This window comes from Enterobacter sp. DC4, assembly GCF_000568095.1.
In the GTDB taxonomy this organism is placed as follows: Bacteria; Pseudomonadota; Gammaproteobacteria; order Enterobacterales; family Enterobacteriaceae; genus Enterobacter; species Enterobacter pseudoroggenkampii.
In genome coordinates this window covers 744,623-801,481 of the sequence record NZ_AZUB01000001.1, presented here as the reverse complement: position 1 = coordinate 801,481, position 56,859 = coordinate 744,623, and the positions used below count along the sequence as shown (strand labels likewise).

55 protein-coding genes, 1 other RNA gene and 1 other annotated feature (1 of these 57 running past the window's edge) are annotated in these 56,859 nt (G+C 56.1%); of the genes, 26 read left to right on the top strand and 30 right to left on the bottom strand.

Going from position 1 to position 56,859, the window contains the following annotated elements; genetic code table 11:
• Positions 1-165: 165 nt before the first annotated feature.
• Positions 166-2,316 (top strand): formate dehydrogenase subunit alpha, encoded by a 2,151-nt coding sequence (gene fdhF / locus P349_RS20205; RefSeq protein ID WP_032650983.1) that lies wholly within the window; start codon positions 166-168, stop codon positions 2,314-2,316.
• 56 nt (positions 2,317-2,372) lie between these two features.
• On the opposite strand, the gene P349_RS20210 is transcribed toward fdhF, so the two are convergent.
• The 7 genes from P349_RS20210 to P349_RS20235 form a co-directional block, all read right to left on the bottom strand.
• Positions 2,373-3,809 (bottom strand): capsule assembly Wzi family protein, encoded by a 1,437-nt coding sequence (locus P349_RS20210; protein WP_032650980.1) that lies wholly within the window; start codon positions 3,807-3,809, stop codon positions 2,373-2,375.
• A gap of 14 nt (positions 3,810-3,823) precedes the next feature.
• Positions 3,824-4,456: a helix-turn-helix transcriptional regulator gene (locus P349_RS0124065; RefSeq protein ID WP_032650978.1), complete on the bottom strand. Its 633-nt coding sequence runs from the start codon at positions 4,454-4,456 to the stop codon at positions 3,824-3,826.
• Between the two features lie 237 nt (positions 4,457-4,693).
• Positions 4,694-5,212 (bottom strand): fimbrial protein, encoded by a 519-nt coding sequence (locus P349_RS20215; RefSeq protein ID WP_050597464.1) that lies wholly within the window; start codon positions 5,210-5,212, stop codon positions 4,694-4,696.
• Positions 5,213-5,217: 5 nt separating this feature from the next.
• Positions 5,218-6,165, bottom strand: a complete 948-nt coding sequence (locus tag P349_RS20220; RefSeq protein ID WP_032650976.1) for a fimbrial protein — start codon at positions 6,163-6,165, stop codon at positions 5,218-5,220.
• Between the two features lie 11 nt (positions 6,166-6,176).
• Positions 6,177-8,705, bottom strand: coding sequence for a fimbria/pilus outer membrane usher protein (locus P349_RS20225; RefSeq protein ID WP_032651206.1), 2,529 nt, complete (start codon positions 8,703-8,705; stop codon positions 6,177-6,179).
• Between the two features lie 44 nt (positions 8,706-8,749).
• A complete protein-coding gene (locus P349_RS20230; RefSeq protein ID WP_032650975.1) occupies positions 8,750-9,427 on the bottom strand; it encodes a fimbrial biogenesis chaperone in 678 nt (225 codons plus the stop codon).
• Between the two features lie 79 nt (positions 9,428-9,506).
• Entirely contained in the window at positions 9,507-10,037 is a 531-nt protein-coding gene (locus P349_RS20235) for a fimbrial protein (protein ID WP_032650973.1), read from the bottom strand.
• A 417-nt stretch (positions 10,038-10,454) separates the two neighbouring features.
• Here P349_RS20235 and P349_RS20240 point away from each other — a divergent pair, with 417 nt between their 5' ends.
• Positions 10,455-11,114, top strand: a complete 660-nt coding sequence (locus tag P349_RS20240; protein ID WP_032650971.1) for a winged helix-turn-helix transcriptional regulator — start codon at positions 10,455-10,457, stop codon at positions 11,112-11,114.
• Positions 11,115-11,183: 69 nt separating this feature from the next.
• The gene (locus P349_RS20245) at positions 11,184-11,813 is read left to right on the top strand and encodes a helix-turn-helix domain-containing protein (RefSeq protein WP_024909408.1); all 630 of its coding nucleotides are present in this window, start codon (positions 11,184-11,186) and stop codon (positions 11,811-11,813) included.
• A gap of 50 nt (positions 11,814-11,863) precedes the next feature.
• On the opposite strand, the gene P349_RS20250 is transcribed toward P349_RS20245, so the two are convergent.
• From P349_RS20250 to ydiJ, 3 genes are all read right to left on the bottom strand, one after another.
• Positions 11,864-12,058 (bottom strand): YdiH family protein, encoded by a 195-nt coding sequence (locus tag P349_RS20250; RefSeq protein WP_003857766.1) that lies wholly within the window; start codon positions 12,056-12,058, stop codon positions 11,864-11,866.
• A gap of 85 nt (positions 12,059-12,143) precedes the next feature.
• Entirely contained in the window at positions 12,144-12,554 is a 411-nt protein-coding gene (gene menI / locus P349_RS20255) for a 1,4-dihydroxy-2-naphthoyl-CoA hydrolase (protein ID WP_023311321.1), read from the bottom strand.
• Positions 12,551-15,607 (bottom strand): D-2-hydroxyglutarate dehydrogenase YdiJ, encoded by a 3,057-nt coding sequence (gene ydiJ, locus P349_RS20260; protein WP_032650969.1) that lies wholly within the window; start codon positions 15,605-15,607, stop codon positions 12,551-12,553. The genes menI and ydiJ overlap by 4 nt, the downstream gene beginning before the upstream one ends.
• A 199-nt stretch (positions 15,608-15,806) precedes the next feature.
• Here ydiJ and ydiK point away from each other — a divergent pair, with 199 nt between their 5' ends.
• On the top strand, positions 15,807-16,922 hold the full coding sequence (ydiK, locus tag P349_RS20265) for an AI-2E family transporter YdiK (RefSeq protein ID WP_024909410.1): 1,116 nt from the start codon (positions 15,807-15,809) through the stop codon (positions 16,920-16,922).
• 208 nt (positions 16,923-17,130) lie between these two features.
• Positions 17,131-17,238: antisense sRNA RprA (rprA, locus tag P349_RS25165), an RNA gene on the top strand.
• A gap of 5 nt (positions 17,239-17,243) precedes the next feature.
• Here the strand turns inward: rprA and P349_RS20270 are convergent.
• The 3 genes from P349_RS20270 to ppsA all read right to left on the bottom strand — a co-directional run bounded on the left by P349_RS20270 (position 17,244) and on the right by ppsA (position 23,637).
• On the bottom strand, positions 17,244-19,619 hold the full coding sequence (locus P349_RS20270) for a glycoside hydrolase family 3 N-terminal domain-containing protein (RefSeq protein ID WP_032650968.1): 2,376 nt from the start codon (positions 19,617-19,619) through the stop codon (positions 17,244-17,246).
• A 3-nt stretch (positions 19,620-19,622) separates the two neighbouring features.
• On the bottom strand, positions 19,623-21,023 hold the full coding sequence (locus P349_RS20275) for an MFS transporter (protein WP_024909412.1): 1,401 nt from the start codon (positions 21,021-21,023) through the stop codon (positions 19,623-19,625).
• A gap of 235 nt (positions 21,024-21,258) precedes the next feature.
• On the bottom strand, positions 21,259-23,637 hold the full coding sequence (gene ppsA / locus P349_RS20280) for a phosphoenolpyruvate synthase (RefSeq protein ID WP_024909413.1): 2,379 nt from the start codon (positions 23,635-23,637) through the stop codon (positions 21,259-21,261).
• Positions 23,638-23,972: 335 nt separating this feature from the next.
• Here ppsA and ppsR point away from each other — a divergent pair, with 335 nt between their 5' ends.
• From ppsR to P349_RS20315, 8 genes are all read left to right on the top strand, one after another.
• Positions 23,973-24,806: a posphoenolpyruvate synthetase regulatory kinase/phosphorylase PpsR gene (gene ppsR, locus P349_RS20285; RefSeq protein ID WP_023311315.1), complete on the top strand. Its 834-nt coding sequence runs from the start codon at positions 23,973-23,975 to the stop codon at positions 24,804-24,806.
• Between the two features lie 152 nt (positions 24,807-24,958).
• Positions 24,959-26,005 carry a 3-deoxy-7-phosphoheptulonate synthase AroH gene (gene aroH / locus P349_RS20290; protein WP_032650967.1) on the top strand — a complete coding sequence of 349 codons (1,047 nt, stop codon included), beginning with the start codon at positions 24,959-24,961 and terminating at the stop codon, positions 26,003-26,005.
• A gap of 196 nt (positions 26,006-26,201) precedes the next feature.
• Positions 26,202-26,384, top strand: coding sequence for a hemin uptake protein HemP (gene hemP / locus P349_RS0124060; protein ID WP_032650965.1), 183 nt, complete (start codon positions 26,202-26,204; stop codon positions 26,382-26,384).
• Positions 26,385-26,461: 77 nt separating this feature from the next.
• Positions 26,462-28,444 carry a TonB-dependent hemoglobin/transferrin/lactoferrin family receptor gene (locus P349_RS20295; protein ID WP_032650963.1) on the top strand — a complete coding sequence of 661 codons (1,983 nt, stop codon included), beginning with the start codon at positions 26,462-26,464 and terminating at the stop codon, positions 28,442-28,444.
• 35 nt (positions 28,445-28,479) lie between these two features.
• Entirely contained in the window at positions 28,480-29,508 is a 1,029-nt protein-coding gene (chuS, locus tag P349_RS20300) for a hematinate-forming heme oxygenase ChuS (protein WP_032650961.1), read from the top strand.
• Entirely contained in the window at positions 29,505-30,326 is an 822-nt protein-coding gene (locus P349_RS20305; protein ID WP_032650959.1) for a heme/hemin ABC transporter substrate-binding protein, read from the top strand. Before chuS ends, P349_RS20305 begins: the two co-directional genes overlap by 4 nt.
• Complete coding sequence (locus P349_RS20310) at positions 30,326-31,318, top strand: FecCD family ABC transporter permease (RefSeq protein WP_032650957.1); 993 nt, start codon at positions 30,326-30,328, stop codon at positions 31,316-31,318. The genes P349_RS20305 and P349_RS20310 overlap by 1 nt, the downstream gene beginning before the upstream one ends.
• A complete protein-coding gene (locus P349_RS20315; protein ID WP_032650956.1) occupies positions 31,311-32,090 on the top strand; it encodes a heme ABC transporter ATP-binding protein in 780 nt (259 codons plus the stop codon). The genes P349_RS20310 and P349_RS20315 overlap by 8 nt, the downstream gene beginning before the upstream one ends.
• Here P349_RS20315 and P349_RS20320 read toward each other — a convergent pair.
• On the bottom strand, positions 32,087-32,980 hold the full coding sequence (locus P349_RS20320) for a LysR family transcriptional regulator (protein ID WP_032645461.1): 894 nt from the start codon (positions 32,978-32,980) through the stop codon (positions 32,087-32,089). The genes P349_RS20315 and P349_RS20320 overlap by 4 nt on opposite strands.
• Positions 32,981-33,120: 140 nt before the next feature.
• On the opposite strand from P349_RS20320, the gene P349_RS20325 reads away from it, so the two are divergent.
• From P349_RS20325 to P349_RS20345, 5 genes are read left to right on the top strand one after another with little or no spacing between them, the layout of a single operon-like run.
• Positions 33,121-33,828 carry a CoA transferase subunit A gene (locus P349_RS20325; RefSeq protein WP_032650954.1) on the top strand — a complete coding sequence of 236 codons (708 nt, stop codon included), beginning with the start codon at positions 33,121-33,123 and terminating at the stop codon, positions 33,826-33,828.
• Positions 33,829-33,830: 2 nt separating this feature from the next.
• Positions 33,831-34,487, top strand: a complete 657-nt coding sequence (locus P349_RS20330; RefSeq protein WP_032650952.1) for a CoA transferase subunit B — start codon at positions 33,831-33,833, stop codon at positions 34,485-34,487.
• Between the two features lie 9 nt (positions 34,488-34,496).
• On the top strand, positions 34,497-35,678 hold the full coding sequence (locus P349_RS20335) for an acetyl-CoA C-acetyltransferase (protein ID WP_032650951.1): 1,182 nt from the start codon (positions 34,497-34,499) through the stop codon (positions 35,676-35,678).
• Between the two features lie 41 nt (positions 35,679-35,719).
• On the top strand, positions 35,720-37,114 hold the full coding sequence (locus P349_RS20340) for a GntP family permease (protein WP_202963021.1): 1,395 nt from the start codon (positions 35,720-35,722) through the stop codon (positions 37,112-37,114).
• Positions 37,115-37,124: 10 nt separating this feature from the next.
• Entirely contained in the window at positions 37,125-37,895 is a 771-nt protein-coding gene (locus tag P349_RS20345; protein ID WP_032650949.1) for a 3-hydroxybutyrate dehydrogenase, read from the top strand.
• A 43-nt stretch (positions 37,896-37,938) separates the two neighbouring features.
• Here the strand turns inward: P349_RS20345 and selO are convergent, their stop codons facing one another.
• The 14 genes from selO to thrS all read right to left on the bottom strand — a co-directional run bounded on the left by selO (position 37,939) and on the right by thrS (position 50,589).
• Positions 37,939-39,381: a protein adenylyltransferase SelO gene (gene selO / locus P349_RS20350; RefSeq protein WP_032650948.1), complete on the bottom strand. Its 1,443-nt coding sequence runs from the start codon at positions 39,379-39,381 to the stop codon at positions 37,939-37,941.
• Between the two features lie 61 nt (positions 39,382-39,442).
• Positions 39,443-40,159 (bottom strand): EAL domain-containing protein, encoded by a 717-nt coding sequence (locus tag P349_RS20355; protein WP_032650947.1) that lies wholly within the window; start codon positions 40,157-40,159, stop codon positions 39,443-39,445.
• A gap of 293 nt (positions 40,160-40,452) precedes the next feature.
• A complete protein-coding gene (locus P349_RS20360; RefSeq protein WP_023335377.1) occupies positions 40,453-40,917 on the bottom strand; it encodes a C40 family peptidase in 465 nt (154 codons plus the stop codon).
• Between the two features lie 74 nt (positions 40,918-40,991).
• Positions 40,992-41,747, bottom strand: coding sequence for a vitamin B12 ABC transporter ATP-binding protein BtuD (btuD, locus tag P349_RS20365; protein WP_032650946.1), 756 nt, complete (start codon positions 41,745-41,747; stop codon positions 40,992-40,994).
• Positions 41,747-42,298, bottom strand: coding sequence for a glutathione peroxidase (locus tag P349_RS20370; protein WP_032650945.1), 552 nt, complete (start codon positions 42,296-42,298; stop codon positions 41,747-41,749). Before P349_RS20370 ends, btuD begins: the two co-directional genes overlap by 1 nt.
• A gap of 34 nt (positions 42,299-42,332) precedes the next feature.
• Positions 42,333-43,313, bottom strand: coding sequence for a vitamin B12 ABC transporter permease BtuC (gene btuC / locus P349_RS20375; protein ID WP_032650944.1), 981 nt, complete (start codon positions 43,311-43,313; stop codon positions 42,333-42,335).
• A gap of 103 nt (positions 43,314-43,416) precedes the next feature.
• Positions 43,417-43,716: an integration host factor subunit alpha gene (gene ihfA, locus P349_RS20380; RefSeq protein WP_003857805.1), complete on the bottom strand. Its 300-nt coding sequence runs from the start codon at positions 43,714-43,716 to the stop codon at positions 43,417-43,419.
• 4 nt (positions 43,717-43,720) lie between these two features.
• A complete protein-coding gene (pheT, locus tag P349_RS20385) occupies positions 43,721-46,108 on the bottom strand; it encodes a phenylalanine--tRNA ligase subunit beta (RefSeq protein WP_032650943.1) in 2,388 nt (795 codons plus the stop codon).
• A 15-nt stretch (positions 46,109-46,123) separates the two neighbouring features.
• Positions 46,124-47,107, bottom strand: coding sequence for a phenylalanine--tRNA ligase subunit alpha (gene pheS, locus P349_RS20390; RefSeq protein ID WP_032650942.1), 984 nt, complete (start codon positions 47,105-47,107; stop codon positions 46,124-46,126).
• A gap of 62 nt (positions 47,108-47,169) precedes the next feature.
• Positions 47,170-47,294: a sequence feature (Phe leader region), on the bottom strand.
• Positions 47,245-47,289: a pheST operon leader peptide PheM gene (gene pheM, locus P349_RS26575; RefSeq protein WP_001386830.1), complete on the bottom strand. Its 45-nt coding sequence runs from the start codon at positions 47,287-47,289 to the stop codon at positions 47,245-47,247. Its footprint overlaps the feature before it by 45 nt.
• Before the next feature lie 117 nt (positions 47,295-47,411).
• Positions 47,412-47,768, bottom strand: coding sequence for a 50S ribosomal protein L20 (gene rplT, locus P349_RS20395; protein ID WP_000124850.1), 357 nt, complete (start codon positions 47,766-47,768; stop codon positions 47,412-47,414).
• A 51-nt stretch (positions 47,769-47,819) separates the two neighbouring features.
• Positions 47,820-48,017, bottom strand: a complete 198-nt coding sequence (rpmI, locus tag P349_RS20400; protein WP_003030583.1) for a 50S ribosomal protein L35 — start codon at positions 48,015-48,017, stop codon at positions 47,820-47,822.
• Between the two features lie 97 nt (positions 48,018-48,114).
• The gene (infC, locus tag P349_RS0124055) at positions 48,115-48,657 is read right to left on the bottom strand and encodes a translation initiation factor IF-3 (protein WP_023616141.1); all 543 of its coding nucleotides are present in this window, start codon (positions 48,655-48,657) and stop codon (positions 48,115-48,117) included.
• Between the two features lie 3 nt (positions 48,658-48,660).
• Positions 48,661-50,589, bottom strand: coding sequence for a threonine--tRNA ligase (gene thrS, locus P349_RS20405; RefSeq protein WP_008500657.1), 1,929 nt, complete (start codon positions 50,587-50,589; stop codon positions 48,661-48,663).
• 142 nt (positions 50,590-50,731) lie between these two features.
• Here thrS and yncL point away from each other — a divergent pair, with 142 nt between their 5' ends.
• Positions 50,732-51,004, top strand: a complete 273-nt coding sequence (gene yncL / locus P349_RS26970) for a stress response membrane protein YncL (RefSeq protein WP_081758184.1) — start codon at positions 50,732-50,734, stop codon at positions 51,002-51,004.
• A gap of 98 nt (positions 51,005-51,102) precedes the next feature.
• Entirely contained in the window at positions 51,103-51,210 is a 108-nt protein-coding gene (yniD, locus tag P349_RS26170) for a small membrane protein YniD (RefSeq protein ID WP_008500658.1), read from the top strand.
• An 80-nt stretch (positions 51,211-51,290) separates the two neighbouring features.
• Here yniD and P349_RS20415 read toward each other — a convergent pair whose 3' ends face one another.
• Entirely contained in the window at positions 51,291-52,049 is a 759-nt protein-coding gene (locus P349_RS20415) for a DUF481 domain-containing protein (protein ID WP_029740435.1), read from the bottom strand.
• A gap of 295 nt (positions 52,050-52,344) precedes the next feature.
• Between P349_RS20415 and pfkB the strand changes: the two genes are divergently transcribed.
• From pfkB to P349_RS20430, 3 genes are all read left to right on the top strand, one after another.
• Complete coding sequence (gene pfkB, locus P349_RS20420; protein WP_024909433.1) at positions 52,345-53,277, top strand: 6-phosphofructokinase II; 933 nt, start codon at positions 52,345-52,347, stop codon at positions 53,275-53,277.
• Positions 53,278-53,383: 106 nt separating this feature from the next.
• Positions 53,384-53,674, top strand: coding sequence for a type V toxin-antitoxin system endoribonuclease antitoxin GhoS (gene ghoS / locus P349_RS20425; RefSeq protein WP_024909434.1), 291 nt, complete (start codon positions 53,384-53,386; stop codon positions 53,672-53,674).
• A 105-nt stretch (positions 53,675-53,779) separates the two neighbouring features.
• Positions 53,780-54,640, top strand: a complete 861-nt coding sequence (locus P349_RS20430) for a fructosamine kinase family protein (protein ID WP_024909435.1) — start codon at positions 53,780-53,782, stop codon at positions 54,638-54,640.
• A 36-nt stretch (positions 54,641-54,676) separates the two neighbouring features.
• On the opposite strand, the gene P349_RS20435 is transcribed toward P349_RS20430, so the two are convergent.
• Positions 54,677-55,213 carry a YniB family protein gene (locus P349_RS20435; protein WP_023311291.1) on the bottom strand — a complete coding sequence of 179 codons (537 nt, stop codon included), beginning with the start codon at positions 55,211-55,213 and terminating at the stop codon, positions 54,677-54,679.
• A 148-nt stretch (positions 55,214-55,361) separates the two neighbouring features.
• Between P349_RS20435 and hxpB the strand changes: the two genes are divergently transcribed.
• From hxpB to P349_RS20450, 3 genes are all read left to right on the top strand, one after another.
• Positions 55,362-56,033 (top strand): hexitol phosphatase HxpB, encoded by a 672-nt coding sequence (gene hxpB / locus P349_RS20440; RefSeq protein ID WP_032650939.1) that lies wholly within the window; start codon positions 55,362-55,364, stop codon positions 56,031-56,033.
• Between the two features lie 101 nt (positions 56,034-56,134).
• On the top strand, positions 56,135-56,725 hold the full coding sequence (locus tag P349_RS20445; protein WP_014883483.1) for a metal-dependent hydrolase: 591 nt from the start codon (positions 56,135-56,137) through the stop codon (positions 56,723-56,725).
• Positions 56,726-56,852: 127 nt separating this feature from the next.
• A protein-coding gene (locus P349_RS20450) for an L-cystine transporter (RefSeq protein WP_024909437.1) crosses the window boundary here: on the top strand, positions 56,853-56,859 show its 5' end (the start). 1,385 nt of this gene lie beyond the right edge of the window; the window shows 7 of its 1,392 coding nt (coding positions 1-7); the start codon lies at positions 56,853-56,855; the stop codon falls past the right edge of the window.

The window sequence follows — 56,859 nt, the reverse complement described above, 5'->3', positions numbered from 1 at the left end:
TGTCATCGTCAAAACTGACGATCGGCCTGACGATGACACGCGTCTTTCCCGCTTAACACCCTGTAAAACCAGCAAAGCCAACCTGGCACGGTTCCTGCTTAACACCGTTTACGGGACTGGGTTTTCCAGTCAACTTTGCTTCATTTCTTAACAGGTCTGTTATTGATGAAAAAGATCGCCAGCGTCTGCCCCTACTGCGGTGCAGGCTGTAAATTAAACCTTGTCGTTGAAAATAACCGTATCATCCGTGCCGAAGCGGCAGAGGGCGTCACAAACCAGGGCACCCTATGTCTGAAAGGCTTTTACGGCTGGGACTTCCTTAACGATACCCGTCTGCTCACCCCTCGCCTGACCCAGCCGATGATCCGCTACCACAAAGGTGAGGCATTCACCCCCGTAACCTGGGAAGAGGTAATCCGCTATACCGCCCACAGGCTCAGCAGCATTAAAGCGCAGCACGGGCCCCGGTCGATCATGACCACCGGCTCCTCCCGCGGAACCGGCAATGAAACAAACTATGTGATGCAAAAATTTGCCCGCGCGGTGCTGAACACCAACAACGTGGACTGCTGCGCGCGCGTCTGTCATGGCCCTTCCGTGGCCGGTTTACAGGAAACGCTCGGCAACGGCGCCATGAGCAACTCCATCAACGATATTGAAAACTCAAAATGTCTGCTGGTGTTTGGCTATAACTGCGCGGACTCCCACCCTATCGTCGCCCGGCGCGTGCTGAAAGCGCGTGAAAACGGCGCGAAAATTATCGTTTGCGATCCGCGGCGCATCGAAACGGCGCGCATCGCCGACCAGCATCTGCAGCTGAAAAACGGCAGCAACATGGCGCTGGTGAACGCCTTCGGCTACGTGCTGCTGGAAGAGGAGTTGTACGACAAAAGCTACGTGGCGCGCTTTACGGAGGGGCTTGAGGCCTACCGCCAGACGGTGAAAGACTATGCCCCGGAGAAGGTTGAGCATCTTACCGGCATTCCCGCCCGCGACGTTCGCCAGGCGATGCGCACCTTCGCGGCGGCCCCTTCCGCCACCGTGATGTGGGGTATGGGCGTGACCCAGTTTGGTCAGGCTGTGGATGTGGTCAGAGGGCTTTCCAGCCTGGCGCTGCTGACCGGTAATCTCGGTCGCCCTGCCGTCGGCGTCGGGCCGGTGCGCGGTCAAAATAACGTCCAGGGTGCCTGCGATATGGGCGTACTGCCGAATATGTTCCCCGGCTATCAGGATGTGACCGATCAGGCGGTCAGGCAGAAGTTCGCCGACGCCTGGGGGATTGACGTCAATAAAATGGACGATCGGGTAGGGACGCGCATTACCGAGGTGCCTCATCTGGCGCTGGAAGGCAAGGTCAAGGCCTACTACATCATGGGGGAAGATCCGCTTCAGACCGAGGCCGACCTCGGTCTCGTTCGCAGCGGTTTTGAGGCGCTCGACTTTGTTGTGGTTCAGGACATCTTTATGACCAAAACGGCAGAAGTGGCGGACGTTCTGCTCCCTGCCACCTCCTGGGGTGAGCACGGCGGCGTCTTTACCTGTGCCGATCGCGGGTTCCAGCGTTTCGGCAAAGCCATTGAGGCCAGCGGCAACGTGAAGCGCGACTGGGAGATCATCAGCCTGCTCGCCACCGAGATGGGCTACCCGATGCATTATGACTCCAACCAGCAGATCTGGGATGAGATGCGCGAGCTGTGCCCGCTCTTCTTCGGCGTGACGTATGAAAAAATGGGCGAGATGGGCCACGTGCAGTGGCCGTGCCCGACGCTGGATCATCCGGGCACGCCTTACCTGTACAAAGACAATCAGTTCGATACCCCAACCGGTAAAGGGCAGCTCTTTGCCGCACCGTGGCGCGCGCCGGCGGAAACCCCGGATGCAGATTTCCCGCTGGTGTTGTGTACGGTACGCGAGGTGGGACACTACTCCTGCCGCTCGATGACCGGGAACTGCGCTGCGCTGCAGAGCCTGGCCGACGAGCCGGGTCGGGTGCAAATGCACCCGGCCGATGCGGAAAAACTGGGCATCAAGGAGGGTCAACTGGTCTGGGTACGTTCACGTCGCGGCAAAGTGATTACCCGCGCCAGCATCAGCGAGCGTATCAACAAGGGCGCGGTTTATATGACCTATCAGTGGTGGATTGGCGCCTGCAACGAGCTGACCCAGGATAATCTCGATCCCATCTCCAAAACGCCGGAAACGAAGTACTGCGCGGTGCAGCTGGAGGCGATTGAGGACCAGCGCTGGGCGGAGGACTATGCCGCGTCGGCGTATCAGTCCATGAAATCGCGGCTGATTAGTGCGGTGAATGTCTGAAGAAAATATCGGGTGGCGTAACCGCCACCCGACAACAGACGATGATTTGTAATCAATCAGGGCTCACCATAAAGGAAAACGCGCAGCTGAAGCCCTGTATCATTGCTTCCCCGATCGCTGTGACTGAGCCAGGCACCTGACGAAACCGTAACGACATTGTTGAGCGGGATCTGCCAGACTGTCTCGACCCCTTTCAGCGTCTCATTACGTGGATAAGCCTGGTTAAACGACTGCGACGTACGGTTCAGTCGAGCCCTCACGCCACGCAGGCTTAGCCGCTGGTCGCTCTCAAATACCCACTCCACGCGAGCCGAGAACTGCGTGCCGTCACCACCCATCGCATCCGCCAGCGGCCAGCCCTGCTGATAAAAACCGCCGTGATAGCAGTAGTGATAATAGATCACTCCGGTCTCTTTCATTTGCGAGCGCGTATCCGCCGCTTCCAGAGACCAGTTCATCTGGCTATTTCCCCATACATTATGCCCTTCGATCCCCCCCAGCCAGGTATTATGGGATGGCAAAAATCCCGCTTCATCATCGCCCACAACCTGGCCGTACAGACTCACCGGAATATCTAACAGACTGGCAAAATGAACGCGAAAATCAATGCCGCCAAGCTGGTCTCCCGGATCGCTTTTCTGGTTTCCGGTATTATCCTGCCCAAATAACGCATCCCGGAAGGACGCGTAGTTTTCCGGGCGCCCCTTTCCACCCCACATGATCACGCGGGAAAAAGCCAGTTCCAGCACGTTACCCGGCGCAAAGGCCACTCTGGCTCCTGAAAGCTTCGGCTGCGCCGGGCGAGAATATTGTCGAATCTGTCCCGTAAAAATTTGATATTGCCATTCTCCCAACCATGCAAGCCAGGGGCTCTCGAAGGGATACAGCTCATCACGCTGCATCATCAGCCCCACCACCGGACGTGCTGCATCAGAGCGGATCAGACTGGCATCATTTCCAGGGCCCCACCACTGAGGGATCTCACCGAAGCTTAACCACTGGTTAGCCAGACGCAACGCCGCATAGCTGCCGTTTGGGTTAACGCTGGACGCGTCAGCGATCCATTGTCTTCTCTCTACATTCCCCTTCAGGGTAATATCCCAGTAATTATCATTCATATTGATAGCAGTGCTAAACGACTGCCCCGCCGAATGCTCTGCGCCCATATCCGCCGGGAACACGTTGCGTCCAGTCGCGGCAAAAGCAGAAACCTGTACCGACGATTTGAGTTGCTGTAGCCGTGTTTGAATCCGATGAATAACCCGCAGATTAACGGGATCCTGGCTGGAGCGTAGCGTTAACAGCGCACTTTGTATTTCCGCCTCACTAAGGGGCCATGTTGAGAGGTCCAGACGTATTAATTTTCGGTCTGACAACCATGCCAGATCGTCACGCAGGGAGCGGTCGTTAACCACCAGACCCGCAGAAAATGCCGGGCAGGAAAAAAGACAGAGGGCAAGCGCCACTGTGTTATTAGCGAAACGAGACAACATATCAATCCTGGATATTATCGATTCAGATACTGGTGAAATATATTTACCCAGCTATTCTTCGCAGCAATTCTGTTAAGAAGCTTTATTAATTCATAATCGCTTCGCAAATTGAATTTCTGCATCAGCATATATTTATGCGTAAAAACCGTTTTATCACTGATGCATAGCTCATTCGCTATATCGGTCACCGACAGCCCCTTAAACAAGCCAATCATAATGCGAACCTGTTGGGGTGATAATGTTTTTTGCTGACACTCGAAACAAGAAACAGAAGGTCGCCGACATTTATTTAACAAGGTTACCTGCCAGGCGCTAAAGAGCGCAAGACGTACCTGCGACAAAGGCGCTCTTCTTGAAATGAAAATAATATCCTGAAAACAGGATGGCAGTGCTTTTATCCGGGCATCATCTTCTACAATACCGATGATGATTCCATGCTGGCGCGCCTGTAATTCGGGAAAACAGGTAAAGTACTCTCCCTGGCACAACGAGAGCACAATGACATCAGCCGCTCTGATGCGATCCGCTGTAAAATCAAATGTAAATGTAACGTCCTGCTGTGCGACATGAGAGAAAAAATCCTTAAAAAAATACTGCAAGCCACACTGAAATAATATATCAGTCTCGCTTATTAAAATATTGACCATTTTTATGCCAGAGCATCGTTAAAATAAATAGTAAAGGAAGCGTTTTCTTTTGCTTACAAGTCAGTCATCACATGGCACTCAATTTTCGCAAACGAATTATCGTTTTGATCCCAGTCAGCAGTTTTGATAACCGGCTCTTTAAAGGCCCACATAATAGACATCAACAGGACCAGTACGATACATCCCTTTAACAAAAAGCGGATAAAATACATGTCATCTCCATCAGTCAAAATCGTATCAGTTATATTGCATGGTAAGAACAACAACCGCGCTAATCGTCCCGGGCGTTGCACCACCCGCAACCGATTTAACCCTCGCCTGCATGGGTAACGTAGCCGTTCTGTCTGCAGCAATATTTTGAGTGATGCTTGATCCCGTCCCGATGAGCGCATCGCTGCCCATCTCCGTCATAGCGATAGCAACGTTTTCTGCCGTACCGCTATTCTTGTAGTAGCCGACGCCGGCAACAGGATCGGGTGTTCCGCTAAAAGTTGCCGTTACACTGCGGGTGCCCACAGGACAAAGGGTGAACAACAAATTAAACGCAACCGGATCGGAGAGGGATCCCGGCGTCACCATGTTTGTGGCCTGAATATTGCCGAGATTAACATCCAGATTGTTATTTCCCCCATTGAATACGCAGGGAGAGGCAATAATCTTGCCGGTGACGCTGACGTTTACGCTATCCGCTGCAATAACATTGCCGCTTATTACTGCCGCGATGAACGCTGCCGTGCGCATTATATTCATCGTCATCCCCTTTACTGGTAGGTCAAATTTAAGGTTGCTGACGCATTTGCGGTGCCGGGTTCTACCGTCGTTTGCGTCTGGTAATAACGCGCCGTTAATGGGAACGCTTCCTGCCCCCCTGCCGCAAGCTTCAACGGCAAACGCGAATTCAGGGTGAGAGGTGTACCGTTATAGAGCAACTGAACGCCAACCCCTTTCGCCGTGCCGGTGTTACCCTGCCCCGTAAGCGCGAGCACGCTGGTTGTTGCAACGTCAGGGTTCTGAATGCCGCTGAGTGATACGTTGACGTTAGCCCCCGCATCGCAGTTAAGCCCGAGATTTTGCGTATTTTGAGCGCCAGTCGGTGTGGTGCCTATCGTTGAGCCAAAAACTGCGGCAGAAATATCGCCTATCGGAAATGTCAGTTGCGGTGTTGTAATATTGCAGGCCAGTACATTAATGGTTCCGCCCAGCAGGGTGGTCGTCAGGCCATCACGGTAAACGCCGTCACTGCCCTGCAGCATCACTACCCCCAGCACGCCCGGCGTCAGCGACCCCGACGAGACCGGTCCGGTAACGATAAGTTCTATTTTACCGCCCCACCATTCGACATAACTTGCCTGCGCATTATAGGAAAAGGTATTGGCCGGGTTTTCAAAATAATTACCCGACGAAAAACGCACGCCTATACCGTTTACATTCGTGTTATAAACATGATTACCGTAAGCACTCGGTGTCGCATTCAAATACCGCATGCTAAAACCCAGCATTAATGGATTGGCACACCCCGTTAAATAGGAACCGGTTATTGTCGCGTTTCGCGAAAATAATACGGTTCCAACGGCCACGTCACGTTGAACCGTAATAGTGCCGATGGACAAAGTTGATTCCTGCGGCGTAATCGTCGTGCAGGTTCCTGCATGAGCACTGTTCCAGCCTGCTGCGATACACAGCAGGAATATGATGTTAATTAAGCGCATGTTAAAAAACCCTAAAGACAATTGACGTTAATTTCGGTAATTCCCCCCGCCGACGGCTGCGGGGAAAGCACGTAAGGTGCGCGGCATTGCCGTTCGCTTTCCGCTCCCCACGTGACGAAGACGGTTCCCTGAGTATCCAGGCCGGTGAGATAAGCCTGGCCTTTATCGCCAACAATAACGCTGCTGCCGTCGGCGTCCTTCAGGCTTGCCATCGCGCCAAAGGGAACAAACTGGCCGTTATGCAGTAAATTAAATAACACCCGCCGCCCCACCTTCGCCTTATAGTCGGCCAAAACGATCGCGCCACGCGTCGGCGTCACCGTCCGGGTATTAATATCCAGCTCAACATCATCCGGCAGACTTTCCGGGGCAAGGGTGATGTCATTTTTACGGTATACGGAGAGATTGCTGACCACCGTATATCCGCGGTAATCTGTTTTAACGCCCGCCTGATTGCGGATATCGACACCGTGTGCGCCCGGCGCGCTAATCAAAACATTGGTCTCGCCCAGGGGTTGCGAAAGCGTGATCCCCTCTCTGTGAGCAAGAATGCCCCCTTGCAGGCCGTAGTTAAGGCGCTCGCTGTTTTTATCGTAGCTGTAGCCCGCTGTCGCTTCGCCGTAGGTTCCCTTATAATCACCGTTCAGATTGCCCGTGTAGCCGACACCGTCCGACCCAAAGCCTTGCTGCACGTTCCAGTTCAGGGCGTGGTTTTCCAGCGCTACGCCGTTCAGGCCGATGTTGTGGGTGGTGCCGTTATTCTTGCTGGCGCTTACGCCATAGTTAGCCCAGGTCTGCGGCAGAAACTTCTCCAGCGGGATACTGACGTTAAAGGCCAGCAGCTGATCTTTGTCATACCGTTTATTGTTATCATATGAACCCGCACTGCCGTTTTTACTGTAGGTCCAGGTGAGTCCGTAACTGATGTTGTGCCAGTAGTTGTTGTAGCCCAGGCTGTATGACGCCATCGTTTTACCCGAATTCCAGTAGTCTTCGCGGGCCGCGCTCAGCGTCAGCGAGCCAAGATCACCGCCCAGCGTCTGGCTCATCGTCAGCTCGGCCCGGTTGCGGCGTCGATCCTGAAGCGCGGAGCTGTCACCGTACGAATCAAGGATCTCCTGCATACCGTAGTAACCGCTGGTCGAGTAGCGGTAACCCGCAATCGAGAAATGGGTTCCGGTCCCCACAATGTTTTTGCTGTATCGCGCACGCCAGGACTGGCCATTGGATTTCTCACCGCCCTGCGGGGTGGACCAGGCCTGGGTCATATCCGCAGAAATAGCGCCGAAATCACCCATGTTTTTTCCAAGCCCGGTGGCGATCGACTGATATTTACTCGACTCCTGCAGCCCGCCATACAGCGTTAGCCCATACGGCAGACCATAGATCCCGGTGATTTGCCCGAAAGGTGTCTTATCGACGCTGCCGTTATAAGAACGGTATTGCCCTCCGGTTACTGCATACTTGAGCCGTCCTTCGCGCTGTAAAACCGGTAATGACGCGTACGGGAGGGTGAAATGTTGCTCACTGCCATCAGCCTCTTTAACGGTGACGTCCAGATCCCCGGCGCCGCCCGTGGGGTACATATCGGTAATCTCAAAAGCGCCTGGCGCCACGTAGGTCTGATAAATCTGATAGCCGTTCTGCCGCACCACCACCTGGGCATTGGTGCGCGCGATCCCCCGCACCACGGGTGCATAGCCTTTCAGCGAATCCGGGAGCATGTCATCATCCGAAGCCAGCTGTCCGCCGCGAAACGGCATACTGTCGAACACGTCGGCTGGCGCGGAGCTATCCCCCAGGGTGAGCTGCGCTTTGAGCGGAATAATGGCCCGCTGCGCATAGGTGTAGACGGTATCCCATTTGTCCTGACCGGTTTCATCCCGCGACCAGGTGGTGTAATTTCGCAGTCGCCACGGTCCAACGTTGAGACCCGGGCGCAGGTTGGCATATTGACTGTTGCTGTTTTTACTGCCGTTTTGTTTTGCCCGGCTGTTTGCGCCGCTCAGGCTGTAATTCAACATGGCGGCGGCGATCCCTTCATCCCATAGCGCTGGCGAGACATACTCGCGTGCCGGCATATCAATGGCGGCCTGAGGAATGCTGACGATCAGTCGCTGCGCGGCAAACTGAAAATCCGTGCTGGCGTGAGGAATAGCCTGAAGGTTGACACAGGACGCGTCCTTACTGGCTAAGTCGGGAAAAAGCGCGGTTTTGACGCCCCATCTGTTGAGCTGTTCAATACTCAGACAAGGCTTAAGGCTATCGCCCTCTTCCCCACTTTTTACTGCGGTAAAATCAATATCGCTGGTCTCGATGAGTTGGTCGTCAAGGATGATGTCAACGTGGTATTTCCCTGGTGCCTGCGAACCTGATTCAAAAGCAGATAAATCAGCTTTACCCGTGCCCGGGTTGTCCAGTTCAACCAGCTCGGCGTTGAACGAATCACGGGCATAAACAGTCTGCATTGCATTTACCAGCGCAAAGGCGATACAGATCGCCAGACGCGCAGGCTGCATTTTTTTAGTTTTCGTTGCCATCATCATTAATCTGACCTGATATGAGGATCGCCGCTTTTGATGAATTAAAAGCTGGCCTGATACATTCTTCCGGGGCTGCCGTAATCATTAATGACTTTGAATGTAATGTGGTTACCATTGGCACCTGCGGGTAAGCTAAATACCGCCGTTGCACCCGGTGCCACCCAGGAGACCTCATCCAGTTTTTTATCACCGACGCTTATTTCATTAAAGTTGATGACATATTGCGTTGGATTGGTGACCATGAGCTTATTCCCGCTACGCGACCAGGTTAATTTATTCGCTTGTTCTTCCGGCGTTGATCCCTTCAGACCTGACGGGCGATAAATAAGCTTGATGCGCGTTTTGACAGCAATTTGCAGTGAGTTTTCCTGTTTTGAGGCAGACGGTATGGCTTTAATATTCAACCAGAAAAGACTTTCTTTATCCTGGGGTAGTGAACCCGAGAGTAAAATACGTTCAATGTTTTGCTGCCCGCCATCCAGTCGATATAAAGGCGGCGTTACAATAAAAGGTGCTTTATTAGCATTACCCTCTGGCATGTCAACCCAGGACTGGATTAAATAAGGCACGCTATCAGCATTATTGATACTGATTGATGCCTCTTTTTTCCCACCATCAAAAATAACGCGGGTACCGCCAATAATGACCCCGGCATAAGCGTTCGAAAACGATGCTGTCAGGGCGGCCGATATGAGCAGGGCCTTGCTAATAAAATGCATGTTACACCTCTTGAAACACGGGGGCAGAAACTGCCCCCACGCAGAACGTCATGGAACCGACTCGTGTTCTGCTTAATGACTAGTTATAAACAACGGAGAAATTTGCCACGGAGTTTGCAGGACCGGCCGTCACCGATGCCGCCGTTGAAATATACTGCGCGTAGAAATTCAGCGTATTATCGGCGGTGCCGCTTAGCACATAGCTATAGCTGTTACTGCCGTGCAACGGCAGATCCGCTTTATCAGCGGTCATCAAATTAATAGCAACACCCGTTGCCGCACCGGCGACGGAGGTATCAATAGCGAGCAGATCGGCGTTAGTCAGATCGGGCGTACCGTCAAAACGGACTTTGGCACTGTTGACCGTAACCGGGCAGTTCTTCAGGACGATGTCGAATTTCGTTGCCGCAGTGCGGGAGCCTGTTGCCGGAAATTCTGTTTTATTGTAATCGCCTAATACCACCACCTGATTTTGAGAAGCAACCGCGACATCGCAGGCAGAATCCAGGATGTTACCGTTAAAATTAACGGTCCCTGCAGCAGCGAGTGCATTGCTCATCATTAAGGCAGAACCTGTCGCAACCATCGCTAAAATAATGTTCTTTTTCATAAGCTTCATTTTCCTGTTTACGGGATAACTTTATTTATTATTAAAACGTACGCAGCAGAAAGTTGATAAATAAATCGCAGTGGATTCATCTTCTTTTTAATTAACGCTATAAGGTCTTTCTGACTGGCTGATTAAAATTTATATAATCATTTTGGTGAATACAACTTTTTGATGGTCTAGCAGTAGACTCTGATTTAACGTAATTTCAACATTTCTTTCAGGATACGCTTACGTCTTATTTCCTGGTCTATTAGTAGACTTGATCGTCTTTATGTTTTCATTCAAGGGGTTAGATATCAGATGCTCAACGGTCTACTTTTGGACCTTGCCGAAATATTCCCTGACTCCTTCATTTTTAAGATAATTCTCCAGGTAGATCAAAAAACGATCAGACCCGTAGTCGCTGTGAGGTATCTTATGAATACGCGTTTAACCACACCATTGAATAACCACGAATCAACCGTTCTGGGTTTAAAACCGTTTATCCATATCGATACCCTGATTAAATCAGTGCTGCCTGCTGCGAACAGAATGGTCATCTGTCGGGGAGAAACCGTACATTATTATAAAGATGATGTGCGCCAGTGTTTTTTACTTCTCCAGGGGAGTGTGGCGCTTCATCGTCGCGGCGACGGTATTGTTTTAAACTCTGAATCTGCGCCTTTTATTCTTGGCGTCAGCAGCCAGTTTTCTTCGGAACATCTGTATGTCAGGGCCCTTGAGACGGCAGAAATCGCCCGCGTGTCGCTGGAGACGTTTAATCAGATTGTTGCGCAGCAGGATTTATGGGAGCACTTTTCAAAGCTGCTAATTTATACGGCCTCACGGGTGTATGAGCACTGCGCGCAAATATCGCAAATGTCTGCCTACGACATCATTCGCTTCCAGCTTGTTGAACTCATGCAGGAGCCCGATGCCATACGGAAAAATACGACGGCCGCCGCGTACATCAAAAGCAGGACGTATCTTTCACGTAGCGGAATTATGCGTATTCTGGCAGAACTGCGGACCGGAAAGTACATCACCATGGAACGCGGGGTGCTGCTTGACATTCACCATCTGCCGCGAAAATATTGATAGCCAGCGTGCCTGTACCCGGGAGAAGCGCTATAATTAGCCAGGTTATTTTTAAGGTTGTCGGCTGCCATGTCCCTTCCAGAAAAGTCTCAACGGGGTTCTCCCTACGCGCAAGAGCTTATTTCACACCTGTTGCCTGATTGCACAACGCGACATACCGCCCGCGGAGAGCGGCTGGACCTGCAAATTAACGGTCAGGGCATGTGCTATTTAATTCTCGAAGGAACCATCGCCATCTACAGAAGAAGCGATGACATGATGCTGTCTACGGCTCGCAGTCCAGCCGTGTTCGGCCTCGCCAACCTGACCGACATCTATTTCAATGATTATATTAAGACCGTCAGCCCTTGTCTGATAGGGACGCTCACCACCGAGCGGGTGAATGAAATTATCAAAGAGAAGGCGCTATGGGGACTGCTTTCTAAACAGCTCATCTTTGTGTATAGCCGTCTTTATAACAACGTGATGCCGCAGGGCGCGCCGACGGCGTATGAGATGATTCGCCAGCAGCTGGTCAAGCTGATGGAGGAAGATGAGAGTTATCGGCTCAGCGTGACGGCGGAAAGGTATATCAGGGAGAAAACCCAGCTCTCCCGCAGCGGCGTGATGCGCATTCTGGCGGATTTAAAAACCGGCGGATTCATCGAAATGGAAGAAGGCAGGCTCATCAAAATCAATAAACTCCCCGCTCGATACTGAATGTCAGACACAAAAAAGGCCGCATTCGCGGCCCTTTTATTCTCATGTACTCAATGGACGTGAACGCCCAACCGCCAGGCAAAGTAGATCTCTTCTTTCAGCTCATTTGAAGAGAGCGCCAGCAAATCTGTAAATTCCAGCTCAAGCTGTTTCAGCTTTTTCAGGTACTGCGCCGGAGACAGGTTGCTCTTATCGCGACGTAAATATTCAATTGCCAGCTGTGTTGGGGTTATTTCAGTATCCATGATGTCCTCGCTTATGTACAAAACCTGACCAGTATACCACAACGTACTGGCTAGTTTTTGACCAAAGGCAAGACATCTGAAAACTTTACACAACCGCCGTGGTCAGCCGCGACGAGCAGCACAGGCGATCCTGCTCATCGAGAATATCTATTTGCCACACCTGATGGCGGCTTCCGGCGTGCAGCGCGCGGCAAACACCGCGCACGCGTCCGCTGCGCACCGAGCGAATGTGGTTAGCATTCACCTCAAGTCCGACAACCTTCTGCTCCCCTTCGGTGCAGAGATACCCCGCCACCGAGCCCAGCGTTTCAGCCAGCACGACGGACGCTCCGCCGTGCAATAAACCAAACGGCTGGTGGGTACGACTATCGACGGGCATGGTGGCCTCAATCTCATCGTCGCCAATGCGGATAAACTGGATATCCAGCAGCCCCACCATATTCCCCTCGCCCATGGCGTTCAGCGCCTGCAGCGTCACGGCACGTTTCCAGATCATCCAATTATCTCCAGTAAAGCCTGCAATGGGTGACGTACACCGTTGCCTTCTACCCGTTTTACCTGGCTGCGGCAGGAGTAACCCGTCGCCAGACAGCGGTTTCGCGGCAAACGCTGCATCGCCTGATGCCAGGACAGCTCATAGATGCCGAGCGAGTTGGCGTGGTTTTTCACTTCGTGTCCGTAGGTGCCGGCCATCCCACAGCAGCCTACGTTGACGCTCTCCAGCTTCGCACCGAAGCGGGCAAAAACAGACGCCCACTGCGCGGGGGCACCCGGCAGCGCGGTCACTTCCGTGCAGTGACCGAACAGATACCACGGTTCACCGCTGACATCCTGTACAGCTTTGCCTTCCAGGGCCATCGGCAGCCACTCGTGGACCAGCATCACATTGAAGTCGCCGCGCTTATCGCCCAGGGTCTGCTTGTATTCATCGCGATAGCATAGCACCAGCGCCGGATCGACGCCGACCATCGGTATCCCGAGTTGCGCCACGCGATTCAGGAAGTCAGACGTTTTCTGCGCGGTCTTCGCAAAGCGGTTCAGGAAACCTTTAATATGCTGCGCCTTGCCATTCGGGGAGAACGGCAGCACAACCGGCTGGTAACCCACTTTCTCCGCCAGACGGACGAAATCGGCCACAACCTGCGCATCGTAGTAGCTGGTGAACGGATCCTGCACCACCAGCACCACCTTCGTTTTTTGCTCAGGCGTGAGTGCCTCCAGTTGCTCCAGGGTCATGTTCGCCGAGCGATGCCCGACGAGCTGGCGCTGCAGAGACGGCACCGACAGCAGCGGCAGATCGACCATGCCGATATGTTTTTCTGAGAGCTTGCGCACCAGCGGCTGGTTGATAAAGAAGTTGAAGGTCTTCGGCGCGCGCGCCATCAGCGGCGCGTAGCTTTCCACCGTCGCCACCAGATGGTCGCGCACCGGGCGGAGGTAGCGGGTGTGATACAGCTGCAGGAAGCGCGAGCGGAATTCCGGCACGTCGATTTTAATCGGGCACTGGGTGGAGCAGGCTTTACAGGCCAGACAGCCGGACATCGCCTCTTTCACCTCATGGGAGAAATCATACTCGCCCTTGTTGGCATGCCAGCTGTTGCGGGTGCGCTCAATCAGCGAACGCAGGCTAGCCCGTTTTTCCGGCAGCTCCTGCTCCAGCCTCAGCGGATCCACCCCGCGGTCGGCCAGCAGACGCAGCCACTCGCGCACCAGCGTCGCCCGCCCTTTTGGCGAGTGGATACGGTTGCTGGTGATTTTCATCGACGGGCACATCGGGCTCTTCACATCAAAGTTGAAGCACAGGCCGTTGCCGTTGCACTCCATCGCGCCGCGCCAGGAGGAGCGCACCGCAATCGGGATCTGCCTGTCGTACGTGCCGCGCTTGACGGCATCCACCTGCAGCATTGGCGCGTCCACGCCTTCAGGCGGGCAGATTTTGCCCGGGTTGAGGCGGTTATGCGGGTCGAAAGCCGCTTTCACCTTGCGCAGCTCCGCGTAGAGCTGTTCGCCGAAGAATGCCGGGCTGTATTCCGCGCGGAACCCTTTCCCGTGCTCTCCCCAGAGCAGACCGCCGTATTTGGCGGTTAAGGCCACCACGTCGTCGGAGATCTGCTTCATCAGGATCTCCTGCTGCGGGTCGCACATATCCAGCGCCGGACGCACGTGCAGTACCCCCGCATCGACGTGGCCGAACATGCCATAGCTCAGGCCGTGGCTGTCCAGCAGGGCGCGAAACTCAACGATGTAATCCGCCAGATGCTCAGGCGGCACGCAGGTGTCTTCGGCAAAGGGAATCGGCTTCGCCGCCCCTTTCGCATTGCCGAGCAGGCCCACGGCTTTTTTACGCATCCCATAGATACGCTCAATCCCGGCCAGATCGTTACAAAGCTGCCAGCCGATCACGCCGCCCTGACCCTGCGCAATCAGCTCGTCCAGACGCTGGCAGAGCGTGGTGACCTGGCGCTCAATCAGCTCCGCATCATCGCCGGCAAACTCCACGATATTGAGACCGAGCATCTCTTTATCCGGCACGTCGGTAATCAGCTCGCTGACGGAGTGCCAGACAATGTCTTCCCTGGCCAGATTAAGCACTTTGGAGTCGACCGTTTCCACCGACAGCGCTTTCGCTTCCACCATAAACGGCGCATTGCGCAGCGCGGAGTCGAAGGAGTCATACTTAACGTTCACCAGACGACGCACCTTCGGCAAGCGGGTGATATCCAGCCGCGCCTCGGTGATAAACGCCAGCGTCCCTTCGGAACCGGTCAGCACGCGGGTTAAATCAAACTGGGTCAGGTCGTCGTTAAAGACGTGACGCAGGTCGTACCCGGTCAGGAAGCGGTTTAGTTTGGGGAACTTATCGAGAATAAGCTGGCGGTTGTCCCGGCAGCGTTCCAGCACGGTACGATAGATGCGCCCGCTGGCGGTGTTATCTTTACCCAGCGTTTCCGCCAGTTCGACCGGCATCGGCTGGGTATCGAGGATATCGCCGCCCAGCAGAACGGCACGCACGCCCAGCACGTGATCGGAGGTTTTACCGTAGACCAGCGAGCCCTGACCGGAGGCATCCGTGTTGATCATCCCGCCAAGGGTCGCGCGGTTACTGGTGGAAAGCTCCGGGGCGAAAAAGTAGCCGTAAGGCTTGAGATACTGATTAAGCTGATCTTTGATAACGCCCGCTTCGACCCGCACCCACCCCTCTTCCGGGTTGATCTCAATGATGCGGTTCATATAGCGAGACATATCAACAATGATGCCCTGGTTCAGCGCCTGACCATTGGTCCCGGTGCCGCCGCCGCGCGGCGTAAAGACCAGTGAAGCAAAGCGCTCCTGCGTCGCCAGCCGGGCGATAAGCGCCACGTCGGCCGTTGAACGAGGGAAAACCACGGCATCGGGAAGAAGCTGGTAAATACTGTTATCGGTCGCCATCGTCAGCCTGTCGGCATAGTTCGTGGCGGTATCACCTGTAAAACCCTGTTGCTCCAGTGCTTGCAAAAAATTAAGCACCAGCTGAACGACGCCAGGTGCCTGAGAAATCTGTGGGATCATGACTGTCGACCCTAATTAGAGTTGTATGAAATCGTTTGCGTGTATCTTAAAAGTTTTATCACATTTTTTTCTTATAATCTCTGCTGAATTACAGGCAAAATCCGCCTGTCAAAAACCGCCGAGATCATCAATGATTAGAGAGACGCGGTTTTCCGTTCCCGCCAGTCGTACTGGCGTTCTTTTAAGGAAAGTTTCATTTATGGTCAATCTTCGCCAGCCCAGGGATGTTGCGCAAATTTTACTGTCGGTGCTGTTTCTGGCCCTCATGATTATTGCGTGTCTGTGGATTGTTCAACCCTTTATTCTCGGCTTCGCCTGGGCCGCGACCGTGGTCGTGGCCACGTGGCCTCTGCTGCTGCGTTTGCAGAAGCTGCTGTTCGGCCGCCGCGGGTTAGCCGTGCTGGTCATGACGCTTCTGCTGTTCCTGCTGTTTATTATTCCGATTGCCCTGCTGGTGAATAGCCTGGTGGATTCCAGTGGCCCGGTTATTCGCGCCATTAGCAGCGGCGACGTGACGCTGCCGGATCTGGCCTGGCTGAACAGCATTCCGGTGGTGGGAGCCAAGCTCTACAGCGGCTGGCATAGCCTGCTGGAGATGGGCGGCAGCGCGCTGATGGCAAAAGTCCGCCCGTACATTGGTACCACGACCACCTGGTTTGTCGGTCAGGCGGCACATATCGGCCGGTTTATGATGCACTGTACCCTGATGCTGCTCTTCAGCGCCCTGCTCTACTGGCGCGGCGAGCAGGTCGCTTTAGGCGTTCGTCACTTTGCCACCCGCCTGGCGGGCAAACGCGGTGATGCTGCGGTACTGCTGGCTGCGCAGGCCGTGCGCGCGGTTGCGCTGGGCGTGGTGGTCACCGCGCTGGTGCAGGCGGTGCTGGGCGGTATCGGTCTGGCGATTTCCGGCGTACCGTACGCCACCGTATTTACCGTTGTCATGCTGATGACCTGTCTTGCGCAACTGGGGCCGCTGCTGGTGCTGGTTCCCTGCATTATCTGGCTGTACTGGACGGGTGATACCACGTGGGGAACGGTGCTGCTGGTCTGGAGCTGCGTGGTCGGCACCATGGATAACGTCATTCGTCCGATCCTCATCCGCATGGGTGCAGACCTGCCGCTGATCCTGATCCTCTCCGGGGTCATTGGCGGTCTGATTGCCTTTGGCATGATTGGCCTGTTTATTGGCCCGGTGCTGCTCGCCGTTACCTGGCGCCTGTTCTCCGCCTGGGTGCATGAAATTCCGCCTCCGGGAACAGACCCGGACGTGATTCTGAGCGAACTGGAAGAGCTGGAAGAGAAGAACACGCATTAAGTTTTTTGCCGGGTGGCGCTAACGCTTACCCGGCCTACATTCCCCCTCACAATACTTTAACGCTGCTAAAGTATTTATTCGTTGCACACTGGTCAGACCCGCCGTTTCTGCATTAAACCCGCGATTAACCTCAAGAAATCTTTACGCCTCTTTAACTATTGAGACGAATCTGATCGACGCTAAAGATCACAATGCCTACTATTAGCTCACGGTTATAAATCAACACCTTGATTTATAAGCATGGAAATCCCCTGAGTGAAACAACGAATTGCTGTGTGTAGTCTTTGCCCATCTCCCACGATGGGCTTTTTTTTATCCTGACTACGCGCGTGTCACCTTACAGGTACTGAGCATCCGCCACTCGGCAGGCAGCACGCGGGTTTCCCCGGTTACCCTGACCGTCACCCTCTCGCGGATATCCGCCGACGATGCGCCAACCTGCAGTTCAAACTCGCCCGGCTCAACGATGCGTTTCCCGTCCCGGCGGGTAAAGTTGAACATCTCAACCGGTAGCGTAAAGCTGAGCGTGGCGGTTTCGCCCGGCGAGAGCGTGACGCGCTGGAAGGCCTTCAGCTCCTGGAGCGACCGAACCTGGGTGGCGACCTTATCCCTGACGTAAACCTGCACCACCTCGCTGCCGCTACGCTCTCCGGTATTGGTGATATCCACACTCAGCGTCACCTCGCCGTCGACCGGCACGCTGCTTTCCGCTACGCGGGCAGCCCCCCAGCTAAACGTCGTCCAGCCGAGGCCGAAGCCAAACGGGTAACGCGAACCGAAGTGGAACGCAAACGGCGTGCCGCCGCTTTTGAGCTTGTGATTGTAGTAATACGGCATTGCCCCGGCGCTTTTCGGCACGCTCACCACCAGACGCCCCTGCGGCTCCGCCCGCCCCGTCAGCACGTCCGCAATCGCCCAGCCCCCTTCCTGCCCCGGCGCCCACGCCATCAGCAGCGCCGCGACGTTATCCTCCAGCCCCTGAAGGTTGTACGGACGCCCGCCGGTCATCACAACAATCACCGGCTTGCCCGTCGCCACCAGCGCCTCCAGCAGCTGTTGCTGCACGCCCGGCAGATTCAGGGAGTCGGTGTCGGAACCTTCCCCCACGGTACCGCTCTGGAACAGCCCGGCGAGATCGCCCACGCAGGCGACCACCACGTCACTCTCCTGCGCCGCGTTCACGGCCTCGGGGATCAATGCGGTACTCTGCGAGACCGGCGACTGCTGCATCGGTTTGCTGCCGCTGTCGCCAGGGAAGACCGGCGCGCCCGCCATCCGTTTTTCGATGATGTGACACCCTTTGGCATAGCGGACGTTCGATGCCCCGAGATACTGCTCCAGCGCCGCACGCGGGGTCGTGACCTGCAAGGTCTCTTCCACCATATCGCTGATGATCAGATGCACCGGGAAGCTATAGCCGCTGAGCAACGCCAGCGGATCGTCTGCCGTCGGCCCCACCACCGCCACGCGAGGTTTGCCGCCGAGCGGTAAAATGCCGTTGTTTTCCAGCAACGTGACCGATTTTGTCGCCACCTCCCGTGCGGCCTGGCGGGTCAAGTCATTTTGCAGATCGATACCGTTTTCATCCGCGTACGGCTTTTCAAACAGCCCCAGGCGGAATTTTTCCGTCAGTACGCGTGCCACGATCTCATCCACTTTGGTCATAGAAATCAGCCCGCGCTCAACGGCGTCCGCCAGATGGCGCGCGCAGTCGTCTTTTGGCAGCTCAACGTCCAGCCCGGCGTTGAATGCCAGCGCGGCGGATTCGGCCGCATCGTGGGAAATCCCGTGATGCTGGTGCAGCAGGCTGACGCCGCCGTAATCCGCCACAATAATCCCGTCGAATCCCCACTGTTCGCGCAGGACGGTAGTCAGCAGGAAGCTGTCGCTGTGTCCCGGCTGGTTATCAATATCGTGATAGGCGGGCATGACCGACCCGGCATTTGCCAGCTTGACAGCCATTTCAAACGGCAGCAGGAAGGTATCGTTCAACTCGCTGAACCCAAGGTGCACCGGCGCGTGGTTGCGCGCCCCTTCGCTAAACGAGTGGCCAACGTAATGTTTTAGGGTCGCTAGCAGGTCGCGCTTATCGCCCTGTAAGCCCTTCACGTAGGCGGTCACCATCACCCCCACCAGCCACGGATCTTCGCCGAAGGTCTCTTCGGTCCGCCCCCAGCGCACGTCGCGGGACACGTCCAGCACCGGGGCCAGCCCCTGCTGGCAGCCGACGGACCGTGCCTCTTTACCGATCTGCTCTGCCGCGCGCTGCACCAGTTCCGGATCCCAGGTAGAGCCGTAGTTCAGCGACGACGGGAACAGGGTGGCGTCTTTACACAGCAGCCCCACCAGACACTCTTCATGAAACAACGCCGGGATGCCGAGGCGCGTCTCTTCCATCATCATCCGCTGCAGGCGGTTCGCGGCGCGCACGCCGGTTTTCGCATCAACGATGTGGGTACCCAGCGGACGGGTGATCTGCCCGACGCCCAGCTTCAGCCGTTCGCTCAGCGCGGCCTGCTCGCTCACGCCGGCGAATTCATCGCTCAGATCGCTGCGCTCGCGGTGGTTGCCGTTTTCATCGAGGATCAGCCAGTACGCATGCATCTGGGCGAACTTCTCTTCCGGGGTCATACGCGCCAGTAAATCGGCGACGCGCTCGTGCACGGGACGTCCCGCGTCCTTATAGATAGCAGTCATATTTTACTCCTGTAGTGCGGAAGGGGTTGCCGGGCTGAGCTGCCCCGCGTCGGGTCTTACCTCACGTTTGCTGGCCAGCTCCCGGGCGATGGAATCCACCAGCCGGCTGTTGAGCTTGTAGATGGCAAGCAGCGCGACCATGCAGAGGAACAGCGCGCACGGGATAAGGGTGAACAGCGCGTTAATCGTAGAGAGGACGTGGGGTGCCTGAGTTGCCTGTCCCGGGGCGTAATCCACCATGCCAAGCACCCAGCCGACCACCGCCCCACCCAGCGCCAGACCGAATTTGATGGCAAACAGCGCGGTGGAGAAAACCAGCCCGTCCAGGCGACGACCGCTGCGGTGCTCTTCGTAGTCGACCACATCGGAGAACATGGTCCACTGCAGCGGCGTGGTCAGGTTTTGCACAAAGCTAAAGACGATGTTGAGGCCAAAAATCAGCCACACCTGTGAAGGCGGCAGGAAGAAAATCAGCGCGCCGAAAATGACGAAGGAAATAATGGTCCACTGATAGGCGCGTACGCGATCAAATTTCCCCAGCAGCCGTTCAGATAATAAAGCGCCGCTTAAGGAGGCGACCATTCCGGAAACAATAAAGGCAAAAACCAGATCCGGACGCAACAGCACGTAGTTCACGTAATACATCGTGGCGGAACCGCGCGTCACCACCGCCGTTAACAGCAAAATATTAAACAGGAACACAATACGCCACTGGCTGTTACCGGCCAGCAGTTTTAAATCGGTCAGCATGGAGCCGGAGGTATCATTGCGCGGCGAATAGCGCTCTCGGGTCATCAGGAAACAGCAGAAAAAGAGCACAATGCCCAGCAGCCCCATCAGGCTCATGGCATAGAAATAGCCTTTCTGCACGTTGCCCTGGCCTAACAATGAAACCAGCGGCAGGGCGATGACCGTCACAATCAACCCGCCGATAAACGACAGGCCAAAGCGCCACGACTGCAGGGAGTGACGCTCGCGCGGGTCTAACGTCAGCGCGCCAGGCATGGCGCAGTAAGGCACGTTAATGGCGGAGTAAATCAGGCTTAAGATCGCGTAGGTCAGGCAGGCATAAACGATTTTCGCCGTCGGTCCCACGTCCGGTACATAGAAAGTGATAAGGCAGCTTACGCCAAACGGAATGGCGAACCACAGCAACCAGGGACGGAAACGACCGTGACGCGTCTGGGTGCGATCCACCAGGGCGCCAATGCACGGGTCGACAAACGCATCGACCACGCGCACCACTAAAAACATGGTGCCCATAATCGCGGCGGGCAGCCCAAAAACGTCCGTATAGAAATAGGCGAGAAATAACGTTGCCGTTTGCCAGACCAGCGCGCTGGCCATATCACCTAAGCCATAACCTATTTTATCTTTGGTACGCAATACAGAGGAGAGTGTCATTGTTATTTGCCTTTTTATCAGGTTAAAACGTATTTCAACCAGTTGCGCATCATCTGAAGGGAAATGCGCATGTAAGGCTCAAGTATTAGCAACGGTTTGCGCGCTAACAATTGTCTAAATTGACAGGCAAATTATGATATTTGGTTTTTTACTTTATTTGTGATGGGGAGCAAATAAGAGGGAGAAATAAAAAAGGCGAGGAATAATATCCTCGCCTTTTCGGGTCAGCGCGGCGTTACTTGTTCAGTTCCGCCAGGCTCAGCCAAGTTTGCACCACGGTGTCCGGGTTCAGGGACAGGCTATCAATCCCCTCTTCCATCAGCCATGCGGCAAAGTCTTCATGGTCGGATGGACCCTGACCACAAATCCCGACGTATTTACCCTGCTTCTTCGCCGCGCGGATGGACATGGAGAGCAGCGCTTTCACCGCCTCGTTACGCTCGTCGAACAGCTCGGAGACCACGCCGGAATCGCGGTCCAGACCCAGCGTCAGCTGCGTCATGTCGTTCGAACCGATAGAGAAGCCGTCGAAGTGCTCCAGGAACTGCTCGGCCAGCAGGGCGTTGGACGGAATTTCACACATCATGATGATCTTCAGCCCGTTCTCGCCGCGCTTCAGCCCCTGACGCGCCAGCTCGTCCACAACGGCTTTCGCCTGATCTACGGTACGCACGAACGGGATCATGATCTCCACGTTGGTCAGCCCCATGTCGTTGCGCACGCGCTTCACCGCCTCACACTCCAGCGCGAAGCAGTCGCGGAAGCTGTCGGACACGTAGCGTCCGGCCCCGCGGAAGCCCAGCATCGGGTTCTCTTCTTCCGGCTCGTAGCGCTCGCCGCCGACCAGGTTGGCGTATTCGTTAGACTTAAAGTCAGACAGACGCACGATCACGCGTTTCGGATAGAAGGCGGCGCCCAGCGTCGCGATCCCTTCGGTCAGACGGCCGACGTAGAACTCTTTCGGCGAGTCGTAGCCTTTCATCATCTCGCGGATTTCGTTCTGCAGCTTCGGATCCTGATCGTCAAACTCCAGCAGCGCACGCGGGTGAACGCCGATCATACGGTTGATGATAAATTCCAGACGCGCCAGGCCTACGCCTTCGTTCGGCAGGCAGGCGAAGTCGAACGCGCGGTCCGGGTTACCGACGTTCATCATGATCTTCAGCGGCAGGTCCGGCATGGTATCCACGCTGGAGCTCTTCACGCTGAAGTCGAGGATATCGGCGTACACGTAGCCGGTATCGCCCTCGGCACAGGAGACGGTCACGTTCTGTCCGTCCTTCATGCGCTCGGTGGCGTCACCGCAGCCGACAACCGCAGGGATACCCAGCTCGCGGGCAATGATCGCCGCGTGACAGGTACGGCCGCCGCGGTTGGTGACGATAGCCGCCGCTTTCTTCATGATCGGTTCCCAGTCCGGGTCGGTCATGTCGGTCACCAGCACGTCGCCTGGCTCAATGCGGTTCATCTCGCTGATGTCGTGGATCACTTTGACCGGACCGGCACCGATGCGGTGACCGATGGCACGGCCTTCCGCCACGATTTTGCCCTGGGCGTGCAGCGTATAACGCTCCATCACCTGACCGCGTGAGCGGACGGTTTCCGGACGCGCCTGCACGATAAACAGCTTGCCGGTGTTCCCGTCTTTCGCCCATTCGATATCCATCGGACGGCCGTAGTGTTTTTCAATCTGCACCGCCTGCTTCGCCAGCTCCTGCACTTCGGCGTCGGTCAGGGAGAAGCGGTCGCGCTGTTCCTGCGGTACATCTTCAATTTTAACCTGCTTGCCATGCTCCTGGGTCGGGGCATAGATCATGCGGATTTTTTTCGAGCCCATGGTGCGGCGCACCACCGACGGACGGCCAGCGGCAAGCGTAGGCTTGTGGACATAGAATTCGTCAGGGTTTACCGCGCCCTGCACGACCATCTCACCCAGCCCCCACGCGGAGGTGATAAACACCACCTGGTCGAAGCCGGATTCGGTATCAATGGAGAACATCACGCCGGATGAGCCCACGTCCGAGCGCACCATGCGCTGCACGCCAGCGGAGAGCGCGACGCCGCGATGGTCGTAGCCCTGGTGTACGCGATAGGAGATGGCACGGTCGTTGAACAGGGAAGCAAACACGTGCTTCACCGCCACCAGCACCGCATCGTAACCCTGGACGTTCAGGAAGGTTTCCTGCTGCCCGGCAAACGAGGCGTCCGGCATATCTTCTGCGGTCGCAGAGGAACGCACGGCAAAGGAGGCCTGCGCATCGTCAGCAGAGAGCTGGTTGTACGCGTCGTGAATGGCTTTTTCCAGTTCCGGCTGGAAAGGTGTGTCGATGATCCACTGGCGGATCTGCGCCCCGGCTTTGGCAAGCTCGGTGACGTCATCAATATCCGTTTTATCCAGCAGGTCGTAAATGCGCTGGTTAACACCGCTCTGGTCTAAAAACAGGTTAAAGGCATCGGCGGTGGTGGCAAACCCGTTCGGTACGGAGACACCCATACCCGACAGATTTGTAATCATTTCACCCAGGGAGGCATTTTTGCCCCCAACTCTGTCTACATCATTCATGCCGAGTTGGTTATACCAAAGCACCAGCGGTGACGAGCCATTGTTGGACATCGAAACAATCCTTTTGTGATATTTGATCGGAGTAAGTAACACCTGACTACGTATTTATACTGGCATATTTATTAGCGCTAAAAAAACGGTGAATCGTGTAAGCAATTTAAAATTTCAACTTTTCGGATACTTTCCCACCAGGCATTAACCCGATGATTCCTATATTTTCAGCCAGAAACCCCAAAAATAAAGTCGCTATTTGAAAAATGAAATCCACTTTTCAGGAAAATCAAAAATGCCGTTTCATTTATAATTAAGATAAGTTCTTTGCTGTGTAATTTACTTTTTTAATTTATGCTTTCAGACAATTAGGTCTGATATTCAGGGTGAGTAAAATGGATAGTGCTGTCGATCGCCACGTTTTTTATATTTCTGATGGTACGGCGATCACCGCCGAGGTCCTGGGCCACGCGGTGATGTCGCAGTTTCCCGTTTCGATAAACAGCATCACGCTGCCGTTTGTCGAAAACGAGAGCCGCGCCAAAGCGGTGAAGGACCAGATTGACGCCATATACCAGCAGACCGGCGTCCGCCCGCTGGTGTTCTACTCGATCGTGATCCCCGAGATTCGCTCCATCATTCTGCAAAGTGAAGGCTTCTGCCAGGATATCGTGCAGGCGCTGGTGGCTCCGCTGCAAAGCGAACTTAAGCTCGATCCGACGCCTATTGCCCACCGCACCCACGGGCTGAACCCCGGCAACCTGACCAAGTACGACGCGCGTATCGCCGCCATTGACTACACCCTTGCACATGATGACGGTATCTCTCTGCGTAATCTCGACCAGGCGCAGGTGATTCTGCTTGGCGTGTCGCGCTGCGGCAAAACCCCGACCAGCCTCTATCTGGCGATGCAGTTTGGCATTCGCGCCGCAAACTACCCGTTTATCGCTGATGACATGGATAACCTGGTGCTGCCTGCCGCCCTTAAGCCGCTGCAGCACAAGCTGTTCGGCCTGACGATCAACCCGGAACGCCTTGCAGCCATCCGCGAAGAGCGCCGCGAGAACAGTCGCTACGCCTCTATGCGCCAGTGCCGGATGGAGGTCTCCGAAGTGGAAGCGCTGTACCGCAAAAACCAGATCCCGTGGCTGAACAGCACCAACTATTCGGTTGAAGAAATTGCCACCAAAATTCTCGACATCATGGGGCTTAATCGCCGCATGTACTAATATGCTAGTACATTAACTCAGATTCAGGTATCATCATCTGCAACCACGGGGCGGTGTCGCCCCGAACTTGAAATCAGCAGGGATTGGTTTAAGGTGATGCCCATCACTTCCCGGTAGTCTGCCGATGAAGCAAAAATTTTCTGAGACATTCCATGAATAAAACCGATGAACTCCGCACTGCGCGCATTGACAGCCTTGTCACGCCGGCTGAACTGGCCCAGCGGCATCCTGTTTCCGCCGCCGTCGCGGAACACGTGACGGCTTCCCGCCGCCGCATTGAAAAAATCCTCAATGGTGAAGACAAACGTCTTCTGGTGGTGATTGGTCCCTGCTCCATCCACGATCTGGATGCCGCGATGGATTATGCAAAACGACTTCAGGGACTGCGGGATAAGTACCAGCATCGCCTTGAGATCGTCATGCGCACCTACTTTGAAAAACCGCGCACCGTGGTGGGCTGGAAAGGGCTGATTTCCGATCCTGACCTCAACGGCAGCTATCGCGTTAACCACGGTATCGAGCTGGCGCGGAAGCTGCTTTTACAGGTCAACGAGCTGGGCGTGCCGACGGCGACCGAGTTTCTCGATATGGTGACCGGGCAGTTTATCGCCGATCTGATCAGCTGGGGCGCGATTGGCGCACGCACCACCGAAAGCCAGATCCACCGTGAGATGGCCTCCGCCCTCTCCTGTCCGGTCGGCTTTAAAAACGGGACCGATGGCAACACCCGTATCGCGGTTGATGCCATCCGCGCAGCCCGTGCCAGCCACATGTTCCTGTCGCCGGATAAAAGCGGTCATATGACCATCTACCAGACCAGCGGTAACCCGTACGGGCACATCATTATGCGCGGCGGCAAGAAACCCAATTACCATGCACAAGATATTGCGGCGGCCTGTGAAACGCTGGCCGAGTTCGACCTGCCGGAACATCTGGTGGTGGATTTCAGCCACGGCAACTGCCAGAAGCAGCATCGCCGCCAGCTGGACGTCTGCGATGAGATCTGCCAGCAGATCCGCAGCGGTTCAACCGCCGTTGCAGGGATTATGGCCGAGAGTTTTATCAAAGAAGGCACGCAGAAAATCATTGCCGGACAGCAGATGGTGTACGGCCAGTCGATCACCGACCCGTGCCTGAGCTGGGAAGACAGCGAACTGCTGCTGGAGAAACTCGCAGCAGCCGTGGACACACGCTTTTAACATCCTGCCGGGTGGCGCTGCGCTTACCCGGCCTACGATTCTTGCCGTTGTAGGCCCGGTAAGGCGAAGCCGCCACCGGGCTTTTCATTGCACAATATTGATCCTCTCACCCTTTTTTCACAAAAATGCTTGCCGTGAATTTGCAGTTTATTGATAATGATTATCATTGTTACATTGATTGTTATTTATAAACATTATGTCACGTACGGATAACAGCGCGGCAACGCCAGCAAAAACAGACACAGCACCAGCCCCTACCGAGCGTCGGATTGAAAGCAAAACCCTGCTCGGCGATGAGGGCCGGGTCATTATCGAGCATGACGGTCAGCGCTATCTGCTGCGCCAGACCCATGCCGGAAAACTGATCCTCACAAAATAAACAACACAAAAAACTTCGCCAGCCACCCAGGTAAACCCCAGGCAGCCAGCGCTTTTCACTTCTTATGGAGAGTTGCTATGCCACACCTGCCTTCCGCATCTTTACGTCCGTCACTTCTGGCGCTGGCGATTGTCAGCACCCTGCCGGGCGTCGCGTTCGCCGCCACAGACGACATTACCGTCACCGCCACGGGCAACGCCCGCAGCGCCTTTGAAGCCCCCATGATGGTGAGCGTGATTGACGCCAGCGCGCCGGAGAAACAAACCGCCAGCTCGGCGGCCGACCTGCTGCGTAACGTCCCCGGTCTGACGCTGGACGGCACCGGGCGCACCAACGGGCAGGACGTCAACCTGCGCGGCTATGACCGTCGCGGCGTGCTGGTGCTGGTTGACGGCGTGCGCCAGGGGACCGATACCGGCCACCTGAACAGCACCTTCCTCGATCCGGCACTGATTAAACGTATCGAAGTGGTTCGCGGCCCGTCGGCCCTGCTGTACGGCAGCGGCGCGCTGGGCGGCGTGATTTCCTATGACACCGCCGACGCCAGCGATCTGCTCGAACCGGGTAAAAACAGCGGCTACCGCGTGTTTGGAACAGGCGCGACAGGCGATCACAGCCTCGGGATGGGGGCCAGCGCCTACGGCCGCACCGACACCCTGGACGGTCTGGTGGCCTGGTCCAGCCGGGATCGCGGCGATATCCGCCAGAGCGACGGAGCAACCGCCCCTAACGACGAATCCATCAACAACATGCTGGCGAAAGGCAGCTGGAAACTCGACCCAGCCCAGACCCTGAGCGGCTCCCTGCGCTACTACAATAACGCCGCTCAGGAGCCGAAAAACCCGCAAACCACCGGGGCGGACAGCAGCAACCCGATGACCGATCGCTCCACCATTCAGCGTGACGCGCAGGTGGGCTACCGCATCGCCCCGGAAGGTAACGACTGGCTGAACGCCGACGCGAAAGTTTACTGGTCCGAAGCGCGCATTAATGCCCAGAATATCGACAGCAGCGGCGAGTTCCGCAAGCAGACCACCAAAGGCGGCAAGGTGGAAAACCGCACCCGCCTGTTCAGCGACACCGTTGCAGCACACCTTCTGACCTACGGCGGAGAATACTATCGTCAGGAGCAGCATCCGGGCGGGGCAACCACCGGCTTCCCGGAGGCGAAAATCGACTTCAGCTCCGGCTGGCTGCAGGATGAGATCACCCTGCGCGATCTGCCTGTTACCCTGCTGGGCGGCACGCGCTATGACAACTACCGCGGCAGCAGCGACGGCTACAACGATGTGGATGCCGATAAGTGGTCATCCCGCGCCGGGTTAACCGTCAGCCCGACCGACTGGCTGATGCTGTTTGGCTCTTACGCGCAGGCCTTCCGCGCGCCGACCATGGGCGAGATGTATAACGACGCCAAACACTTCTCCATCGGCCGCTTCTATACCAACTACTGGGTGCCGAACCCGAACCTGCGCCCGGAAACCAACGAAACGCAGGAGTTTGGTTTTGGCCTGCGCTTTGACGATCTGATGCTTGCCAACGATGCGCTGGAGTTTAAAGCCAGCTATTTCGATACCAAAGCCAAAGACTATATCTCCACCACCGTCGATTTCGCGGCGGCAACCACCATGTCTTATAACGTCCCGAACGCCAAAATCTGGGGCTGGGACATGATGGCAAAATACTCGGCCGACCTCTTCAGCCTCGACCTGGCCTATAACCGCACGCGCGGGAAAGACACCGATACGGGCGAGTACATCTCCAGCATCAACCCGGATACCGTCACCAGCAAGCTGGACGTTCCGGTGGCGCAAAGCGGGTTCTCCGTCGGCTGGATTGGGACCTTTGTCGATCGCTCAACGCATATCAGCAGCAGCTACAGCAAGCAGCCGGGCTATGCGGTCAACGACTTCTATGTCAGCTATAAGGGCCAGGAACGGCTCAAAGGCGTGACCACCACGCTGGTACTCGGCAACGCCTTCGACAAAGCGTACTGGTCACCTCAGGGCATTCCGCAGGACGGCCGTAACGGGAAGATTTTCGTAAGCTATCAGTGGTAATTCCCTTCGGGGCAACTTTTCAGAAGGAAGAGACAATGAATCACTACACGCGCTGGCTTGAGCTAAAAGAAGCCAATCCGGGTAAGTACGCGCGCGACGTCGCGGGGTTAATGAACATCAGTGAAGCAGAGCTGACCTTTGCCCGCGTGGGTCACGACGCCTGGCGACTGCGCGGTGATATCCGCGAGATCCTGGGCGCGCTGGAGGCGGTGGGCGAAACCAAATGTATCTGCCGCAACGACTACGCCGTTCACGAACAGGTCGGGAACTTCACTAACCAGCACCTGAACGGCCACGCCGGGCTGGTGCTGAACCCGCGCGCGCTGGATCTGCGCCTGTTCCTCAACCAGTGGGCGAGCGCGTTTCACATCAGTGAAGCCACCGCCCGCGGCGAGCGGCAGAGCATTCAGTTCTTCGATCACCAGGGCGATGCCCTGCTGAAGGTCTACGCCACGGATAACACCGACCTTTCCGCCTGGGGCGACGTGCTGACCCGCTTTATCTTTGCCGACAACCCGCCGCTGGCATTGAAGATGGCCGATGCACCGGCTCATGCTGAAAACGCGGATGCCGCGCTGGTAGACAAAGAGTGGCGCGCCATGACCGACGTTCATCAGTTCTTCAACCTGCTCAAGCGCCATAACCTCAGCCGCCAGCAGGCGTTTCGCCTGGCGGCTGACGATCTGGCCTGCCGGGTAGAAAACACCGCGCTGGCGCAGCTGCTGGAAACGGCGCGCCGGGACGGTAACGAAATCATGGTCTTCGTAGGCAACCGCGGCTGCGTGCAGATTTTCACCGGCGCGGTGGAAAAGCTGACGCCGATGAAAGGCTGGCTGAACATCTTTAACCCAACCTTTACCCTGCATCTGCTTGAAGGCTCCATTGCGGAGACGTGGGTCACGCGCAAACCGACGGCTGACGGGCATGTCACCAGCCTGGAGCTGTTTGCCGCCGATGGAACGCAAATCGCCCAGCTGTACGGCCAGCGTACGGAAGGCGAACCGGAGCAGAGCCAGTGGCGCAGCCAGATTGACGCCTTAACGGCGAAAGGGCTGGCGGCATGAAACGATGGCTTGCCCTGCTCGGCGCCCTGCCCCTGCTGGCGTCTGCTGCGCCGCAGGAGAAAATCGTTACCCTCGGCGGCGACGTCACCGAGATTGTCTACGCCCTCGGCGCGGCGTCTTCGCTGGTGGCCCGCGACAGCACCAGCCAGTGGCCGCAGGCGGCGAATTCACTGCCTGACGTGGGCTATCTGCGCCAGCTCAATGCGGAGGGGATTTTGTCCATGCGCCCCACGCTGGTGCTGGCCAGCGCCCAGGCACAGCCGTCTCTGGCGCTAAAGCAGGTTGAGCAAAGCCACGTCCGGGTAATCGCTGTTCCTGCCGGTAATGACCTGAACGTCATTGACGAAAAGGTGCGGATCGTCGCTGAAGCGACGCACCGAGAGGCCGAGGGAGAGGTCCTGCGCAGCACGCTGCGCCAGGTGCTGTCGGCGCTTCCCACGTCACCGCTCAATAAGCGGGTGCTGTTTATTCTCAACCACGGCGGGATGACCGCCATGGCTGCCGGACAACAGACCGGCGCGGACGCGGCCATTCGTGCGGCGGGTCTGCAGAACGCCATGCAGGGGTTCACCCGCTATCAGCCGCTGTCTCAGGAGGGCACGATCGCCAGCCAGCCTGACCTTGTGGTGATATCGCAGGACGGGATCAACGCCCTTGGTGGTGAAGCGAATCTGTGGAAACTGCCCGGTCTGGCGCAAACCCCGGCAGGACGGAACAGGCAGGTGCTGGCGATTGACGATATGGCGCTGCTGGGCTTCAGCGTGCGAACGCCGGAAGCCATCCGGCAGCTGCGTGCCAAAGCGGAGCAACTGCCCTGATGTCCCGGCGGATAGCCTTATCGTTATGGATACTGACCGCGATCCTGACCGTCATGACGCTCGCAGCGACCGGGGTTGGGGCATTACACCTGCCGGCCAGCCTGCTGTGGGACGGTAGCGACGAGGCGCTGCGTCAAATCTGGCTGACTATCCGCCTGCCTCGCGTGCTGCTGGCGCTGGCGATCGGCGGTTCACTGGCGCTGGCAGGCTGCGTGATGCAGGGGCTGTTCCGCAACCCGCTGGCGGACCCGGGCCTGCTCGGCATCAGCAGCGGCGCGGCGCTCGCCGTTGCGCTATGGGTGGTGCTTCCGCTCTCGCTGCCTGCCCTGGTAATGCTGTATGCCCCGATGCTGGCGGCGTTTCTCGGCGCGCTGGCCGCCACCGTCGTGATTTTCCTGCTCAGCCGGCAGCGTGACGCTTCCCTGTCGCGCCTGCTGCTGGTAGGCATTGCCATCAACGCCCTGTGCGGCGCGGCCGTCGGCGTGCTGTCATGGCTCAGCAATGATGCCCAGCTTCGCCAGCTTTCGCTCTGGGGAATGGGCAGCCTCGGCCTGGCGCAGTGGTCAACGCTGCTGGCCGTCGCGTCGCTGATGCTCCCCACCGCGCTGGCGATCTGGCGTCTGGCAGGCGCCCTGAATTTGCTGCAGCTGGGCGATGAAGAGGCGCACTACCTCGGCGTGGAGGTTGCCGCCGTGCAGCGGATCCTGCTGCTGTGCAGCGCCCTGCTGGTGGCCGCCGCCGTGGCGGTCAGCGGCGTGATCGGCTTTGTCGGCCTGGTGGTGCCGCACCTGGTGCGCATGTGGCTGGGGGCCGACCATCGGGCCGTGCTCCCCGGCTCGGTGCTGGCCGGTGCGCTGCTCCTGCTGGTTGCCGATACGCTGGCGCGCAGCCTGGTCGCCCCGGCGGAAATGCCGGTTGGCTTATTGACCAGCCTTCTCGGCGCGCCGTGGTTCCTGTGGCTTATCTTTCGTCGCGGAGGTGCGCATGGCTGAGCGCTATTGTGCAGAAAACCTTGTTTTTCGCGTCGGGCAGCGCACGCTGATTAACGACGTGTCGCTGACCTTATCTCAGGGCGAGCTGGTGGCGCTGATTGGCCCCAACGGCGCCGGAAAATCAACGCTATTGCGGCTGCTGACCGGCTACCTTAAACCTGCGGGCGGACGGTGCAGCCTGGCGGGCACACCGCTTGCGGCCTGGCAGCCGGACAGGCTCTCCCGCTACCGGGCGGTGATGCGCCAGAACACGCAGCTCGGATTTGACTGGCCGGCTGAGGCGGTGGTCGGTATGGGGCGAGCGCCCTGGACCCGCACGCCAGAAGCGTCGGTTATTGAGGAGGTTATGGCCATCACCGGCTGTTTACCGCTGGCGGGCAGGCAGTTTGCCGCACTCTCCGGCGGCGAGCAGCAGCGCATTCAGCTCGCCCGCGCGCTGGCTCAGCTCTGGTGCGACGGTGCGCCGCGCGGCTGGCTGTTTCTTGATGAACCCACCTCTGCGCTGGATCTCTATCACCAGCAGCATCTCCTGCGCCTGCTGAAATCCCTGACCAGCCGGGGACATCTGCACGTTTGCACGGTGCTGCACGACCTCAACCTGGCAGCGCTGTGGGCGGATCGCATCCTGCTCCTGCACAGCGGCAGGATCGTGTCCCAGGGAGAGCCGGAAACCGTTTTGCAGGCCGATGCGCTGGCGCGCTGGTACGGCGCACAGGTTCACGTCGGCAGGCACCCGGCTCACGCCGCACCGCAGGTGTTTCTCGCCCCTTAATCGGGCTGGTAAAAATCCTTCAGCGTTTCCAGCAGGGCATGCGCCGCTTTTGAAAGCTGCGTGTGCCCGGGATGGATCACTCCGATACACTTTTCAATAGGCGGGCTGTCCAGCGGAATACAGACCGCGCCCAGCGACGCCATCTGCGTCTTGCACAGCGCCGGGACGGCGCTGCCGCCCAGCCCGCTTGCGACCATCCGCCCGACCGTCACCAGCTGATGGCTCTCCAGCGCGACGTCCAGCTTTCTGCCGCTTCGCGCCAGCTCCTCTTCCATCATCAGACGCACCGCAGAGGGGCGCTGCAGGGTGATGAAATCCAGCGTCAGCAGCGCTTCCCATGTCAGGCGTTTTTTGCCCGCCAGCGGGGAATCTTTCGGCACAATGGCAACAAACCGGTCGAGACCCAGCGGGGTAAACAGCAGGTTGTGCGTGGGCGCGGGCTCAAAGGCGATGCCCATCTCGACCCGCCCTTCCCGCACCATCTCAATCACCTGCTCGTTAATCACGTCATGCACGGTGACGTTGATCCCGGCATGGCGATCGCGAAACGCTTTTAGCACCTCGGGCAGAACATTCGCGGCAAACGACGGCATCGCCGCGACAGAGATTTTACCGCGCTGCAGGGTAAAGCACTGGTGCATTGCCTCTTCGACATTATCCCAGTCGGCAAGCAGCTGCCGCGCCATCGGCAAAAACGTCTCGCCCTCCTGCGTCAGCGCGACCTTGCGCGTGCTCCGCTGCAGCAGCGGTCCGCCCAGCGCATCCTCCAGCGCTTTAATCGTCAGACTCAGGGCCGGCTGGGAGAGATTCAGCCGTTCGCTGGCGTGGGCGAAATTCAGAGTGTGAGCTACCGCTAAAAACGCGCGTAACTGTTTGACACTCATTCTCATTTTTCATCCTGTTAACTAATTGAAAAAATTTAGTTAACAGGAAATTAATAAAAAAACCAAATGAGTGGGTCACAAATTCAAAATTAACAAATGAGTCGCCGCCCCTAATGATACCGCCACGGTTAAGAGGAGGAATGACGATGGCGGGACTGGATAAGCGCGTCGACAGCTATGCGCAGGCGCTGGATGGGCTGACGGACGGGATGACTTTGCTGGCGGGCGGCTTCGGCCTGTGCGGGATTCCGGAGAACCTGATTGCAGAGGTCAGACGCCGTCAGGTGAAAGATCTGACGGTGGTATCAAACAACTGCGGCGTGGACGGTTTCGGTCTCGGGCTCCTGCTCGAAACGCGGCAGGTTCGCAAAGTGGTGGCCTCTTACGTCGGCGAGAACGCGCTGTTCGAGCGGCAGGTGCTGAGCGGTGAACTGGAGATTGAACTCACGCCTCAGGGCACGCTGGCGGAAAAGGTGCGCGCGGGCGGTGCGGGTATTCCGGCATTTTACACGGCTACCGGCTATGGCACCCCCGTGGCTGCTGGCAAAGACGTGCGCCAGTTTGCCGGTAAGCACTACATCCTCGAAGAGGCCATTACCGGTGATTTCGCGCTGATCAAGGGCTGGAAAGCGGACTGGTACGGCAACGTCGTCTACCGGCATACCGCGCAAAACTTTAATCCGCTGATGGCAACGGCGGGCAGGATAACGGTCGTCGAGGTGGAAGAGATTGTTCCCCCGGGCGAGCTGCCCCCGTCGGCCATTCATACCCCGGGAATTTACGTCGACAGGCTGATTGTCGGCCAGTTTGAAAAACGCATTGAACAGCGCACGCTGCGCACGGAAGGAGTGTGACGATGTTAACCCGTGAACAGATGGCCATGCGAGTCGCCCGCGAACTACGCGACGGGTATTACGTCAACCTGGGGATTGGTATCCCCACCCTGGTGGCGAACTACATTCCGGACGGGATGGATGTGATGCTCCAGTCGGAAAACGGACTGCTGGGGATGGGGGCTTTTCCTGACGAGCAGAGCCTCGACGCCGACATGATCAACGCCGGTAAACAGACCGTGACCGCACGGACAGGCGCGGCCATTTTCGACTCGGCCCAGTCGTTTGCGATGATCCGCGGCGGCCATGTTGACCTGACCGTGCTGGGCGCGTTTGAGGTGGACGTCGAGGGCAATATCGCCTCGTGGATGATCCCCGGAAAGATGGTGAAGGGCATGGGCGGCGCGATGGATCTCGTCGCCGGGGCGCAGAACATCATTGTGGTAATGACCCACGCGTCAAAAAGCGGTGAGTCAAAGCTGCTGTCGCGCTGCACGCTGCCGCTCACGGGCGCGGGCTGCATCCGCCGGGTCTTAACCGACCTCGCGCTGCTCGAGATCGCGGACGGCGCGTTCATCCTGCGGGAATACGCCCCCGGCGTCAGTATCGACGACATTGCGGCTAAGACCGCCGGGAAATTAATTGTGGCGGACGACGTTCGCGAGATGCGCTTCAGCTGAGGGCTCACGATGAAAGAGGTCATGATTGTCGGGGCAACGCGAACCCCCATTGGCAGTTTTCGCGGATCGCTATCTTCCCTTTCAGCGGTTGAGCTGGGGGCCATAGCGGTGAGTCGTCTGCTGGAGAACAGCGGTCTTCCAGCTGAGACGATAGATGAGGTGATTTTCGGTCAGGTGCTGACGGCGGGATGCGGACAAAACCCTGCGCGCCAGACGGCCATCAACGCCGGATTGCCCGTCTGCACTCCAGCAACAACGGTCAACCTGGTCTGCGGTGCGGGCTTGAAAGCGGTGCAGCTCGCCGCGCAGGCGATCCGCTGCGGCGACGCGGATGTGGTTATCGCTGGCGGTCAGGAGAGCATGAGCAATGCCCCTTATCTGCTGGACGGCGCACGTTCAGGGCTGCGTTTTGGCCATACGGGCCTGCAGGACAGCATGATTACCGACGGTCTGTGGGACGCGTTCAACGATTACCACATGGGGAGCACCGCTGAAAACGTCGCCCGTGAGAATGACATTTCCCGCGAGCAGCAGGACGCCTTTGCCGCCCGGTCGCAGCAAAAAGCGGCCGCCGCCATCGAAGCGGGTCGCTTTGACACCGAGATAGCGCCGGTGACGGTGAAACAGGGTAAAAAACCGCCGCTTATCGTCAGCCGTGACGAACAGCCCCGGCCAGGGACCAGCGCTGAGCAGCTTGCGCAGCTGCGCCCCGCCTTTTTGCAGGAGGAAGGCACGGTCACGGCGGGAAATGCCTCCACGCTCAACGACGGCGCCGCTGCGGTGCTGCTGATGAGTGGTGAAAAGGCGCGGGAGAGCGGGTTGCCGATCCTCGGTCGCATCGTGAGTTACGCCGTGACGGGCGTTGACCCGTCGGTGATGGGCATCGGTCCGGTCAGCGCCTGTCAGACCGCGCTGGCGCGGGCGGGCTGGACGCTCGATGACGTGGACCTCATTGAAGCCAATGAAGCCTTTGCCGCCCAGGCGCTGGCGGTGGGCAAGCAGCTCGGCTGGGATGCGCAAAAGGTGAACGTTAACGGCGGCGCTATCGCCCTCGGTCATCCGATTGGCGCCTCCGGCTGCCGCATCCTCGTGACGCTGCTGCACGAAATGCAGCGCCGTGACGTTAAAAAAGGGCTCGTCACCCTGTGCGTAGGCGGCGGGCAAGGCATTGCCCTGACCGTTGAGCGTTAAACATCTCGTTGGTACCCGAATAATAATGACAGTGAGGAGTCGTGATGAGTGTATTAATTGCCCTGGCGGCGCTGGCGCTGCTGATGCTGGCGGCCTATCGCGGATACAGCGTGATTTTGTTTGCGCCGATTGCGGCGCTCGGCGCCGTGCTGCTGACCGACCCGGGCGCCGTCGGCCCGACGTTTACCGGCCTGTTTATGGAAAAAATGGTCGGCTTCGTCAAGCTCTACTTCCCGGTTTTCCTGCTGGGAGCGGTGTTTGGCAAACTGATTGAGCTTTCCGGTTTCTCACGGTCCATCGTCGCTGCGGCGATTCAGATCCTCGGCCGTCGCCACGCGATCCCGGTAATTGTTCTCGTGTGCGCGCTGTTAACCTACGGCGGCGTGTCGCTGTTCGTGGTGGCGTTTGCGGTTTATCCGTTCGCCGCGGAATTGTTCCGCCAGAGCGGCATCCCTAAACGGCTGATACCGGCCACCGTGGCGCTGGGGGCATTTTCGTTTACCATGGATGCCCTGCCCGGCACGCCGCAGATCCAGAACATTATCCCCACCAGCTTCTTTGGTACCAACGCCTGGGCCGCGCCGTGGCTGGGGCTGATTGGCTCGCTGTTTATTATCTGTTTTGGCCTGCTCTGGCTGGAGCGCCAGCGTCGTAAGGCGCTCAGCAACAACGAGGGTTACGGCACGGAACTGAAAAATGAACCGGAGACGCCGGACAACATTAATCTCCCTCACCCGCTGATTGCTATCTCCCCGCTGCTGGTAGTGGGCATACTGAACCTGCTGTTTACCCGCTGGATCCCCGGCTGGTACGGCACGACCCACGAGCTTACGCTGCCAGGTCTGGCGAAACCGATTGTGACCGAGGTGAGCAAGATCACCGCCATCTGGGCCGTGGAAGCGGCACTGATCTCAGGTATCGTGCTGGTGCTGATTTTTGGCTTTCGCAATATCCGGGGGCGTCTGGCTGAAGGCAGTCGGACCGCGGTGAGCGGTGCCATTCTGGCGGCGATGAATACCGCCTCGGAATACGGTTTCGGCGCGGTTATCGCCGCCCTGCCCGGTTTTCTGGTGTTATCTCACGCGCTGGCGGCCATTCCGAATCCGCTGCTGAATGAAGCCATCAGCGTGACGGTGCTTGCGGGGATCACCGGCTCGGCGTCCGGCGGGATGAGTATTGCCCTCGCCGCCATGGCCGACTCGTTTGTCGCCGCCGCCCACGTCGCCAATATCCCGCTTGAGGTGCTGCACCGCGTGGCCTCAATGGCGAGCGGCGGTATGGATACGCTGCCCCATAACGGCGCGGTGATTACTCTGCTGGCGATTACCGGCCTGAGCCATCGCCAGGCCTACGGCGGCATTTTCGCTATCACCATCATTAAAAGTCTGGCAGTGCTTTTTGTCATTGCCGTGTTCTATCTGACCGGCATTGTGTAAGGAGAGAAAGATGAATCTGAACGGTAAGACCGCACTGGTGACAGGCTCGACCAGCGGCATTGGTCTGGGGATCGCCCGCGTGCTGGCGAAGGCCGGGGTGCAGCTGATCCTCAACGGTTTCGGCGACAGCGAATCAGCACGAGAAGAGATTGCGCAACTGGGCAAAAAGCCGGGCTATCACGATGCAGACCTGCGTGACGTGCTGCAAATTGAAGCCATGATGCGCTACGCCGAATCGCAGTTTGGCGGCGTGGACATTCTTGTCAACAATGCCGGGATACAGTATGTCGCCCCGGTTGACGCGTTTCCGGTGGAGAAATGGAACGACATTATCGCCATTAATCTCTCCTCGGTGTTTCATACCAGCCGGCTGGCGCTGCCCGCCATGCGCGAAAAAAACTGGGGGCGCATCATTAATATCGCCTCCGTTCACGGGCTGGTCGCGTCAAAAGAGAAGTCGGCCTACGTGGCCGCCAAGCATGGCGTAGTGGGCTTTACAAAATCGCTGGCGCTGGAAACAGCGCGCACCGGCATTACCGCCAATACGATCTGTCCCGGCTGGGTGCTGACGCCTCTGGTGCAGCAGCAGATCGACAAACGTATCGCTGAGGGCGTACCGCCGGAGCAGGCTCGCGATCTGCTCCTTGCAGAAAAACAGCCTTCGGGCGAGTTTGTCACCCCGGAGCAGCTGGGCGAACTGGCGCTGTTTTTGTGTAGCGACATCGCCGTGAACGTTCGCGGCGCCGCGTGGAATATGGATGGCGGCTGGGTCGCGCAGTGATGTTCAGGCCGGGTTAGGCGACACCGCCGCCCGGCAAAAATCGCTAGCTTGAGCAGCTGACCTCCAGCCGCTTGCCCCAGTCAGGCGGGCGGCTGACGTAGTCGTCGTCCCGATCGGCAAACGGCGTGCGCAACGCCACGTGCAAACGGTGTAGCTCGTCGTACTCGCCCTGCTCTGCCTGCTCAATCGCCCGCTGCGCCAGCCAGTTGCGCAACACCATCGCGGGGTTCGTGGCGTTCATCTGCGTCTGGCGGGCGGCGTCATCCACCTGCTCCTGCTGCAGCCGCGTGCGGTAGGATGCAAACCAGTCGTCAAACGCCTGTCTGTCAATAAACTCATCGCGCAGCGGCGAGGCGGCGCTGTACTGCTCCGTCTGCCCCAGCATCCGGAAGGTGCGCGTGTAATCGCTGCCCTCGCGCGCCATCAGGGCAAACAGGCCATTGAGGATGTCGTTATCGCCCTTCTCCTGCGTCACCAGCCCCAGCTTGTTGCGCATCAGCGTGCCATATTCCCGCAGCAAGATCTCCTGATAGCTGTCGAGGGCATCATTCAGGGCATCAACGTCGATAAACGGCGACAGGGTTTGTGCAAGCCGCTGCAGGTTCCACAGGCCCACCGCGGGCTGATTGTCAAAACTGTAGCGCCCCTGATAGTCGGAGTGGTTGCAGATGTACCCAGGCTGATAATCATCCAGGAAGCCAAAAGGACCGTAGTCAAAGGTCAACCCGAGAAGCGACATGTTGTCCGTATTCATCACGCCATGGGCAAAGCCTACCGTTTGCCAGCGGGCAATCAGGGTTGCGGTACGAGCCACCACGTCCCTGAACCAGAGAACGTATTTATCCGCCTCGTCCTGCAAATGTGCCCAGTGGTGACGAATGGCAAAGTCAGCCAGCTGGCGCACCTTTTCCGGCTCGCGACGATAGTAAAAATGCTCAAAATGACCGAAGCGCAAATGGCTTTGCGCGATACGCATTAGCATTGCACCCTTTTCCACGGTTTCACGCATAACCGGGGTATCGCTGGTCACGATCGACAGCGCGCGGGTGGTGGGGATACCCAGGGCATGCATCGCCTCGGAGCCCAGGCACTCGCGAATCGTTGAACGCAGTACCGCGCGCCCGTCGCCCATCCGCGAATAGGGAGTCAGGCCGGCGCCTTTCAGGTGCCAGTCAACCGTCTCCCCGTTGGGAAGCTGTTGTTCGCCGAGCAGGATCCCCCTGCCGTCGCCCAGTTGTCCCGCCCAGACGCCAAACTGATGTCCGCTATAGACCTGAGCCAGAGGCTGCATACCGGCAAGAAGCGTTTCACCGCCCCAGACGCCAGCGCCCTCTGAACGCTGAAACAGCTCAGGCGGAATAGCCAGTTCTTCAGCCAGCAAATCGTTATGCCAGATAAGGCGTGAATTGTGTAACGGTGTAGGTTTGAGTGCGGTATAAAAGCCAGGCAACTCGTCATGCCAGTGAGCAGTAAAAGACAGGGTCATAAGTCCTCCTGCTTTTAGTGTAGAGGGTTTACCCGGACTTAAACACGGGCGAAAGCAAGGGTTATCGCTGCTGAACCAGCGTAGTGACGTGTTCTGCAGAGACGGCTGGCCAGAGAGCCCCCTGCATTGCACCAAAATTGAAGGACAAAACGCGCTGCAACAGGCCGTGGTCGTCAATGCCCGAGACAATCACTGACTGGCAGTGCTGCGTGATTTGCCAGAGGATGGCGCGCATAAAAGGCTCAAAAGAGAGCTCCAGGGCACGCTGCTGAATGAATCCTTTATCAAGAATGACCCGTTTAAATAATCCATCATAGACCGCTTTGAGCGAGGCGGCGCCTGCACCAAAGTTTGCCAGGACCAACGGGAAATGGATTGCCATTCTCGCCAGCTGCAGGTCGTCCTTTCCGTTATTTAAACCTGGATAATTCTCATTAACAGTAAACTCAAGAAACGGATAACGCTCAAGGATTGAAACAGCGTTTCCATTACTTAATAAAAATTCAACTATTGCAGGTGTAATATTGATCCATGCAATTAACTGATGCTGAATAAAAAACAGTTTACAGGTATCAAGCAATTGCAGTTTTTCGTCAAACAGCGCTAACTCTTCAGCCGCTGAAAGCCGAGGGATAACAAGCTCAGTGGGGATCCGCACATTGCTGCCGACGCCAGTAAAGTTAACCAGAATTTCTAAACCTTTCAGCTCACCTGCGCTATTACGGGCAGGCAGAAGCAGCAGTTCAGACTGGTAAGCATTATCTAGCGTAATAATCATTGCACTCGCCCCGCATTAAAGATGAGAGAGGACATCCTGGAGCAATTGCCGACACAATTCCACTGTCTTGATTTTAATAAGATTAATTTCATTAGTTCCGTATTAATTTTCAGATTTATCCCTGAATCTAAAATAATTTTATCCTGGTTGCAGAATAATAGCCAGTTTTAGATAAAACAGACACATGCAGGATTCGCTAATTTTAGGTAAATTTAACTTTAAGCATCTTATTTGAGAAAAAACGGCATGATTTATTCTTACCATGCCGTCATAAGAGAAGTATCCGACAAAGACTATATACGTCGTGCCTGCCAGAAATTTTTACGCCAGTAAACATTATCAAGAGAGGAGCGCATCACCCCGCGACTGGTCGAGGCGTGAATGAACTGATTGTCTGTATCATATATGCCCACGTGAAGACCGCTTTCACCCGAACCAGTTTTGAAGAAAACCAGGTCTCCGGGGAGAAGATCGTCTTTATCAATTTCAGTGCCGATTTCTGCCTGCTTGCGCGTTTCGCGCGGAAGCTGTAAATCAAACTTATCGCGAAACGTCATCAGAACGAAGCCGGAGCAATCCACACCGCCGCGGCTCATGCCGCCGTAGCGATAAGGCGTGCCGCGCCAGTTGCTCAGCTGATCGTTAAGGCTGGCAATAACGGTGATCGAATCTGAAAGCCGTGGGTTAGGCGGCGGCGCACGATGGCTACTGCATCCCGCAAGAAAGAGTGTGGCCATCAGGAGAAACCAGAATCGCATTTTCAGACGAATCCTCTGCTTTTATTGTTCTTTTCGTAATTTAGCGTGCAATTGTGCTCACAGGCAAGAAACGGTTACACCTGCCCGGTAGAAATCAGCATCTTATGTCCTTCTATATCCAGCCTGCGGAACGACATGTTATACGCGCGGGCAAGATGGGGTGGCGTAAGAACCAGATCCCGCGCACCGCTGGCAATCATCTTTCCCTTCGAGAGCAGCCATACCCGGTGGGCATGACGCAGGGTGTGGTTGAGGTCATGGCTGCTCATCACCACGGCAATGCCTTTTCGGCTCAGGGTGCTTAACAGCGTATCCAGTGCCGCCTGCTGCGCCACGTCCAGACCGCTCATGGGCTCATCGAGAAGCAGCATCCGCCCGTGAGGATTGCCGGCCGGGTGGATTTGAAGGATGACAGCCGCCAGGCGAACCCGCTGCCACTCTCCGCCGGAAAGCTGGCTGGCGTGCCGGGACAGTTTATCTTCCAGCCCCAGAGCCGCGGCCACGTCCGTCAGCAGTGACGTTTGTTGTTTGTCGTGCAAATGCAGCATCAGATAGTGCCAGACCGGCATCGCAAAGGGCGGCATCTGCTGCTGCACGAGGTAACTGCGCCGATGCGCCAGCGAGACCGGCGACCAGTCGGCGAGCGTATGCTCCAGCAGCGTTATCTGCCCTTCTCCGTTGGTCATGCCTGCCATCCGTGCCAGCAGCGTACTCTTCCCCGCACCGTTTGGCCCGACGAGATGCAGAATTTCTCCCGCATTGACGGCACCGGATATCGCCTCCAGACGCCCCTTCTCGGCAACGTCCGTGAGCTGCATCAGCAATGACATTATTTCGCCAGCGCCAGCTTGATCGATTCCATGAGGATCGGATCCTCAGGGGTCATATCCGGCGAAAAGCGCTGAACGACCTGGCCGTCGCGACCAATCAGGAATTTTTCAAAATTCCACAGGATATCGTCCGGGTAAAGCGGCGCGCGGCCTTTGCTGGCCATGCGTTCATAAAAACCGCTTCCTTCCGGCGCAACGGCCTTCGGCGCGGCAGCAATAAGCTTCGCATACAGCGGATGGCGGTCTTCACCGTTGACATCGATTTTGCTGAACATCGGGAACGTCACGCCATAGGTGGTGCTGCAGAAGGTTTTGATCTCCTCTTCGCTGCCCGGCTCCTGGCCGAGGAACTGGTTGCACGGGAAGCCCAGAACGGTGAAACCGCCTTTCTCCCAGGCCTTCTGAATGTTTTCCAGCTGCTCGTACTGCGGCGTCAGGCCACATTTGGATGCCACGTTGACGACAAGCAACACGTTGCCTTTGTAGCCTTCCAGCGTGGTTTTCTCGCCGTCAATGGTGGTCACTTCAGTATTCAGGATAGTTGACTGCATAGCATTCCCTCAGGTTGTCTTACGGCTAGTTGATTTAACGTCCAGCTTTTAATAGTAGCCAGATAAAGACCGGCGCGCCCAGCGTGGCGGTCACCACGCCAATCGGCAGCTCTGCGGCCGTCAGGGCTAGCCGGGCGATGATATCGGCCACCAGCAGCGTGACGGCCCCGGCGACCGCCGAGGCCGGAAGCAGAGTCCGATGGTCCGTGAGGCCACACAGACGCAGCATGTGCGGAATAACCAGCCCGATAAAACCGATCGCGCCCGCCAGGGCCACGCTGACGCCAACCAGCCAGCCAATGACGATCACCAGCACATTACGCCAGAACCCAATCGGCATGCCGAGCTGGCGGGCAGAGGTTTCACCCAGCGCGAGCATATTCAGCGGCTGCGCCTGCAGGGCAGCCCACACGATGACCGGTACCAGCAGCGCCATCAGCCAGCCCTGATGCCAGTCAACGCCCCCAAAGCCGCCCATCATCCAGTACATCAGCTGACGCAAGTCAAAGGATGTTGAGAAGTAGACCGCCCAGGTCATCAACGCGCTACAGATGATCCCCAGCGCCACGCCAGCAAGCAGCAGACGGCTGGTCGATAAGTGCCGTCTGGCGAAGCGAAGAAGGATCGCTGTGATCAGCAATGCGCCGAGAATAGCGCTCAGGCTAATACTCCATCCGGAGAGTTCTCCCCCGCCCAGCATCACCGCCGCAATCAGCCCCACGCCTGCCCCGTTCGACACGCCAAGCAGCCCGGGCTCCGCCAGCGGATTATCGAACAACGCCTGCATAATGGTGCCGCACAGCGCCAGCGCGGCCCCCACCAGAACCACCGCGACGGTGCGCGGCAGGCGAATTTGCCAGACGAAGAGCTGCCCGTCTGGCCCCCACCAGCTTTCAGGCCCTATCCATCGGTCTCCGGCACAGAGGCTCACGGCCGCGGCGACAATGAGCAATAGCACCAGCAAAAGCAGGCGACGCTTATCGGAACGGTGCTGGCGATGGGCATAATCAAGCATGTGTACGGTTTTAGTAGCGTGAGATGTAATTGATTTTACGGCGGGTTTGCCGGAGAGCGCAAAGAAAAAAGGCCGCGTGGGCGGCCTTTTTAGTTAGTTCATATTACTCTGCTTTGGGCGTTGCGTTTTCGACACGGCTTTTTAACTTCTGGCCGGGTCTGAAGGTCACCACGCGGCGGGCTGTAATGGGAATATCTTCCCCCGTCTTCGGGTTGCGGCCCGGACGTTGGTTTTTGTCTCGCAAATCAAAATTGCCAAAACCGGAGAGTTTTACCTGCTCACCATTTTCCAGAGCACGACGGATCTCTTCGAAAAACAGCTCTACCAGCTCTTTGGCATCCCGTTTGCTAAGCCCAAGCTTATCAAACAGATATTCTGACATTTCAGCTTTTGTAAGCGCCATAGGTTCAATCCCTCAATGATGCCTGGAATCGCTCTTTTAATGCCTCTACACATTTGGCGACGGTAGCGGCAATCTCCTCTTCTTCGAGTGTACGGCTGGTATCCTGAAGGATAAGGCTAATAGCGAGGCTCTTGAAACCTTCTGCTACGCCCTTGCCGCGGTACACGTCAAATAAGTTTACGCCAACTACCTGATTTACGCCAACTTTCTTACATTCGGCCAAAATATCTGCTGCGGGCACATTTTCCGCGACCACAACCGCGATATCACGGCGGTTTGCCGGGAAGCGGGAGACGTCCTGAGCCTGAGGAATAACGCGGTCAGCCACCGGGTTCCATTCCAGCTCGAACACGATGGTACGGCCGTTCAGGTCCAGCTTGCGCTCCAGCTCAGGGTGAACAACTCCAATAAAACCAACGCGTTTGCCGTCTAAATAGATAGCTGCGCTCTGGCCCGGATGCAGTGCCGGGATGGCTTCTGCGCGGAATTCAATTTCAGATAATTTACCGGTCAGATCCAGAATTGCTTCCAGATCGCCCTTCATATCGTAGAAATCAACCGTGCCTTTTGCCAGGTCCCAGTGCTCTTCATAGCGGTTGCCGCTGATGGCGCCAGCCAGCATGAGATCCTGACGGATGCCTAAATTTGCCTGATTATCCGGTACAAAGCGCAAACCGCTTTCGAAAATTCGCACGCGGTTTTGCTGACGATTCTGGTTATAAACGACAGTGCCCAGCAGGCCCGTCCACAGAGACAGACGCATCGCGGACATTTCGCTGGAGATTGGGCTTGGCAGGATCAGCGCCTCCTGGCCCGGGTGGATCAGCTGCTGCAGCTTTGGATCCACAAAGCTGTAGGTGATCACTTCCTGGTAGCCTTTGTCATTCAGCATGGTTTTCACACGCTTCAGGGACAGGTCGGCTTCACGGTGGGTGCCCATCACCAGACCTGCCTGGACAGGCTCGTCAGGGATGTTGTTATAGCCGTAAACGCGGGCCACTTCTTCCACCAGATCTTCTTCAATTTCCATGTCGAAACGCCATGATGGCGCAACGGCTTTCCACTCGTCCTGGCCTTCGGTCACTTCGCAGCCCAGACGCGTCAGGATGTCGGTCACCTGCGCATCGGCAACGTGGTGACCAATCAGGCGATCCAGCTTACTGCGGCGCAGGGTAATGGTGGCACGCTTCGGCAGGGTCGCTTCGTGGGTGACGTCGATAACCGGGCCCGCTTCACCGCCGCAGATATCGATCAGCAGGCGAGTCGCACGTTCCATCGCTTTATACTGCAGCGCCGGGTCAACGCCACGCTCGTAGCGGTGAGAGGCATCGGTATGCAGGCCGTGACGGCGTGCGCGACCGGTGATAGAGAGCGGGCTGAAGAACGCGCATTCCAGCAGGACGTTTTGCGTCTCGTCGTTCACGCCTGAATGCTCGCCCCCGAAGATACCGCCCATTGCCAGCGCTTTGCTGTGGTCAGCAATCACCAGGGTGTCGGCGTTCAGTTTCGCTTCGCTGCCGTCCAGCAGAACCAGGGTTTCACCCTCTTTCGCCATGCGCACAACGATGCCGCCGTCGATACGATCTTTATCGAACGCGTGCATTGGCTGGCCCAGCTCCAGCAGAACGTAGTTAGTCACGTCAACCACAGCGTCGATAGAGCGGATACCGCAGCGACGCAGCTTCTCTTTCATCCACAGCGGGGTTGGCGCTTTTACGTTAATGCCTTTCACCACGCGACCGAGGTAGCGCGGGCAGGCATCCGCAGCGTCAACCTGAATAGGCAGCACGTCACTGATGGTCGCTTCAACCGGCGCAATGTCCGGCGCATTCAGTTCGGTCTGGTTCAGCACGGCAACATCGCGCGCCACGCCGATGATCCCTAAGCAGTCGGCACGGTTTGGCGTGACGCTGATTTCGATGGTGTTGTCATCAAGCTTCAGGTACTCACGGATATCGGTGCCAATTGGCGCATCCAGCGGTAGCTCAATGATGCCGTTGTGGTCGTCGGAAATACCCAGCTCGGAGAAGGAGCACAGCATGCCTTCAGACGGCTCGCCGCGCAGCTTAGCCGCTTTAATTTTGAAATCGCCCGGCAGCACCGCACCGACGGTCGCCACCGCCACCTTCAGGCCCTGGCGGCAGTTTGGCGCACCGCAGACGATATCCAGCAGACGGTCACCGCCCACGTTCACTTTTGTTACACGCAGTTTGTCAGCGTTAGGGTGCTGACCGCACTCTACCACTTCGCCGACGACCACGCCGTTGAATGCACCTGAAACCGGCTCAACGCCGTCCACTTCCAGACCCGCCATGGTGATCTGGTTAGAAAGCGCTTCGCTGTCCAGCGTGGTGTTCACCCACTCGCGTAACCACAGTTCACTGAATTTCATTGTTCTGTCCTGCCCTTATTTAAACTGTTTGAGGAAACGCAGATCGTTTTCGAAGAATGCACGTAAGTCGGTCACGCCGTAACGCAGCATAGTCAGACGCTCCATGCCCATGCCGAAGGCAAAGCCGGAGTAAACTTCCGGATCGATACCCACGTTGCGCAGCACGTTTGGATGCACCATGCCGCAGCCCAGCACTTCCAGCCATTTGCCGTTTTTACCCATCACGTCAACTTCTGCAGACGGTTCGGTGAACGGGAAGTAGGAAGGACGGAAACGAACCTGCAGATCTTCCTCAAAGAAGTTGTTCAGGAAATCGTGCAGCGTGCCCTTCAGGTTGGTAAAGCTGATGTTTTTATCAACGATCAGACCTTCCATCTGGTGGAACATTGGGGTGTGGGTCTGATCGTAGTCGTTACGATAGACGCGGCCCGGCGCGATAATGCGAATTGGCGGCTCCTGATCCTTCATGGTACGGATCTGAACGCCGGAGGTCTGGGTACGCAGCAGACGCGTAGCGTCGAACCAGAAAGTGTCGTGGTCAGCGCGTGCCGGATGATGGCCAGGAATGTTCAGGGCGTCGAAGTTATGGTAATCATCTTCGATTTCCGGGCCAGTCGCCACGGTAAAGCCGAGCTCACCGAAGAAACTTTCAATGCGATCGATGGTGCGGGTAACCGGGTGCAGACCGCCGTTTTCGATACGGCGACCCGGCAGAGAAACGTCGATCGTCTCTGCGGCCAGACGCGCATTCAGCACCGCGCTTTCCAGCTCGGATTTGCGCGCGTTCAGCGCCTGCTGTACCTGCTCTTTGGCTTCGTTAATCACCGCACCCGCTGCCGGGCGTTCTTCTGGCGGCAGCTCACGCAGGGTTGTCATTTGAAGGGTCAGGTGCCCTTTCTTCCCAAGATATTCGACGCGGACATTGTCTAACGCGGCAACATCTGAGGCCTGATTAATGGCGGCTGTTGCACTGGCAACCAGCTCTGCGAGATGTGACATGATTTTCCTCATTATGTCGGTGCAGACACCGATTTGGTGGAGTTATTCTCTCAAATTCAGGCACAAAAAAAGCCTCCATCGGGAGGCTTATCTGGCGCTGTTTTTCGTTTCATCTTTCACGCGCTAGCCTCCTGAAATCAGGTGCTAAAGTAAAAGAAGAAGCGGAAAATAGCAGCATTCATGCTTGCGTTACCTTGTTGGGTAAAAACCGTTAAGACCTTATTCAAAAGCCTGGACGGATAAATGTCAATCTTCTGATGGTGTTAAATGAAAAGAGGGAGCAAAGCCCCCTCTTTCAACTGGCTTATGCCAGTGCTGCTTTCGCTTTTTCGACCAGAGCGGTGAACGCTACTTTGTCGAATACTGCGATGTCAGCCAGGATCTTACGGTCGATTTCAACAGAGGCTTTTTTCAGGCCGTTGATGAATTTGCTGTAAGAAATACCGTTCTGACGTGCTGCTGCGTTGATACGCGCAATCCACAGTTGACGGAACTGACGCTTACGCTGACGACGGTCACGGTAAGCGTACTGACCTGCTTTGATAACAGCCTGGAAGGCAACGCGGTATACGCGTGAACGCGCACCGTAGTAGCCTTTAGCTTGTTTCAAAATTTTCTTGTGACGTGCACGTGCAATTACACCACGTTTTACGCGAGCCATATGTGCTCTCCTGTATCTATATTCTTAGTAAAAAAATTAAACGTTAACGGCTTATGCGTACGGCAGGCACGCGATAACCAGACCCAGATCGCCTTTAGAAACGAGGCCTTTTGGACGCAGGTGACGTTTACGCTTAGTAGATTTTTTGGTCAGAATATGACGCAGGTTTGCGTGCTTACGCTTAAATCCACCACCACCGGTTTTTTTGAAGCGCTTAGCAGCACCGCGTACGGTCTTAATTTTTGGCATCTTAATAACTTCCACTTCGCATTGTTAAATAAACGAAACATAGGCGAACAAAACCTATGAAACCCGAAGGCTCCACAGATTTTGCTGCTTGAAGGCCTTACTGTTTCTTCTTAGGAGCGAGCACCATGATCATCTGGCGGCCTTCGATCTTCGTAGGGAAGGATTCGACTACTGCCAGTTCACTCAGATCGTCACGGACGCGGTTAAGCACTTCCATACCAATCTGTTGGTGGGCCATCTCACGACCGCGGAAACGCAGTGTGATCTTGGCCTTATCGCCATCTTCCAGAAAGCGAATCAGGCTGCGGAGTTTTACCTGATAATCGCCATCGTCGGTACCAGGACGGAATTTGATTTCCTTAACCTGGATAACTTTTTGCTTCTTCTTCTGTTCCTTAGAAGACTTACTCTTTTCATAAAGGAACTTGCCGTAGTCCATGATACGACAAACTGGCGGTTCGGCGTTAGGGCTGATTTCAACTAAATCTACTCCAGCTTCTTCAGCCTTTTCGATTGCTTCTCTCAGACTCACAATCCCCAGCTGCTCGCCTTCCAGACCTGTTAAGCGAACTTCCTGGGCGCGAATCTCGCCATTGATACGATTCGGACGTGCCGTTTGAACTCGTTTTCCGCCTTTAATACCTTATTCCTCCAGTTGTTGAAGACTGCGGCTGCGAATCTCTTGTTGCAGCTTCTCAATCACTTCACTTACGTCCAGGCTGCCCAGGTCTTTACCACGGCGGGTGCGAACGGCAACTTTGCCTGCTTCCACCTCTTTATCACCACAGACCAACATATACGGGACACGACGTAAAGTGTGCTCGCGGATTTTAAAGCCAATCTTCTCATTTCTCAAGTCTGCTTTTACGCGAATGCCCGCATTTTGTAGTTTCTGCGTCAATTCTTTAACGTAATCCGCCTGAGAATCGGTAATGTTCATCACCACGACCTGCACTGGCGCAAGCCAGGTTGGGAAGAAGCCAGCGAACTCTTCGGTCAGGATGCCGATGAAGCGCTCCAGAGAACCGAGAATTGCGCGGTGAATCATTACCGGTACCTGACGCTCGTTGTCTTCGCCAACATAAGAGGCGCTTAAACGCTGCGGCAGGGAGAAGTCCAGCTGTACAGTACCGCACTGCCAAGCTCTGTCGAGGCAGTCATACAGGGTAAATTCAATTTTCGGGCCGTAGAATGCGCCCTCGCCCAGCTGGTATTCGAACGGAATGCCGTTCTCTTCCAGCGCCACGGCGAGATCCGCTTCTGCGCGATCCCAGGTCTCATCGCTACCGATACGTTTTTCCGGACGCGTTGAGAGTTTGACCACGATCTTCTCGAAGCCAAAGGTGCTGTACATATCGTAGACCATACGAATACAGGCGTTAACTTCGTCACGGACCTGATCTTCAGTACAGAAGATATGCGCATCATCCTGCGTAAAGCCACGAACACGCATCAGACCGTGCAGCGCACCTGATGGCTCGTTACGGTGACAGCTACCGAACTCCGCCATACGCAGCGGCAGGTCGCGGTAGGATTTCAGACCCTGGTTGAAGATCTGAACGTGGCCCGGGCAGTTCATTGGCTTGATGCAGTATTCACGGTTCTCAGACGAGGTGGTGAACATCGCATCTTTGTAGTTGTCCCAGTGGCCGGTTTTTTCCCACAGCACACGGTCCATCATGAACGGGCCTTTCACTTCCTGATACTGGTACTCTTTCAGCTTGGAGCGTACGAAAGTTTCCAGTTCACGGAAGATAGTCCACCCGTCGTTATGCCAGAACACCATACCCGGCGCTTCTTCCTGCATGTGGTACAGGTCAAGCTGCTTGCCGATTTTACGGTGGTCACGCTTCGCCGCCTCTTCCAGACGAAGCAGGTACGCGTTCAGGGCTTTTTTATCGGCCCACGCGGTACCATAAATACGCTGCAACATCTTGTTGTTGCTGTCGCCACGCCAGTAGGCGCCTGCGATCTTCATCAGCTTAAAGTGATGACAGAAGCGCATGTTCGGCACGTGCGGTCCACGGCACATGTCGACGTATTCTTCGTGATGGTACAAGCCAGGCTTGTCATCATGCGAAATGTTTTCGTCAAGAATAGAGACCTTGTAGCTCTCGCCGCGCTTCACGAAGGTTTCACGCGCTTCGTGCCAGCTGACTTTCTTCTTGATGACGTCATAGTTGGTTTCGGCGAGCTCGTGCATGCGTTTTTCGAGCGCGTCGATATCTTCCTGAGTCAGGGTGTGGTCGAGGTCAACGTCGTAGTAGAAACCGTTGTCGATAACCGGACCGATCGCCATTTTGGTGTTTGGCCACAGCTGTTTGATGGCATGGCCTAACAGGTGCGCGCAGGAGTGACGAATGATCTCCAGACCTTCTTCGTCTTTCGCGGTGATGATGGCAAGCGTCGCATCGTTTTCGATCAGATCGGAGGCATCCACCAGCTCACCGTTCACACGGCCAGCGATAGTCGCTTTCGCGAGACCAGGACCAATGTCCAGGGCAACATCCATTGGGCTAACAGCACGGTCGAAATGGCGTTGACTGCCATCAGGAAGAGTAATTACAGGCATTTTATATCCTTATTTGCAGTGATGCCCCACACATAAGAGCATATACAAAGAAAATAATCGTGATTTGACAATAGATTACGACACCATCTGACCAACAATCGTCAAATTGGTTCGTCATCATTCACCTGCCGAATTCAGATTAATGTGGATTTACGGCAAGCGACGTAATGTTAACACTAACGCAAAGGAGATTGCACCCTCTGCGGCCAGATTGATGGGCTGGCACTTTCGTACGAATTTGCAGGTTGCTTCTCCCCTGCGCTCGCATTTCGAAGATGCTGAGCTACTCTTGAACAGGTCCTTAAACCCAAAGGTGCATACCATGAACGTATCCAGCAGAACGGTTGTGATATTGAATCTCCTTTCCGCCACAGGTTTATTGTTGATTCTCGCCGAACGATTCCACTGGTTCTGAGCCGTACCCTGCGCTGGCATAACCCAATCGATTCCGAGAAGGGGCATATTTCGGCCCTGTTTGGTAGACTGTGGGTATCAACGAACAAGGATTAGGTTATGCCAACAAAACGATTTGCCGTAAAACACTGGAAAATGGTGCTGGTGCTGATTGCCATCTGCGGCGCAATGCTGCTACTCCGTTGGGCGGCAATGATTTGGGGCTAGGGGCGAAGACAGGTCATCAGAAGGGACGTCAAATAGCCACAGACAATAAACGGGCCGACATCAACATCGGCCCGCTTTTATTACATTCTGTAACCCAGTGAAACCGTGGTTCTGCGGTCGGTATGATCCGGCGCAGATTCTGGTGGTGAAGAGTTCCAGGTCACGTTGTAGGCGACTTTCAGACCAAAGTGTTCGTTAATGGCCACGTTCAGCGCCGTCTCAGAGTTCAGCGTCGTGTCGTCGGCACCAAATACGGAAACACCCTGGGTAAATTTGGTGTTGTCAGTCATCTGCCAGGCATAGGTACCGGAAGCGTAACCGAGCGGTTGGGTTTTGGTATCGCCATTGGTGTACTCGTCATAACGCACACCCGGACCGAATTCAAAACGGAGGCTGTGTACCGGACCGTTCAGGAACTGGCGACCATAACCGGCGGTGAACACATCGCGCTGTCGATAACCGTTGTAACGGTCAGTTAACCAGCTTGCCTGTCCAAACAGGTAGTCATAGTCGGTCATGTTGTAACGGCTACGTCCGCCTACCGCATATTTCTCGGAAGAACGTTCGTCATTAGCGGAAGTGTTGCTGGCATTACCCCACAGAGACCAGGCGGTGGTGTTGCCGTACCAGGTGAGCGTACTGTCCGCCGTCAGAGAAGAGCTTTTCGTGTTACCGGATTGTGCCAGGTATCCGGCGTTGAGGTTACCTTCAAACGGTTTTTTCGCGGTGGAAGGATCGTCCATGACAGTAAAAACGGTATCATCAGCGGTCGCGTTCATAGCCGCAAACACGCCACCCGCCAGCATCAGTGCAGCGGGCACTGTCTTTAAAAGCTTCATTTTATTAAGGAGTCCGTACAACAAAAAAAGAGACCACACGGTCCCGGAATCTTTCTTGAGGATCAATGACAAGGCGTCCAGAGAAAGGTAACAAATTATAAAAAGCCGCAAATAACATAGCAATGTTTTCTTATTTCATTTTTTGAATAAGAACGATCTCAAAAAGCGTTTTATTTTATATATCCCCCGTCTCACTTTTTGTCAGTATTCATATTTAAAATCATACTGTTATTTACATTGCCTTCCTGTCAAATGGTGCCAGGCTAATAAGAACCCATACTAAAAGGAGGTAATGATGGTTTCTATCTATACCCTGACGCTCTCCCCTTCCCTGGATTCCGCCACCCTGACGCCGCAGATTTACCCGGAAGGTAAATTGCGCTGTAGCGCCCCGGTATTTGAGCCCGGCGGCGGCGGGATCAACGTGGCGCGTGCTATTACCCACCTCGGCGGCAAAGCTACGGCAATTTTCCCCGCAGGCGGTGCCACCGGTGAACATCTGGTCTCTCTGCTGGCAGATGAACAGGTAGCCGTAGAGACCGTCGAGGCCAAAGACTGGACGCGGCAAAACCTGCATGTCCACGTGGAGTCCAGCGGCGAGCAGTACCGTTTTGTCATGCCGGGTGCGAAACTTAGCGATGACGAGTTTCGTCAGCTTGAAGAGAAAGTGCTGACGATAGAGAGCGGCGCGCTGCTGGTGGTAAGCGGCAGCCTCCCGCCCGGCGTCAGCACGGAAAAATTAACGGCGCTGATTCAGGCGGTACAGAAACGCGGCATCCGCTGCATTGTTGACAGCAGCGGCGAGGCCCTGCAGGCGGCCCTGGTGCCGGGCAATCTTGAGCTGGTCAAACCCAACCAGAAAGAGCTAAGCGCGCTGGTCAACCGCGAACTGACGCAGCCTGATGATGTTCGCACCGCCGCGCAGGAGCTGGTACGCAGCGGCAAAGCGCGACGCGTAGTCGTTTCCCTTGGTCCTCAGGGGGCGCTGGCCGTCGATGAAACGTCGTCCGTTCAGGTTGTCCCACCGCCGATGAAGAGCCAGAGCACGGTTGGTGCGGGCGATAGCATGGTAGGCGCGATGACGCTAAAACTGGCGCAGGGCGCGTCACTGCTGGAGATGACGCGCTACGGCGTGGCGGCGGGTAGCGCCGCTACCATCAACCAGGGCACGCGTCTCTGTTCGCTGGCCGATACGCAAAAAATCGTCGATTACCTGTCCCGAAATTAACCCCTGTTCCCCTTCATCCTTATGGAGGGGAATGTCCGCTCTGAGTCGCCAAACGCAAACTATCGACTATGCTAAGAAAACTTCCATGATAACAATGAGGTGAATTATGAGCAGTGGTGACATCACACGTTACGTCGTGACCATCAACCTTCATGAAGCATCGCTGACCGAGCTGAATGAACTCAACAATGCTTTCACCCGGGCTAATTTTCTCCTCACGCTCACGGATGACGAGGGCAATATTCATGATTTAGGCACCCTGGCATTTGGTCTCATCGGCGCCCTGAGCCAGGAAGAGGTTCATGCGCTGGCCGCCAGTCTGGTAGAGAGCGTGACCGACAAGCCTGCCGAAATTGACGTGAATACCTGGGAAAGCTGGCGGAAAAAAGAACAATAAGTGCGCTGTATGAATTTAAACCGCTCAGGTGTGCGTTAGTTCGTATTTTTTTACCGCAGTTATGCGCTAACTTTATGATCTGGCAGACAACATGGGAGAGACAACATGTGGCAGGCTATCAGTCATCTTTTACGTGAGCAGCTGGGTGAAGGTGAAATTGAACTGCGTAACGAACTGCCAGGTGGTGAGATCCACGCCGCGTGGCATTTACGCTACGCAGGACGCGATCTTTTCGTTAAGTGCGATGAGCGAGAGCTGCTTCCGATCTTTACCGCCGAAGCCGACCAGCTGGAGCTGTTGTCGCGCAGTAAAACGGTGACGGTCCCGCAGGTGCTGGCCGTCGGTAGCGACCGCGATTACAGTTTTCTGGTCATGGAATATCTCCCCGCCCGACCGCTGGATGCCCATAATGCGTTTATCCTCGGCCAACAGTTAGCGCGCCTCCATCAATGGAGCGACCAGCCGCAGTTTGGTCTCGATTTTGACAACGATCTATCTACCACGCCACAGCCCAATGCCTGGCAGCGTCGCTGGTCGACATTTTTTGCCGAGCAGCGCATTGGCTGGCAGCTTGAGCTGGCCGCCGAGAAAGGGCTGGAATTTGGCAATATTGATGCCATCGTCGAGCACGTTCAACAGCGTCTGGCCTCCCACCAGCCCCAGGCGTCTCTGCTTCACGGCGATTTGTGGTCCGATAACTGCGCGCTGGGTCCCAATGGGCCCTACATCTTCGACCCGGCCTGCTACTGGGGTGACAGAGAGTGCGATCTTGCCATGCTGCCGCTTCATCCGGAGCAGCCGCCGCAAATATACGACGGATACCAGTCTGTTTCCCCCCTGCCGCCCGGTTTCCTCGACCGCCAGCCGGTGTATCAGCTTTATACGCTGATGAACCGTGCCATTCTTTTTGGCGGAGAACACCTGGTTAACGCCCAGCGGGCACTCGAGCGTATGCTTGCCGCCTGAGACGCGAACGGGTGGCCTTGCCGCCACCCTTATCGCTTACAGAAAACCGAGCAGTGAGAAGAAGAAGTATCCCGCCACAATGATGATCACGGGAAGGATATAGAGCGGGAAAATTTGCAGGAAAATGGTGTGACGCGGCACAACAATGCGGGATTCAATCTGCTCCCGGCTCATGCCTTCCGGGCCTTTGGCCTGCTCCAGAATCAACTGATCCTCAACGCCTTCGCGTAAAAAGCGCGTCTGACGGCTCATTCTCGCGCCAGAGGCCTGCAGTGCCAGCGCGACGAAGATCAGGGCGTATATCACCCAGAAGCCGATATTCAGCTGTTGATGAAAATCCGGGGTGGGTGAGTTAAACCAGAAAACATTCAAAAATGGCGTATTAAAACGCATCATCTCAATCATGACATGAGCGAAATCAAGCATTACCGCATTGATACCCGGCTGTTTTTCGCTGTGATCGTACATAAATTTGAGTACAGAAATCAGCGTAGAAATGACGGCAGGAATAAAAATCACCCAGCCAGCAATACGTTTTAAGACCGCAATGCGTCCAGCTTGTTGATACGTCATCAGTTCCTCTTCATAAAGACGCGTTATTTGTGCCTAAGTCTACCTGCTGGCCATCAATTTCGCCCGCTCTTTAAAAGCAATATGCTAAATTGCAGATTGTGCTTAGCACGTATCGTCTGTCGAACACCCTGGATAAGGAGACGTTGTGATGTCGACACCGCGCCAAATTCTTGCCGCAATTTTTGACATGGATGGATTACTGATCGATTCCGAACCGCTGTGGGATCGCGCCGAACTGGATGTGATGGCCAGTCTGGGCGTCGATATCAGCCGCCGTAATGAACTACCCGATACGCTGGGCCTGCGCATCGATATGGTGGTTGACCTGTGGTTTGCCCAACAGCCGTGGGTGGGTCCCGATCGCAATGAGGTGACCGCACGCATTATCAGCCGCGCCATTTCTCTGGTGGAAGAGAGCCGGCCGCTGCTGCCCGGCGTACGTGAGGCTGTCGCGCTGTGTAAAGCCCAGGGGCTGAAGGTTGGCCTGGCTTCCGCTTCACCGCTGCATATGCTGGAAAAAGTGCTCACGATGTTTGAACTGCGCGACAGTTTTGACGCGCTGGCGTCCGCTGAGAAATTGCCTTACAGCAAGCCGCACCCGCAGGTCTATCTGGACTGTGCCGCTAAGCTCGGCCTGGATCCCCTCAGCTGCGTTGCGCTGGAAGATTCCGTTAACGGCATGGTGGCCTCTAAAGCCGCGCGGATGCGCTCCATTGTGGTGCCTGCGGAAGAAGGCCGCCACGATCCCCGGTTTGCGCTTGCCGACGTGAAGCTACATTCACTGGCAGAACTGACGGCGCGCCACCTGCAGGGCGGTTAACGCCCTACTTCGGTTTGTGACAAACAGTTACACCGTCACCTCTTCCGCCTACTGTATAAAAACCCTATACTGTATGAATTGACAGTTTCGTGGGTTTTATCATGACGGCGGAAGGCCACCTGCTTTTTTCTATTGCGTGCGCAGTATTTGCCAAAAACGCTGAACTTACCCCCGTGCTGGCACAGGGGGACTGGTGGCATATTGTCCCTTCCGCCGTATTGACCTGTCTGCTGCCCGACATCGACCACCCTAAATCCTTCCTCGGACAGCGTCTGAAATGGGTGTCGAAACCCATCGCCCGCGCGTTTGGTCACCGGGGGTTTACGCACAGCCTGCTGGCCGTGTTTGGCCTGCTGACGCTGTTCTATTTAAAAGTGCCTGAAAGCTGGATAGTCCCGGCCGATGCCATCCAGGGGATGGTGCTGGGCTATTTAAGCCATATTCTGGCCGATATGCTGACGCCTGCGGGCGTGCCGCTGCTATGGCCCTGCCGCTGGCGTTTCCGTTTTCCCATCCTCGCACCGCAGAAAGGTAACCAGCTTGAGCGGGTATTATGCATGGCGCTGTTTGCTTACGCCGTCTGGATGCCGCAAACCTTGCCCGAAAACAGTGCAGTTCGCTGGTCATCACAGATGATTAATTCGCTGCAATTTCAGTTTAATCGCTTTATTCATCACCAGATTGAACAGTAAACCGACAAACTTATCCCATTTGTCATAACCCATTCCATTTGGATATAAGCGCTACATCACACTTCTGCTAACCTTCCGCCAACAGGATCGGTAAAAACCGACCCAATAATAAATCAGGAGAACGGGGATGAATT

Bases quoted from the DNA above. Each gene is read 5' to 3' on its own strand.
- fdhF (WP_032650983.1), top strand. From the start codon at position 166: ATGAAAAAGATCGCCAGCGTCTGCCCCTACTGCGGTGCAGGCTGTAAA.
- P349_RS20210 (WP_032650980.1), bottom strand. From the start codon at position 3,809: ATGTTGTCTCGTTTCGCTAATAACACAGTGGCGCTTGCCCTCTGTCTT.
- P349_RS0124065 (WP_032650978.1), bottom strand. From the start codon at position 4,456: ATGGTCAATATTTTAATAAGCGAGACTGATATATTATTTCAGTGTGGC.
- P349_RS20215 (WP_050597464.1), bottom strand. From the start codon at position 5,212: ATGACGATGAATATAATGCGCACGGCAGCGTTCATCGCGGCAGTAATA.
- P349_RS20220 (WP_032650976.1), bottom strand. From the start codon at position 6,165: ATGCGCTTAATTAACATCATATTCCTGCTGTGTATCGCAGCAGGCTGG.
- P349_RS20225 (WP_032651206.1), bottom strand. From the start codon at position 8,705: ATGGCAACGAAAACTAAAAAAATGCAGCCTGCGCGTCTGGCGATCTGT.
- P349_RS20230 (WP_032650975.1), bottom strand. From the start codon at position 9,427: ATGCATTTTATTAGCAAGGCCCTGCTCATATCGGCCGCCCTGACAGCA.
- P349_RS20235 (WP_032650973.1), bottom strand. From the start codon at position 10,037: ATGAAAAAGAACATTATTTTAGCGATGGTTGCGACAGGTTCTGCCTTA.
- P349_RS20240 (WP_032650971.1), top strand. From the start codon at position 10,455: ATGAATACGCGTTTAACCACACCATTGAATAACCACGAATCAACCGTT.
- P349_RS20245 (WP_024909408.1), top strand. From the start codon at position 11,184: ATGTCCCTTCCAGAAAAGTCTCAACGGGGTTCTCCCTACGCGCAAGAG.
- P349_RS20250 (WP_003857766.1), bottom strand. From the start codon at position 12,058: ATGGATACTGAAATAACCCCAACACAGCTGGCAATTGAATATTTACGT.
- menI (WP_023311321.1), bottom strand. From the start codon at position 12,554: ATGATCTGGAAACGTGCCGTGACGCTGCAGGCGCTGAACGCCATGGGC.
- ydiJ (WP_032650969.1), bottom strand. From the start codon at position 15,607: ATGATCCCACAGATTTCTCAGGCACCTGGCGTCGTTCAGCTGGTGCTT.
- ydiK (WP_024909410.1), top strand. From the start codon at position 15,807: ATGGTCAATCTTCGCCAGCCCAGGGATGTTGCGCAAATTTTACTGTCG.
- P349_RS20270 (WP_032650968.1), bottom strand. From the start codon at position 19,619: ATGACTGCTATCTATAAGGACGCGGGACGTCCCGTGCACGAGCGCGTC.
- P349_RS20275 (WP_024909412.1), bottom strand. From the start codon at position 21,023: ATGACACTCTCCTCTGTATTGCGTACCAAAGATAAAATAGGTTATGGC.
- ppsA (WP_024909413.1), bottom strand. From the start codon at position 23,637: ATGTCCAACAATGGCTCGTCACCGCTGGTGCTTTGGTATAACCAACTC.
- ppsR (WP_023311315.1), top strand. From the start codon at position 23,973: ATGGATAGTGCTGTCGATCGCCACGTTTTTTATATTTCTGATGGTACG.
- aroH (WP_032650967.1), top strand. From the start codon at position 24,959: ATGAATAAAACCGATGAACTCCGCACTGCGCGCATTGACAGCCTTGTC.
- hemP (WP_032650965.1), top strand. From the start codon at position 26,202: ATGTCACGTACGGATAACAGCGCGGCAACGCCAGCAAAAACAGACACA.
- P349_RS20295 (WP_032650963.1), top strand. From the start codon at position 26,462: ATGCCACACCTGCCTTCCGCATCTTTACGTCCGTCACTTCTGGCGCTG.
- chuS (WP_032650961.1), top strand. From the start codon at position 28,480: ATGAATCACTACACGCGCTGGCTTGAGCTAAAAGAAGCCAATCCGGGT.
- P349_RS20305 (WP_032650959.1), top strand. From the start codon at position 29,505: ATGAAACGATGGCTTGCCCTGCTCGGCGCCCTGCCCCTGCTGGCGTCT.
- P349_RS20310 (WP_032650957.1), top strand. From the start codon at position 30,326: ATGTCCCGGCGGATAGCCTTATCGTTATGGATACTGACCGCGATCCTG.
- P349_RS20315 (WP_032650956.1), top strand. From the start codon at position 31,311: ATGGCTGAGCGCTATTGTGCAGAAAACCTTGTTTTTCGCGTCGGGCAG.
- P349_RS20320 (WP_032645461.1), bottom strand. From the start codon at position 32,980: ATGAGAATGAGTGTCAAACAGTTACGCGCGTTTTTAGCGGTAGCTCAC.
- P349_RS20325 (WP_032650954.1), top strand. From the start codon at position 33,121: ATGGCGGGACTGGATAAGCGCGTCGACAGCTATGCGCAGGCGCTGGAT.
- P349_RS20330 (WP_032650952.1), top strand. From the start codon at position 33,831: ATGTTAACCCGTGAACAGATGGCCATGCGAGTCGCCCGCGAACTACGC.
- P349_RS20335 (WP_032650951.1), top strand. From the start codon at position 34,497: ATGAAAGAGGTCATGATTGTCGGGGCAACGCGAACCCCCATTGGCAGT.
- P349_RS20345 (WP_032650949.1), top strand. From the start codon at position 37,125: ATGAATCTGAACGGTAAGACCGCACTGGTGACAGGCTCGACCAGCGGC.
- selO (WP_032650948.1), bottom strand. From the start codon at position 39,381: ATGACCCTGTCTTTTACTGCTCACTGGCATGACGAGTTGCCTGGCTTT.
- P349_RS20355 (WP_032650947.1), bottom strand. From the start codon at position 40,159: ATGATTATTACGCTAGATAATGCTTACCAGTCTGAACTGCTGCTTCTG.
- P349_RS20360 (WP_023335377.1), bottom strand. From the start codon at position 40,917: ATGCGATTCTGGTTTCTCCTGATGGCCACACTCTTTCTTGCGGGATGC.
- btuD (WP_032650946.1), bottom strand. From the start codon at position 41,747: ATGTCATTGCTGATGCAGCTCACGGACGTTGCCGAGAAGGGGCGTCTG.
- P349_RS20370 (WP_032650945.1), bottom strand. From the start codon at position 42,298: ATGCAGTCAACTATCCTGAATACTGAAGTGACCACCATTGACGGCGAG.
- btuC (WP_032650944.1), bottom strand. From the start codon at position 43,313: ATGCTTGATTATGCCCATCGCCAGCACCGTTCCGATAAGCGTCGCCTG.
- ihfA (WP_003857805.1), bottom strand. From the start codon at position 43,716: ATGGCGCTTACAAAAGCTGAAATGTCAGAATATCTGTTTGATAAGCTT.
- pheT (WP_032650943.1), bottom strand. From the start codon at position 46,108: ATGAAATTCAGTGAACTGTGGTTACGCGAGTGGGTGAACACCACGCTG.
- pheS (WP_032650942.1), bottom strand. From the start codon at position 47,107: ATGTCACATCTCGCAGAGCTGGTTGCCAGTGCAACAGCCGCCATTAAT.
- rplT (WP_000124850.1), bottom strand. From the start codon at position 47,768: ATGGCTCGCGTAAAACGTGGTGTAATTGCACGTGCACGTCACAAGAAA.
- rpmI (WP_003030583.1), bottom strand. From the start codon at position 48,017: ATGCCAAAAATTAAGACCGTACGCGGTGCTGCTAAGCGCTTCAAAAAA.
- thrS (WP_008500657.1), bottom strand. From the start codon at position 50,589: ATGCCTGTAATTACTCTTCCTGATGGCAGTCAACGCCATTTCGACCGT.
- yncL (WP_081758184.1), top strand. From the start codon at position 50,732: ATGTGGATTTACGGCAAGCGACGTAATGTTAACACTAACGCAAAGGAG.
- yniD (WP_008500658.1), top strand. From the start codon at position 51,103: ATGCCAACAAAACGATTTGCCGTAAAACACTGGAAAATGGTGCTGGTG.
- P349_RS20415 (WP_029740435.1), bottom strand. From the start codon at position 52,049: ATGAAGCTTTTAAAGACAGTGCCCGCTGCACTGATGCTGGCGGGTGGC.
- pfkB (WP_024909433.1), top strand. From the start codon at position 52,345: ATGGTTTCTATCTATACCCTGACGCTCTCCCCTTCCCTGGATTCCGCC.
- ghoS (WP_024909434.1), top strand. From the start codon at position 53,384: ATGAGCAGTGGTGACATCACACGTTACGTCGTGACCATCAACCTTCAT.
- P349_RS20430 (WP_024909435.1), top strand. From the start codon at position 53,780: ATGTGGCAGGCTATCAGTCATCTTTTACGTGAGCAGCTGGGTGAAGGT.
- P349_RS20435 (WP_023311291.1), bottom strand. From the start codon at position 55,213: ATGACGTATCAACAAGCTGGACGCATTGCGGTCTTAAAACGTATTGCT.
- hxpB (WP_032650939.1), top strand. From the start codon at position 55,362: ATGTCGACACCGCGCCAAATTCTTGCCGCAATTTTTGACATGGATGGA.
- P349_RS20445 (WP_014883483.1), top strand. From the start codon at position 56,135: ATGACGGCGGAAGGCCACCTGCTTTTTTCTATTGCGTGCGCAGTATTT.